The 57671-nt window shown below is 32.8% G+C and carries 53 protein-coding genes (1 of these 53 running past the window's edge); 28 read left to right on the forward strand and 25 right to left on the reverse strand.

The window, feature by feature from the left end; translation table 11 throughout:
* Nucleotides 1–134: 134 nt before the first annotated feature.
* The 3 genes from AC6CH4_RS12480 to AC6CH4_RS12490 all read left to right on the forward strand — a co-directional run bounded on the left by AC6CH4_RS12480 (nt 135) and on the right by AC6CH4_RS12490 (nt 4091).
* Nucleotides 135–497 (forward strand): integrase core domain-containing protein, encoded by a 363-nt coding sequence (locus AC6CH4_RS12480; RefSeq protein ID WP_498103981.1) that lies wholly within the window; start codon nt 135–137, stop codon nt 495–497.
* 778 nt (nt 498–1275) lie between these two features.
* Nucleotides 1276–1971, forward strand: a complete 696-nt coding sequence (locus AC6CH4_RS12485; protein WP_498103405.1) for a glycoside hydrolase family 78 protein — start codon at nt 1276–1278, stop codon at nt 1969–1971.
* Nucleotides 1972–2261: 290 nt separating this feature from the next.
* Nucleotides 2262–4091 (forward strand): S8 family serine peptidase, encoded by a 1830-nt coding sequence (locus AC6CH4_RS12490; protein ID WP_498103406.1) that lies wholly within the window; start codon nt 2262–2264, stop codon nt 4089–4091.
* A gap of 426 nt (nt 4092–4517) precedes the next feature.
* Here the strand turns inward: AC6CH4_RS12490 and AC6CH4_RS12495 are convergent, their stop codons facing one another.
* Nucleotides 4518–4709: an EthD domain-containing protein gene (locus tag AC6CH4_RS12495; protein ID WP_498103407.1), complete on the reverse strand. Its 192-nt coding sequence runs from the start codon at nt 4707–4709 to the stop codon at nt 4518–4520.
* Here AC6CH4_RS12495 and AC6CH4_RS12500 point away from each other — a divergent pair.
* A complete protein-coding gene (locus AC6CH4_RS12500; protein ID WP_498103991.1) occupies nt 4660–4980 on the forward strand; it encodes a hypothetical protein in 321 nt (106 codons plus the stop codon). The two genes, AC6CH4_RS12495 and AC6CH4_RS12500, sit on opposite strands and share 50 nt — an antisense overlap.
* Complete coding sequence (locus tag AC6CH4_RS12505) at nt 4980–5963, forward strand: nucleotidyl transferase AbiEii/AbiGii toxin family protein (RefSeq protein ID WP_498103408.1); 984 nt, start codon at nt 4980–4982, stop codon at nt 5961–5963. The genes AC6CH4_RS12500 and AC6CH4_RS12505 overlap by 1 nt, the downstream gene beginning before the upstream one ends.
* Nucleotides 5964–7083: 1120 nt before the next feature.
* Here AC6CH4_RS12505 and AC6CH4_RS12510 read toward each other — a convergent pair.
* The 3 genes from AC6CH4_RS12510 to AC6CH4_RS12520 form a co-directional block, all read right to left on the reverse strand.
* Nucleotides 7084–7179, reverse strand: a complete 96-nt coding sequence (locus AC6CH4_RS12510) for a tetratricopeptide repeat protein (RefSeq protein WP_498103409.1) — start codon at nt 7177–7179, stop codon at nt 7084–7086.
* Between the two features lie 22 nt (nt 7180–7201).
* The gene (locus AC6CH4_RS12515) at nt 7202–7801 is read right to left on the reverse strand and encodes an IS3 family transposase (RefSeq protein ID WP_498103410.1); all 600 of its coding nucleotides are present in this window, start codon (nt 7799–7801) and stop codon (nt 7202–7204) included.
* Nucleotides 7802–7921: 120 nt separating this feature from the next.
* Nucleotides 7922–9085 (reverse strand): IS3 family transposase, encoded by a 1164-nt coding sequence (locus tag AC6CH4_RS12520; protein WP_498103411.1) that lies wholly within the window; start codon nt 9083–9085, stop codon nt 7922–7924.
* A gap of 557 nt (nt 9086–9642) precedes the next feature.
* Between AC6CH4_RS12520 and AC6CH4_RS12525 the strand changes: the two genes are divergently transcribed.
* On the forward strand, nt 9643–10758 hold the full coding sequence (locus tag AC6CH4_RS12525; RefSeq protein ID WP_498103412.1) for a Fic family protein: 1116 nt from the start codon (nt 9643–9645) through the stop codon (nt 10756–10758).
* 609 nt (nt 10759–11367) lie between these two features.
* Here the strand turns inward: AC6CH4_RS12525 and AC6CH4_RS12530 are convergent.
* The 5 genes from AC6CH4_RS12530 to AC6CH4_RS12550 form a co-directional block, all read right to left on the reverse strand.
* Nucleotides 11368–11940 (reverse strand): GNAT family N-acetyltransferase, encoded by a 573-nt coding sequence (locus AC6CH4_RS12530; RefSeq protein WP_498103413.1) that lies wholly within the window; start codon nt 11938–11940, stop codon nt 11368–11370.
* A complete protein-coding gene (locus AC6CH4_RS12535; protein WP_498103414.1) occupies nt 11940–12101 on the reverse strand; it encodes a hypothetical protein in 162 nt (53 codons plus the stop codon). Before AC6CH4_RS12535 ends, AC6CH4_RS12530 begins: the two co-directional genes overlap by 1 nt.
* A gap of 306 nt (nt 12102–12407) precedes the next feature.
* Nucleotides 12408–12995: a hypothetical protein gene (locus AC6CH4_RS12540; RefSeq protein ID WP_498103415.1), complete on the reverse strand. Its 588-nt coding sequence runs from the start codon at nt 12993–12995 to the stop codon at nt 12408–12410.
* Complete coding sequence (locus AC6CH4_RS12545; RefSeq protein ID WP_498103416.1) at nt 12979–13308, reverse strand: DUF4325 domain-containing protein; 330 nt, start codon at nt 13306–13308, stop codon at nt 12979–12981. Before AC6CH4_RS12545 ends, AC6CH4_RS12540 begins: the two co-directional genes overlap by 17 nt.
* Nucleotides 13308–14717 carry a hypothetical protein gene (locus AC6CH4_RS12550; RefSeq protein WP_498103417.1) on the reverse strand — a complete coding sequence of 470 codons (1410 nt, stop codon included), beginning with the start codon at nt 14715–14717 and terminating at the stop codon, nt 13308–13310. The genes AC6CH4_RS12545 and AC6CH4_RS12550 overlap by 1 nt, the downstream gene beginning before the upstream one ends.
* 1336 nt (nt 14718–16053) lie before the next feature.
* Between AC6CH4_RS12550 and AC6CH4_RS12555 the strand changes: the two genes are divergently transcribed.
* The 3 genes from AC6CH4_RS12555 to AC6CH4_RS12565 are packed head-to-tail and all read left to right on the forward strand — an operon-like array spanning nt 16054 to nt 17075.
* Nucleotides 16054–16185, forward strand: coding sequence for a hypothetical protein (locus tag AC6CH4_RS12555; RefSeq protein ID WP_498103418.1), 132 nt, complete (start codon nt 16054–16056; stop codon nt 16183–16185).
* A 60-nt stretch (nt 16186–16245) separates the two neighbouring features.
* Complete coding sequence (locus AC6CH4_RS12560; RefSeq protein WP_498103983.1) at nt 16246–16899, forward strand: PDDEXK nuclease domain-containing protein; 654 nt, start codon at nt 16246–16248, stop codon at nt 16897–16899.
* A gap of 44 nt (nt 16900–16943) precedes the next feature.
* Nucleotides 16944–17075, forward strand: coding sequence for a hypothetical protein (locus AC6CH4_RS12565; RefSeq protein WP_498103419.1), 132 nt, complete (start codon nt 16944–16946; stop codon nt 17073–17075).
* Between the two features lie 351 nt (nt 17076–17426).
* Here AC6CH4_RS12565 and AC6CH4_RS12570 read toward each other — a convergent pair whose 3' ends face one another.
* Both AC6CH4_RS12570 and AC6CH4_RS12575 read right to left on the reverse strand, forming a co-directional pair.
* Nucleotides 17427–17996 (reverse strand): dihydrofolate reductase family protein, encoded by a 570-nt coding sequence (locus AC6CH4_RS12570; RefSeq protein WP_498103420.1) that lies wholly within the window; start codon nt 17994–17996, stop codon nt 17427–17429.
* Nucleotides 17997–18068: 72 nt separating this feature from the next.
* Entirely contained in the window at nt 18069–18809 is a 741-nt protein-coding gene (locus AC6CH4_RS12575) for a DUF6597 domain-containing transcriptional factor (RefSeq protein ID WP_498103421.1), read from the reverse strand.
* 430 nt (nt 18810–19239) lie between these two features.
* Here AC6CH4_RS12575 and AC6CH4_RS12580 point away from each other — a divergent pair, with 430 nt between their 5' ends.
* On the forward strand, nt 19240–19998 hold the full coding sequence (locus AC6CH4_RS12580; protein WP_498103422.1) for a phosphatase PAP2 family protein: 759 nt from the start codon (nt 19240–19242) through the stop codon (nt 19996–19998).
* A 79-nt stretch (nt 19999–20077) separates the two neighbouring features.
* On the opposite strand, the gene AC6CH4_RS12585 is transcribed toward AC6CH4_RS12580, so the two are convergent.
* The 6 genes from AC6CH4_RS12585 to AC6CH4_RS12610 all read right to left on the reverse strand — a co-directional run bounded on the left by AC6CH4_RS12585 (nt 20078) and on the right by AC6CH4_RS12610 (nt 28236).
* A complete protein-coding gene (locus AC6CH4_RS12585) occupies nt 20078–20962 on the reverse strand; it encodes a diacylglycerol/lipid kinase family protein (RefSeq protein WP_498103423.1) in 885 nt (294 codons plus the stop codon).
* A complete protein-coding gene (locus AC6CH4_RS12590) occupies nt 20962–22920 on the reverse strand; it encodes an LTA synthase family protein (protein WP_498103424.1) in 1959 nt (652 codons plus the stop codon). Before AC6CH4_RS12590 ends, AC6CH4_RS12585 begins: the two co-directional genes overlap by 1 nt.
* A 75-nt stretch (nt 22921–22995) precedes the next feature.
* Nucleotides 22996–25407: a TonB-dependent receptor gene (locus AC6CH4_RS12595; protein ID WP_498103425.1), complete on the reverse strand. Its 2412-nt coding sequence runs from the start codon at nt 25405–25407 to the stop codon at nt 22996–22998.
* A 63-nt stretch (nt 25408–25470) separates the two neighbouring features.
* Nucleotides 25471–26736: a sensor histidine kinase gene (locus AC6CH4_RS12600; RefSeq protein ID WP_498103426.1), complete on the reverse strand. Its 1266-nt coding sequence runs from the start codon at nt 26734–26736 to the stop codon at nt 25471–25473.
* Nucleotides 26726–27406, reverse strand: a complete 681-nt coding sequence (locus tag AC6CH4_RS12605) for a response regulator transcription factor (RefSeq protein WP_498103427.1) — start codon at nt 27404–27406, stop codon at nt 26726–26728. The genes AC6CH4_RS12600 and AC6CH4_RS12605 overlap by 11 nt, the downstream gene beginning before the upstream one ends.
* 68 nt (nt 27407–27474) lie before the next feature.
* A complete protein-coding gene (locus AC6CH4_RS12610; RefSeq protein WP_498103428.1) occupies nt 27475–28236 on the reverse strand; it encodes a phosphatase PAP2 family protein in 762 nt (253 codons plus the stop codon).
* Between the two features lie 964 nt (nt 28237–29200).
* On the opposite strand from AC6CH4_RS12610, the gene AC6CH4_RS12615 reads away from it, so the two are divergent.
* Nucleotides 29201–29665: a helix-turn-helix transcriptional regulator gene (locus AC6CH4_RS12615; RefSeq protein WP_498103429.1), complete on the forward strand. Its 465-nt coding sequence runs from the start codon at nt 29201–29203 to the stop codon at nt 29663–29665.
* The gene (locus tag AC6CH4_RS12620; protein WP_498103430.1) at nt 29665–30315 is read left to right on the forward strand and encodes a nucleotidyl transferase AbiEii/AbiGii toxin family protein; all 651 of its coding nucleotides are present in this window, start codon (nt 29665–29667) and stop codon (nt 30313–30315) included. Before AC6CH4_RS12615 ends, AC6CH4_RS12620 begins: the two co-directional genes overlap by 1 nt.
* 38 nt (nt 30316–30353) lie before the next feature.
* On the opposite strand, the gene mobC is transcribed toward AC6CH4_RS12620, so the two are convergent.
* Genes mobC through AC6CH4_RS12635 form a run of 3 tightly spaced genes read right to left on the reverse strand, consistent with a single transcriptional unit; the run spans nt 30354 to nt 33996 of the window.
* Nucleotides 30354–32336: a conjugal transfer protein MobC gene (gene mobC, locus AC6CH4_RS12625; RefSeq protein WP_498103985.1), complete on the reverse strand. Its 1983-nt coding sequence runs from the start codon at nt 32334–32336 to the stop codon at nt 30354–30356.
* Nucleotides 32337–32353: 17 nt separating this feature from the next.
* The gene (locus AC6CH4_RS12630) at nt 32354–33616 is read right to left on the reverse strand and encodes a relaxase/mobilization nuclease domain-containing protein (protein WP_498103431.1); all 1263 of its coding nucleotides are present in this window, start codon (nt 33614–33616) and stop codon (nt 32354–32356) included.
* Nucleotides 33604–33996, reverse strand: coding sequence for a plasmid mobilization protein (locus AC6CH4_RS12635; protein WP_498103432.1), 393 nt, complete (start codon nt 33994–33996; stop codon nt 33604–33606). The genes AC6CH4_RS12630 and AC6CH4_RS12635 overlap by 13 nt, the downstream gene beginning before the upstream one ends.
* Nucleotides 33997–34281: 285 nt before the next feature.
* On the opposite strand from AC6CH4_RS12635, the gene AC6CH4_RS12640 reads away from it, so the two are divergent.
* The 3 genes from AC6CH4_RS12640 to AC6CH4_RS12650 all read left to right on the forward strand — a co-directional run bounded on the left by AC6CH4_RS12640 (nt 34282) and on the right by AC6CH4_RS12650 (nt 36647).
* The gene (locus AC6CH4_RS12640) at nt 34282–34572 is read left to right on the forward strand and encodes a hypothetical protein (RefSeq protein ID WP_498103433.1); all 291 of its coding nucleotides are present in this window, start codon (nt 34282–34284) and stop codon (nt 34570–34572) included.
* Between the two features lie 206 nt (nt 34573–34778).
* Complete coding sequence (locus AC6CH4_RS12645; RefSeq protein ID WP_498103434.1) at nt 34779–36290, forward strand: MauE/DoxX family redox-associated membrane protein; 1512 nt, start codon at nt 34779–34781, stop codon at nt 36288–36290.
* A gap of 90 nt (nt 36291–36380) precedes the next feature.
* Nucleotides 36381–36647, forward strand: coding sequence for a hypothetical protein (locus tag AC6CH4_RS12650; RefSeq protein WP_498103435.1), 267 nt, complete (start codon nt 36381–36383; stop codon nt 36645–36647).
* A gap of 40 nt (nt 36648–36687) precedes the next feature.
* Here the strand turns inward: AC6CH4_RS12650 and AC6CH4_RS12655 are convergent, their stop codons facing one another.
* The 3 genes from AC6CH4_RS12655 to AC6CH4_RS12665 are packed head-to-tail and all read right to left on the reverse strand — an operon-like array spanning nt 36688 to nt 43760.
* Entirely contained in the window at nt 36688–39315 is a 2628-nt protein-coding gene (locus AC6CH4_RS12655; RefSeq protein WP_498103436.1) for a S9 family peptidase, read from the reverse strand.
* Nucleotides 39302–40717, reverse strand: a complete 1416-nt coding sequence (locus tag AC6CH4_RS12660) for a RagB/SusD family nutrient uptake outer membrane protein (protein ID WP_498103437.1) — start codon at nt 40715–40717, stop codon at nt 39302–39304. Before AC6CH4_RS12660 ends, AC6CH4_RS12655 begins: the two co-directional genes overlap by 14 nt.
* 16 nt (nt 40718–40733) lie before the next feature.
* Entirely contained in the window at nt 40734–43760 is a 3027-nt protein-coding gene (locus AC6CH4_RS12665) for a SusC/RagA family TonB-linked outer membrane protein (protein ID WP_498103438.1), read from the reverse strand.
* 495 nt (nt 43761–44255) lie between these two features.
* Here AC6CH4_RS12665 and AC6CH4_RS12670 point away from each other — a divergent pair, with 495 nt between their 5' ends.
* The 5 genes from AC6CH4_RS12670 to AC6CH4_RS12690 all read left to right on the forward strand — a co-directional run bounded on the left by AC6CH4_RS12670 (nt 44256) and on the right by AC6CH4_RS12690 (nt 50345).
* Complete coding sequence (locus AC6CH4_RS12670) at nt 44256–44582, forward strand: helix-turn-helix domain-containing protein (RefSeq protein WP_498103439.1); 327 nt, start codon at nt 44256–44258, stop codon at nt 44580–44582.
* 426 nt (nt 44583–45008) lie between these two features.
* Nucleotides 45009–46409, forward strand: a complete 1401-nt coding sequence (locus AC6CH4_RS12675; protein WP_498103440.1) for a class I SAM-dependent DNA methyltransferase — start codon at nt 45009–45011, stop codon at nt 46407–46409.
* On the forward strand, nt 46409–47917 hold the full coding sequence (locus AC6CH4_RS12680) for a restriction endonuclease subunit S (protein ID WP_498103441.1): 1509 nt from the start codon (nt 46409–46411) through the stop codon (nt 47915–47917). Before AC6CH4_RS12675 ends, AC6CH4_RS12680 begins: the two co-directional genes overlap by 1 nt.
* Nucleotides 47914–49518 (forward strand): AAA family ATPase, encoded by a 1605-nt coding sequence (locus AC6CH4_RS12685; protein ID WP_498103442.1) that lies wholly within the window; start codon nt 47914–47916, stop codon nt 49516–49518. The genes AC6CH4_RS12680 and AC6CH4_RS12685 overlap by 4 nt, the downstream gene beginning before the upstream one ends.
* Nucleotides 49515–50345, forward strand: coding sequence for a hypothetical protein (locus tag AC6CH4_RS12690; RefSeq protein ID WP_498103443.1), 831 nt, complete (start codon nt 49515–49517; stop codon nt 50343–50345). The genes AC6CH4_RS12685 and AC6CH4_RS12690 overlap by 4 nt, the downstream gene beginning before the upstream one ends.
* A gap of 82 nt (nt 50346–50427) precedes the next feature.
* On the opposite strand, the gene AC6CH4_RS12695 is transcribed toward AC6CH4_RS12690, so the two are convergent.
* Nucleotides 50428–50604 (reverse strand): BF3379 family histone-like protein, encoded by a 177-nt coding sequence (locus AC6CH4_RS12695; protein ID WP_072974225.1) that lies wholly within the window; start codon nt 50602–50604, stop codon nt 50428–50430.
* Between the two features lie 74 nt (nt 50605–50678).
* The gene (locus AC6CH4_RS12700) at nt 50679–52358 is read right to left on the reverse strand and encodes a helix-turn-helix domain-containing protein (protein ID WP_498103444.1); all 1680 of its coding nucleotides are present in this window, start codon (nt 52356–52358) and stop codon (nt 50679–50681) included.
* Between the two features lie 348 nt (nt 52359–52706).
* On the opposite strand from AC6CH4_RS12700, the gene AC6CH4_RS12705 reads away from it, so the two are divergent.
* The 8 genes from AC6CH4_RS12705 to AC6CH4_RS12740 all read left to right on the forward strand — a co-directional run.
* On the forward strand, nt 52707–53405 hold the full coding sequence (locus AC6CH4_RS12705) for a hypothetical protein (protein WP_498103445.1): 699 nt from the start codon (nt 52707–52709) through the stop codon (nt 53403–53405).
* A gap of 304 nt (nt 53406–53709) precedes the next feature.
* Nucleotides 53710–54597: a helix-turn-helix domain-containing protein gene (locus AC6CH4_RS12710; RefSeq protein WP_498103446.1), complete on the forward strand. Its 888-nt coding sequence runs from the start codon at nt 53710–53712 to the stop codon at nt 54595–54597.
* A gap of 38 nt (nt 54598–54635) precedes the next feature.
* Nucleotides 54636–55838: a hypothetical protein gene (locus AC6CH4_RS12715; protein WP_498103447.1), complete on the forward strand. Its 1203-nt coding sequence runs from the start codon at nt 54636–54638 to the stop codon at nt 55836–55838.
* Nucleotides 55839–55931: 93 nt separating this feature from the next.
* A complete protein-coding gene (locus tag AC6CH4_RS12720; protein ID WP_498103448.1) occupies nt 55932–56129 on the forward strand; it encodes a YqaE/Pmp3 family membrane protein in 198 nt (65 codons plus the stop codon).
* 224 nt (nt 56130–56353) lie between these two features.
* Nucleotides 56354–56827 carry a YaeH family protein gene (locus AC6CH4_RS12725; RefSeq protein ID WP_498103449.1) on the forward strand — a complete coding sequence of 158 codons (474 nt, stop codon included), beginning with the start codon at nt 56354–56356 and terminating at the stop codon, nt 56825–56827.
* Between the two features lie 174 nt (nt 56828–57001).
* The gene (locus tag AC6CH4_RS12730; RefSeq protein ID WP_241676577.1) at nt 57002–57292 is read left to right on the forward strand and encodes a DUF4134 domain-containing protein; all 291 of its coding nucleotides are present in this window, start codon (nt 57002–57004) and stop codon (nt 57290–57292) included.
* Between the two features lie 12 nt (nt 57293–57304).
* The gene (locus AC6CH4_RS12735; protein WP_498103450.1) at nt 57305–57619 is read left to right on the forward strand and encodes a DUF4133 domain-containing protein; all 315 of its coding nucleotides are present in this window, start codon (nt 57305–57307) and stop codon (nt 57617–57619) included.
* Between the two features lie 33 nt (nt 57620–57652).
* Nucleotides 57653–57671, forward strand: partial view of a TraG family conjugative transposon ATPase gene (locus AC6CH4_RS12740; protein WP_498103451.1) — the 5' portion only. The gene runs 2450 nt beyond the window's last position; only the first 19 of its 2469 coding nucleotides appear in the window; the start codon lies at nt 57653–57655; its stop codon lies beyond the right edge, outside the window.

Below are 57671 nucleotides of genomic sequence, written 5' to 3' on the forward strand. Positions count from 1 at the left end.
TTGTATAGAGGCTCTGAAGATGGCGTTAAAAAACAGAAGACAGTATCTTCTTTTATATTAATACATCATTCTGACAGGGGAATACAGTACTGTTCGCAGAATTACACAACACTTTAAATGAGGATAAAATAGCAATAAGTATGACTCAGAGTGGCAGTCCATACGAGAATGCACTGGCTGAGAGAGTTAATGAGATTATAAAAAATGAGTTCTTCCCTAAAAAGATCTATCAGAACCATAAAGAAACAAAGAAAAACATAAGAATTATTATCGATCACTATAACTTAAGACGACCTCATTCAAGTCTTGATTATCTAACACCTAACCAAGCTCATCAAATCTCAGGTACAATTAAAAAACACTGGAAAGGATATCCAAGGCAAAAAAAAAAAAGGAAAGGAGGTAAATCAAATCGAAATTGTTTAATACGATATTCTAATATTCCTAATAGTGAAATAATAAAAATAACTTGTAAAGTAAAATCAGTACTAATTTAGTTTTGATGTAAACTAAATCTAGGATTATAAATTAAAAACGACAAGTAATTTCAGGACGAGACAGTCAATTTGACCGCTTTTTCCACTTTATAAAGTTTTTCATTTTTGGATTATGCTAAATCTTTTTTAAGATTTGAAATTATTTAAAAGCATTTTAATGACGTTGCAAACGAGCTATAATTAGCGATATTAAGTAGCTGAAAAAATAGCAATTGTTTAGATTCATGTCTTTTATTATCAAATTCTCTACTTAGTTGTTACTCTTTTCTGAGTATAACTATTTTATAATAAGCGAGTTGTTTTTTTTATTTCTACACGTGCAAACCTGTGTAATGCTTTTTCTAGAATAAGAAATTTCTTGTGTTAGATTTGTTGCCTCCTTAAAATGATCAATAAGTTTTTCTGAGTTTCTATTTTAAGATTGAAACTATATGTGAGTGGATTTTTCTTAAAATAAAAAAACATAGAAAATTAATGAGGAATGTATGTCCTAATATTTTTTAATAGATCTTAATAGAAAATAGGCAATCGATGTTGCAGCAAGTATTAAGGGATTGTGTCTCAGGGCTGAATGCCGATATTATTGCCAATGGAGTGGGGCCGGCACTTTCAAGTACAAGTAGCGGTTTCTTCGTTAGGAAGATTAATTTCTACTAAAAACTATACTATTGAAAATGGAAGGGTACATCTAACTCAGGAAGACCAACCTTCAGGAATATATTTTGCCCAGGTAAGTTTAAGTACATTAGTTAATGTGAAAATTATAAAAAAATAAAAGATGAAAATTCAAGTATATTTATTGATCATTATAGGTATTTTGATTGCGGGATGCTCTGATAAAGATTCTGATGAACCCCAGACACAAGAAAACAGAGCACCGTCAGTTCCTGTTTTAACCTCTCCGGCCAATGGCAAATTATGCCTTGAGAATTCTGTAGCATTTCAATGGAATGCTACAGTGGATCCCGATGAAGATAACATAACTTATCAAATCGAGGTAGCACAGGATAATAAGTTTTTAAAAATTGATCAATCAAAAGCAGTATCACTTACCATTCAAAAGATCGATCTTAATAAAAATTCACTTTACTACTGGAGAATAAAGGCAATTGACAAGAAAGGCCTTTCAGGTGGGTATTCTGAGGTTTTTAAATTTTATACAGCAGGTGACCCTAAGGTTAATCATGTTCCTTTTCTGCCTGAATTAGTACAGCCAGTGATGAATTCATTCCTTACAAGTGGACCTGTGACAATTCAGTGGAATGCTGTTGATCCAGATGTTGATGATGTTTTGACCTATGATGTTTATTTAGGAAATGTTAATCCTCCAATCACTAAAGTAAGCGAAAGCCAAAGTGGTAAAATACTGAGAATCAATGTAGATACCGGCAAAGAATATTTCTGGAAAATTGTTGCAAAAGACAATCATGAAGCAGAAACAGTAGGCCAGGTTTGGAACTTTAAAACCAACTAAAAAGAGAGACTTTTCTTGGGGACTACATAGCGAAACTACAAACTCAGTGAAATATCAAAGTAATTTTACTGATCTGAGGCTCCGCACTGAAAGTGCACAGGGTGGTTTAGTTATAAAGAACCCTACTGTCTGCAAACAGCTATGCATTATATACGATATCCTTTTTATGTCGTTGACAACAATTGTATGCAAAATAGTTTGCTACACGTGTATATCTGAGTTGCCTTTTTGTCATATAATTAACTAGTTCAGACAACTTTTGAGATGAATTCTAACTCAATTTAATATTTATGAAACATTTTTTATTATTTATCACTCTACTTATTGCCCTATCCTCTTGCGAGGATGAAAGTAAAACTCCGGAATTATTAAGTGGCCTTCCGCCTTTGAGCCAAAAAAATTCTGCTAATTTCGCTAAACCTGCTGATTTTGAAGTATGGGGGAGTATTTCAGCTAGAATTGACCAAAATAAACTTGTGAAATATAATATTTTGGGAATTTTTGGAAGCCCACAAATTAAAGGTAGTTATGATTTTAACTATAATTTATGGAGGGTTACAGGCCGCGGCACTATAGTAAACATACCTTTCACTTTTAAAGAAACTTTTGCACATATACAAGAAGGGCTTGCAATGCGGGTCACTTGGGCTGGCTGGGGAGAAAGTACATTAGTTGATGTTTTTCTGAACGGCAGCAAAATAAGAGGATCAGTCCCTGTTTATGGAGGAATAGTTACTTTTAATCTCTCTGGTCTTCCATCACTTAAAAAAGGTTCCAATACATTTAGTATTCAATTAAGTGAACAATCGCAAACCGTATTGTATTTAGAAAAAGTAGAACTTGTGCAACTAAAACAAAGTTTAAAAATAGTGTCATCCGCTCCCGCGGATAAATCAGCTGGGGTTAAGTTATATGAATCTTTTGTACTTACATTTTCGGAGAACGTAACGGTTACCCCCAACAAAATTATAAAAGTTACACCTGTAGAAGGAGGTAGTGGTGTAGTATCAATATCTTCGAATGACCTTGTGGTGGAAGGCAGGACAATAAGACTTCCAAAGCTTCCAATAAGGGAAATGGCTTATCAGGCAAGATATGAAATGATAGTTGAAAGTGGGGTGGTTATAGGCAAGGAATCGGGAAAAACAATAGAAGGAAAAATGATTGAATTTAGTACTCAATCTTTTCCAGAAGAAATGAAATTTATACGCCTATCCAACAATTTTGATGGAAATATAAATTGGGATATTAGTCTCTCGTCATTTCACAAAGGACAACTTGAAAATGCCTACATAATACATAAGCGTTCTGCTGCAACTAGTCAAAGCCTTACTGGGAAAGGAATTAAGTTGGCAATAATCGATTGGGGAATAGCCAAAGCAAGTGAAGTTTATCCAGCTGTTATTTTTAGGTCAATAGATTTAGATGATCCATTTGTAGACGAATTTGGTAATCATGGTGCGCAGATGGCCCGATATGCACTAGGCTACGCTCCAAAAGTAGATCTTCTTGACATAAATACCTTATGTACTAATAATGCTAAAGCACTGCAGATAATTGACAATCAAAATGTTGATGTAATTAATTGTTCAGGAGGTGGTCGTCTCTCGGATCAAGAAGGGTATTCCAGTCGAATCCAAAAAGGTTTGATTGTGTCAAGATCATTAGGAAATAATAGCGGTGTGAAAAACGATCCTACAGATTACAATAGTAGAGATATATTTCTACCTTATATAACAGATTTTACAAATGCCAGAGGTGCTTTTGTAACCCTGCAGGCCGTTTTTGGTAATAGTACTTTAAGATCACATGCAGGCAGTGCAAGACATTATACTTTATCTATTATGGAAACCGGTAACGGTGCTACATCTCAGGCAACAGCTAGTTTCTCAGGTATAATGGCGCTTATGCTAGAGGCCAATAAAAAATATAATACGTCAAGAACCCCTAAAGAATTAGTAGAAATACTTATGCAGACCGCTACCGATATAGGAGAGAAAGGAGTTGATAATCTTTTCGGACACGGACTTGTAAACATTGAAGCGGCTCTCAATTATCTAAAATCAGGTAAAGCCCCTACATTAAAATTATATGGAAATTTAGATAAAGGTGTTCGCTGATAAACGATGATATTATCTCAATAAGATATATAAATTTAAAAATAAAAGAGTTTGATTTTTAGTTAAAGTTAAACTGTCATAGCTTATCACTTAAACACAAGTGAAAACACCTAAATTTATTAACTTTTGAAATAAAAACAGAAATTACTTTCATACTTATACCAATGAAATTTTCTTTAAATCTAGTAAGAAATGTTCGTAAACAGGCTCGTAAGGGCCACAAACTTCCAAAAACTCCAAGGTCATTTGATTTTGGAGTTTTTTTATTTTCTAAACTCATGGAATTCATTGTTTTCAGATCACTACCAAAAACCTGTGGGATTTAAAATTTATGCAATATTTTCTAAAGCTAAAAGTCCAAAGGGTGTATTTTTCTCTGGACTTTGCAGCTTTTAAAGAGTCTTTAATTACTATAGCAGTTTTAGATTAGCCTATCACTCCCGTCTCATGACTTACTAGCACTAAAACAGTATTTAATGTGATGAAATCACTTTCATCTGGATTTACTTTTTCAAGGTAATTTATACTGGAGAAAAAGCTGTTAAAATCTTGCATCGAATCAAAATAAGTGTCAGTTAGTCCATCATATATTGGTTTAGGAAACCCTTCCATTTCCATAGGATGTGGAACTACATATTTCCTTATATACTTACTTACCTATTTAAAAAAAGAAATAGGTCGTTTAAAAAATGATGAGATTAAAAAGCTGGTATCTTACGGGATCTCATATCCTCCAAAAGTAAGAGCGCTGCTTGGAGCGGTGCTGGAAGATATAAAGGATTTCGGAGACTTAAAGAAGCTAAAGGCGTCAATTAATCCAGCAAGCCGTTACCAGTATGGGATTACTGCGGAATTACTGCCTACTGTTAATTTCTGGAACATAGGATAATGAATTTACATTTAGATAAAGACAGTTTTGAAGGAGCCATTGTAATTGCGGCGGACCATTTTAAAGTTTCAGAGATTTTAATAGAGAAAGATTACTGGGTTACGTATGCACTGCAAGAGCTGTTTTCGTCTGCAGTAAAAGATAATATTGTTTTTAAAGGCGGAACATCCCTTTCCAAATGTTATAAAATTATTCACAGGTTCTCTGAAGACATTGACCTCATAATTATAAAAGAGCCTGGTGATTCTGGCAACGCATTAAAAAATAAAGTAAAAGAAGTAACGAATATAACAGATGATTCGATATTAAATTCTGTTGAGGATCATCCCGGTACAAATAAAAAAGGGAGTATTCGTAAAATAGTATATTCTTTTCCCAAGCTGGGCATGCTAGGACAGTATGGTGAGGTTGGAGAATTTATTGCGGTTGAGGTTTCTCATATGGGAAGTTCTGAGCCCAGCCAGACCACGTATATCTGTAGCTTGATAGCAGAATGTATTAAACAAAGCCAGACTCCTGAACTTATTGAAAGATTCGGGCTTGAGGATTTTCAAGTTACGGCGCTGGGAATTGAACGCACGTTCTGCGAGAAAATTATCAGTCTGGTGCGTTTTTCACATACGGAAAACCCCATTGAAGAATTGTCTAAAAAGGTGCGCCACACTTATGATCTTCATCTGCTGTTAAAGCAGGACAAAATTAAAGAATTCACTGCTTCAAAAGAATTTGATCAAATGCTGCTGCAGGTCGGACTCGATGATGATAAGGCCATTCCTAATAATAAAAACTGGCTATATGTGCACCATGGAGATGCACTATTATTTAAAAGTACTGCAGCTGTGTGGGAACAATTAAAGAAAACTTATACTTCTTCGTTTAAAGAAATGGTGACTGGTGAACTTCCAAAGGAGGGTGAAGTTTTGGAGACTCTGATGTTTCTATCTGGGAGAATTCAGAAAATGGATTGGCCGATAACAAAATAATATTTCAGAAAAAATTAAGCGCTGGCAAATATTTATTATTCAAAGATTTGAAAAAAGTGAATTGTCTGAGTGATTTATTTTAAGCAAAAAGCTAAACTGATTTACTTTAAAAAGTTGAAAAAACTGTAGATATAATAAATTGTTATCCATCTATTTTCTCCTTATGATATTCTTTCAGCCATTTTTCCATTTTTTGCAATAGTTGAATTTCTTTCAGGTCATCGGTTGGATCTGTTTCTTCCCGAAAGTGGCTGATTTTTCAGCGGCAAAATCTTGAGAAAAACGGATAGCTGCACATTCGAACCTAAATGGTATAGCCCTTGTTATTTCTACATTTCTAATTTGCAAAATCACATGTGCCACGAATGTGCCACAAAATTGAATTAATAATTTTTTAAGTCTACTATCGACCTTTTGAGTCTTGAACTTTTACTCCATCTTGTATAAAAGCTGGCCTTTGCATATTATACAAGACGGCGCTTGTTGATTGCACTTTTCACATTAATGAATTTAAATTCTGGTTTGTAACCATAAATAATAGAATAATGAATATTATAAGCTTTTGAATTTTTGAAATGTGAATCAAAAGCTGCCAATTAAAATAGTAACAAGAGCATTATAACCGTTAAGATTTAAGTTAATTACAAAAGACCTTATTATTAACTTTAATAAGACCTTGTATGGTTATGGAACTTTTGTCGGTATCAGAATTTAAAAAGATATGGCCCTCGTCATTCAAAAGTATTAGAGCTTCTAGCACTCTGGCTTGATTTTCTTTTTCACTGGATATCTTGCTTGCAAATGTTGTTGAAACATGTATAACTGGACTAAGAAGAGTAGTGAGCTCTTCTAAAGTGTAACACATGCCATATCTACTGGCAAGTATCCATAGAATTTTTGTACGAAATAGCGGTGATGTTTCCATGATAACTGCTTTTAATTAATATACGAAAATTGACTCGTAATGGATTTGTTAAATCCTAAATTATTATTAAAATAGAATTTTAAGGATTATTTTTTCAAATATCCAATTCTTTATAATAGGGAAGAACCAAAATAAACCGAAACTTTTGTAAATGAAGTTTTTTATTTACTCATTTTTTAGTTGGTTAATCATTGCCTATCCATTTTTATTATTGGGGTTTATAATTAGTGATTTTTCATAATTTTCGATTGCTAAAGATTTTTGCCCAAGTATCATGTATGCTTCACCCATAATATTTGTTTTATAAAGACATTTAATTCTTTTTTACTTTGCTGGACAAACCTAATTCTCTCATATATTCATATACTGTGGTGCATGATATCTTATATCCGGCATTACGGAGTTCTATTGTAATTCGCGGACATCCATAACGCTCTTTAAAAGCAAAGAATATGGATGTTATTTCATTCTGAATTAAGATTTTTCTTTTTTGCTTCTCTGTAATATACCCATTCTTCCATCGTCTGTAAGTGCATCTGTGAATGCCTAAAACTTCGCACATTAATCTAATGGAATATATCTTTTCATTGCTTGCCATAAAACGAAAAATCATGGGTTTCTCCTGGTGAAGATATTTACCGGCATTTTTTAAAATTTCAAATTTTAAATCTGATTTTTTAGTTTTTTTTTCAAGCTCTTGATTTCTTTGCCTTTCAAGATTTAATTTTAAATAATCATTTGCTAAGGAATCTTCTCTATTGAATTTTTCATATTCCCGACGCCATGTGCTTAATGCAGCTGTATACAAGCCTAGTTCTTTTTCCAGTTTTGCTAAACTGCAACTCCTTTCATAACTAAGCAGTACTGCCTTCTCTTTGAAAACGAAATCATATTCTTTTCTGTTTCTTTTCATGCACGACATTTAAGTTTATTTGCTAACTTTTCCCATGCCTTATATAAATCAAACTATATCCTTTTATAATTATTATAATGCCTTCATATAATAATTATTTAATGAAAGTTACTCGGACTTCTATAAGTTATTAATTGCAGTAAATTGCTCTATAGTTTTATAGTTCAATGCAGAATGTATTCTTTTTTTATTATACCAATTTTCGATAAATTCTATTATTTCCATTTTCATTAGTTTTTGAGTAATGAGTTTACTTTTCCGATGTATTAATTCTCTTTTTAATGAATTGAAAAAACTTTCAGAAACAGCGTTGTCGATGCTGATCCCCTTACGACTCATACTTCTTATACATTGATAAGAATTAAGTTTATTGCTAAAAGCTTTATTAGCATATTGAACCCCCCTGTCAGAATGAAATATTAACCCTTTTGAAACTGTACGGTTCCTTACAGCCATTTCCAAAGCAGGTAATGTAGTTTTTGCAGTGAAAAGTCTACAGCCTAAACTCCAGCCGATTATCTTTCTGTCAAACAAATCCATAATAATGGTTAGATATAAAAAGCCTCTATTGGTTTGAATATAGGTGATGTCAGAAACCCAAACTTTAGAGGGGGCATCTACTTTAAATTCACGATTTAAAACATTCGGAGCTATGTAGTAACTATGACTTGAATTAGTTGTTACCTTAAATTTTCTTTTGGCTATTCTTCTTAGGCCTAACTGCTTCATATAAAATGATACCTGTCTTTCTACAATTTTATATCCCAGTTTATGGAGTTCTTTTGTGATTTTCTTTCTTCCATAGTGCTTTTTAAACCTTAAAAATATCGAAGCTATATCTTTTTTTAATAACGTTATATACCGTTGTTTTTCTGAAATTCCGTTTTTTTTCCATCTGATATATCTTCCAATCCCAACTTCCAATACTTTACACATTTGAGTAATTGAGTATTTTTTTTCGTTGTCATATATGAACTGATAAATTATTAGGTTCCCCTGATAAAGATGAGGAGTTGCATTTTTTAAAATCTCAAATCTGAGCTCTGATTCTTTTGATTTTTTTTCAAGGTTCAAAGAAAAACTGTTGTCTGGATGTACATTTGCATAACCAGATCCCTGAAAACTTCCTGCACCAAATTTTTCAAACTCCTGTCGCCACCTGGTCAGTATGCATGGTAATATTCCAAGTTCATCTGCAACTTTTTTAGTGCTGCTTTTCTCATAACTTAATTTCACTGCATTCTCTTTAAAAATGCGGTCATATTTTTTTCGCTTTTCTACCATAAGATGATTCTTTATACTGTTCTTAACTATCTGAAAAATAATTTAATAAACTAATTTCGATTTGAAGAATATCTGCATATAAGCTAGAGGGGATTTTTTGGTCGCCAATACATTCGAACCTAAACTTCTTAGTGTTTGATTTTGCTGAATTTGTAATTTTCAAAAACACCATCTGCCACGATTCTGCCACAAAATTAAAATCTTTTTTGAAAAGACTTTGGTTACCAAAATACAATAGTTACGTTAATTTTCCTATGCCTAGAAATTGATTACAGTTTTTGATTGTTTTATGTTAACAATGTAATTAGATTACATATATTGTAAACAAAAAATGTTGATTACACTTTTTAATTATTTTATGTAAACAATGTAATTAGATTACATATTATGTAAACAAAAAACGTTGATTACACTTTTTAATTATTTTATGTAAACAATGTAATTAGATTACATATTATGTAAACAAAAAAACTTGATATCAAAAACTAATAAATTAATGTTACGTAGTTCATTTGATACTCATTTTTTGTATATTTTTGTAAGCAAAAAAATGCGCTATGGATTATAATTTGAATAATGCAGTAAACTATCACTACGGAAATTTTCCTCCTAGTGAAATTAATTATTCGATTTTCATACAAGAACTTGTAAAAGCAACCGATGCATTAGCACGTTATGATCAAATGCTGAAAAATTTGCATAATACAGAAATTCTGTTAGCACCATTACGTAATCAAGAAGCTGTAATTTCTTCACGTATTGAAGGAACAATTAGTACTATGGATGAAATATTGCAATATGAAGCAGATAATGAAGGGATGGAAAATCCAACTACCAAGTCCGATATTATTGAAACTATTCTATATCAACGAACTCTTACTAATGCCCAAGCTGCGTTAGAAAGCGGTTATAGTTTTTCATTAAATTTTATCAGACAAATGCACCAACAACTGTTATATTTAGGTAGAGGGGCAAATAAATCACCAGGTGAGTTCAAAAAAGAGCAAAACTACCTTGCAGATAAAATGAAAAAGGAAATACAATTTATTCCTGTAAGTCCTGAAAAATTAGATGAAGGATTAGAAAATTTATTTCATTATCTTGAAATTTCTGAATTGCCCCCACTAATTAAAACAGCAATAATGCACTTGGAGTTTGAGGCATTGCACCCTTTTAAAGACGGAAATGGCAGAATTGGGCGAATGCTTATTACCCTTAATTTATGGAAAGATAAAATACTTTCACAACCACACTTCTATATCAGCGGTTATTTTGAAGAACACAAAGATGAATATATAGAACATATGCGAAATGTTTCGCGAACAGGTGATTGGAATGAATGGATAAAATTCTTTTTGACTGCAGTGGAAAATCAAGCAATCAGAAATCTTCTTATTGCAGATAATATTAAGAATTTATATGAATCAACAAAATTGGATTTTTCAGAACTGTTATCATCAAAATGGAATATGGAAATTGTTGATTTTATTTTTACTTATCCAGTATTTAGAAACAACAAATTTGTAAGTAATACAAAAATTCCAAATGCTACAGCAGGTATAATTATAAAAAAATTATTAGATAATGATTACTTAGTCTTAAAAGAAGAAGCTTCTGGAAGGCGGGCAGCAATGTATGCTTTTGAACCATTAATGAAATTAGTACGAGTTTAATCCACATAATAGTGTAGAGTGTAGATATTTAATGTTTTAATAAATGCTTTTTAAATCTGTTGTTTAAGAAAACTTGATTAAAATAATACATATAGAAAACCACACATTTGTATACATATCAATATTAATATGTATAGAAAATCAATATATAATTGATTTAATTCATTTTGAAAAGAACTCATATTTAAGCCTGTTATTATTAAGAATTCGTGAAAACCTTCAAAAAAAAGCAGCTGTTATAGCTGCACTCAGAAAATTAATGGAGTCTAAAATTTTCTGACCTAAGTTCCTAAACCTTGTTTTTGTTGACTAGCTAATTTTTAAAAATACAATGTGTCAGGATTCTGCCATAAAAATTAAATTACAAGTAAACATATTTAGAAGTACTATTTGTAACGGGAACGGGACTCGAACCCTCCTGAAAAAAAAACTAAAAAAACAACGTATTTCTAAAAGTTTCGAACCTAAACTTCTTATAACCTTATTTCGTTAGGTATTTAGATGAGAAAAGTATTTTGTGCCACGATTCTGCCACAAAACTTAATGGTGAAATATCTTTAAAAGCCGCCTTAACTTTTTGTGGTAAAAAAAGGTATCCAATCAAAAAGGTTATTTAGATACTTCTGCAATAGTATTCATTAGAGGTCTAAGATCGAGATACATTTGCCGTGTATCTTCTTCTTTATCATTTTCAGTAAGAAACGTAAATCCTAGTTTTTTATAAAAGTCAAGTGATTCACGATATGCATCAACTGTTATTAATTGACAGGCACAATCGTTATTTTGCTCTAGTGCAAAATTTATAACGAAATTCACAAGAGTTCTACCAATTCCTTTTCTTTCTTTTTTTGTCGATTCGCAAACCGCGAGCCTACCAATTTTTATTGCAGGAAATTGTCTCAAATGCCTTTTGGGATGTTCAATTATTTCTTTTAATGCTCTATTCAATGCGCTTTTAGAAGCAAAATCTTTTTCCTGAACAGCCAACGCATCATTATATATACTTAAATATGCGATAGTTTTTTTATCACTTTCAAGTAAATAGGTAGTTGCTAGTAATTCTTTTTTGTATGGTATAGCTTTATTATATAGGAAACTATTTAAATCCTCATCACCACAATCAAAAGGTAGAATGTTTGTACTAGAATTTAATTTTGAAAATGAAAATCCTGTAAAGGACATTAATTAACCTTTAGAAGTTCTTTTAATTTACTCGCATCAGTTCTGATTGAAGTCAAAGTTTCAACACTAACTTTTTTATCTCGATTTGAATCAATAGATTTGTAAAAGTTAACAGCTTCTTTACCTCTTAAAACAGGAGTATTTTTGATAGGCTTTGCCATTGTTAGTGTATTTGATTAAAAAATATTTGATCTAAAAACAAATTGTAATTACGGAAAAACATACTTTTTATTTGTTTTCGACCTCGCAAATATACAATAGATGTATAAATTGTACAACTATTGCTGCAGTTTTTTACTATAGTTGCATATGAAACTAGTTCACTCACAAATGTATATCATTAAAATACCTTGCTCGATATAGGAATTGGTGCTATTTACACCAATTCCTATAGCACGATTAATTAAGTAAAATGCTAGTTCCTGTTCAAGTTTGTTCAGAGATTAAATGGGATAAATTAACGCAATTTAATCCCCTTTATAGGTGATTATTAATGCAACAATTTCGTTTTTGGTGTAATTAATTGGAGTGCCAATGTGAGTTGAGAAAAGCTCAACATCTGTTAAATCATAACTGCCATCAGAAATTACAGTAACTAAGTGATCGCTTAATTCCTCTATTTTTAACTTTATAGCATCAAAAAGTGCCCTATTAACATTTAAAATAGCATCATTAAAGTTAACTCTAAATTTACTAACCTCGCTTTTAATGAATTTATTAAGTTCAATATTTAATTCTTCATCAATCTGTGCAGAAGTAATTTTTTGTTTTAGAGTTAGAAGGTTATTAAAAAAATCTTGAAGATGATCGAAATTTGGAGTAATAATGAAATCTTTAAAACCTTGAAGTTTGATAGATGTAGAATTTTTAAGAGCTTCATCCATTTTTGCATCGCTTGTTTTTTTTAGATCAGTTCGGATTATAAAAATAACGAGTCCGATATTTACTAAAGCAATAAAAACCTGCGCAATATCGGCAATATCAGATAACTCCACATGCCAAGGATTTGCCTTTTGAAAAATAAAATGAATGTAGAACTTATTTTGAAAGTCCATTTTCTTCCCTTAATATACTATCAACAGCTTCTTGTAAATCTTCCTCAATATCATATCTTCCCGAAGTTTTGAAGAAAACATTTTTATAAAAATTAGTTTTGCCTAATTTTTGTACCACATTAATTAAAAATTCTTCCAAAAATGATGGATTAATAGACCTAATGTCTTCAGGTACTACAATTTCTATGTGATCATTGTTTGTAATAAGTTCATCAATTTTAGAATTATTTCGAACAACGATTCCTCTATCTCTTCCTGTAAAGACTTTGGATCCTGGTGTCCTAAAATCAGACAAATCAATTATTGCTTCCATTATATTATATTCTTATTTGTTAAACAAATCTTAGCTGTTATCAATGTACCCGGAAAAGTTGGGGGCACAAAGGTAACGTATTTATCGTTAGGTAGTTCAGTAATATTACCACTATCATTAAATGTCATTACTTGCAATGGTTTTTCATTATTTCCTTTTATAATTTCCCGTAGAGGGTAAGTTCCATCAAATATAATTTTAGAATTGCCAGATATGAGCGTTAACTTTGACATATTGTCGCTACAATCATCCCCCTTTAACTTAAAAAAACGGTCGATAAATCTTATTGTACCTTTTCCTCTTTTCCAGTTTTTAACAGAGGTAACGCCCTCTTGTAATGAATATAGTGTCCATAATGTTTCTTCTTCAAATTTAGCTTTCTTAAACCAGCTCTTGGCAGTATATTGATCCGATAGATCTGACATCTGTTCAACAACTACCGAATTACAATTATCATTCTTAGAAAATGATTCATAAATTGTTTGTCCAAAGTTAAAAATTGATAATTTAAAAACTCCCAATTCGTTATTAATTTTATTAGGCTTCAAAAAATATCCAATAGCATATCGATATCGAAAATTTGAATGTTCCTCTGCGTTGGCCATAACTTCTCCAACGACTTTTGATAGATTACCCTCTGCGATAGATGTTAGCGTATGACCGGAACTAGCTAAACAATCAATAACATAATCAACTATTTCAGTTTCATGTATTTCTTTAAAAACACCTGTTTTGTCGTGTTGCTTGTCGCCAATTCTTAAATGAAAAGCTATAAAGTCTGCATCAGGACTTTTTATCATATCGAATTGCTTTACATTTTTATACGCACCAATTGAAAAAAGAACATTACTAATTTGTGGCTTATTTTGAAAGTTCTTTGGCAAAATTCTATTTATTTTAACTCTATGTCCTTTGTTTAAGCACCTGTTGTAGTATTTAATAAATCCGTCTAAAATTAAGTCCATACATGCTGATGCATCAACGTCTAAATATTCACAAAGGATGTAATCTACGATAATTAATTTTGGTTTTTCAGAGTATAAACAATGAAAAAGTCTCTTTAAAAAATACATTGACTCTTCAGTATTCTCAGAAATTGAAAATGTTTTGGGAACAATTAAGTTGCCATCTTCATTTGCAGGTAATTGTCTTTCAGAAAATTTTTTATAACGTGGTATAAGAAATTGTATTACATCATTATATTCTGGTTTTTTTTTGAAAAGCTTTAATTGGTGTCCTGTAAATTTCGGTTTAAGATAGTCTCTCGTTAATTTTTGACTTCGGTGTACTGATCCCTTATGCTTAAGATAACCTATATATTGTCTTTTTAATTTTTTCTTTCTTTTATTAGCTTTTAAAAATACTTTTAAAGCTTTACGGGATTTAAACAAATCAGAATTTTTATTCATCAACAACAAGTTTTTAACACAAGATTCGAACCTCTAATATAAATTTTCTTTTCACAGAATTAAAGTATTTAAAGCTTCAAATGTTTGTAAATCTTATACTCCACTACTTTTTGCATTGCAGTTGACAAACATATAATATAAATAGTCTTCTTCTCGCAGATTTTATCTAAATATTTTTAAGAACAATTGTAAACAGGTATTTCTACGTAGTCTAATTTTGATTTATATCAACTTTTTCAAAGTTTGTTTAAGAAATGTATCATTACTATATAGAATTTATTAATGTAATCTTAGTACTGTTATTCGTCAGGTATTAATTGTTGTTAATTTATAGTCAATGTGTTTAATGTCTTCAATCTTGTCCATAATCAACTAAATGAATTAATATGTGCATTTTTTAAACCTATTAATTTCAAAAAACGATGTTTCTAGTATTTTAATAGAGTTTATAACTCGCTAGAACGTTCAAGAAATTAAATAATAAAAGAGAATTAGTAACATGTATTTGCGCATAACTATATTAGTAACAAATTAATTCAATAATTGTTATCAGCTCATTTTTTTTCGATTTTACATTAGTTTTGTACAAATGTACAACTAGATGTGTGATATGAAATAATAGTAATGGCCTATTTACAGTTGTTTCAGTATAACTTAAATTTAATTTTTTATAATTTTAATACCAACGCTCAAAGGCTCTAAAAAACATTAGAGAAAAAAAAAATCTGGACACTGCGCGAACACAGTTGTACGAATAGTAACTACAGTTGTTAACTATCACAGTTGAGTATCTGTTGTTTTGTTAATTTTTGGTTTATTTACAATTACGGCGAATTGAATACCAGAAATAATGAGAAAACATCGTAAGTTTATAATATATTCGAACCTAAACTCGTCAGAACCTTATTTTGTTGACTTTCTAGTTTTCAAAAACACCGTGTGCCACGATTTTGCCACAAAACTTAGAATGGTGAAATATCTTTAAAAAACCGCCTTAACTTTTGTGGCAAAAAAGGTATCCACTCCAAACATCATGTGCCACGATTCTGCCACAAAATTAAAAATGGTGATAATTTATTATAGTAAATAAACTTACCACCATAAAATTTTGTTGTAGAAAGAAGCCAATTTCAAAATCAAGAGAAATTATTTTTTGCCGATTTTTGATATTATAATTGTGTCTACAAGACAGACGTAATTCATACTAACTTTTAAAATGTCTGTTTTAACCTTAAAATAAAGTTTGATAAATATATTTATATCTGCGTTAACTTACTTTCAATATTTTTGTTTTTGTAAGATACATTCTACGACACTTACTATTAATAATCATATGATGGCGGATAAAGAAAATAATATAACATTTATTGAAATTGATTTACTTAATGAATTATCTCAACTTGTAGAGCAAAGCCAGCAGCAAGTTATTGTTCAAAATAATGCTACTTTGACATTACTTTTTTGGTAAATAGGTTTTAGAATTAATGAAACTATACTTCAAAATAAGCGCGCTGAATATGGAAAACAAATTGTGCCGACACTGTCGGCACAATTGGAAACTAAATATGGCAGAAGTTTTACTGAAAAGAATTTAAGACGAATGCTTCGTTTTGCAAAGCAATTTTCAGATAAGCAAATGGTGATAAAATTTTCTCAAAAATTAAGCTGGTCACACTTTATTGAATTATTGCCCATAAAAAATCATGACGCTATGATATTTTATGCAAATCAAGTAAGCAATCAACTAATGAGTGTAAGGGAGCTTCGAAAACAAATAGAAAAGAAAACTTTTGAACGTACAACAATAGCAAACCTACAGATACCTACTTCTGATTATAATTTACAATATAGTTTCAAAGATCCTTATTTATTGGATTTTTTAAATTTAGGAAATGCATATTTGGAAGAGGATTTAGAGCAGGCAATATTGTATGAGTTAGAAAAATTCATTCTTGAGCTTGGGAAAGGATTTACATTTGTGGAACGTCAAAAAAGGATGATCATAGATGGTGAAGATTTTAATTTAGATTTACTATTTTATCATCGTAAATTAAAACGACTAGTAGCAATTGAATTAAAATTAGGGAAATTCCAAGCTAAACACAAAGGTCAAATGGAGTTATATTTGCGATGGCTGGACAAGTATGAAAAGCAAGAAGGTGAAAAACACCAATTGGATTAATACTCTGCGCAGAAAGCAGTCGTGAACAAATAAAATTACTTGAAATGCACAAAGATGGAATAATAGTTGCTGAATACTGGACCGATTTACCACCTAAAAAGCAGTTTGAAGAAAAAATTCATTCATTACTAACTGAAGCAAAAGAAAAAATAGAAAGAAAATATCTTTCTGAATAAATTTCAAATCCACTTATGCCATACTATGGACACAATTGAAATTAAAGGACAATTAATTTTTAAATGACCTTTAAAAATTTAAAAAAAAACTATTGGTAAGTTATTTTTACAACATTACCCTTTTAATGGGGAGTTGCAGATTCGAATCTAACTGTTGGATCCGCTATTATAACTCGTTTTCTATTTTTACAATATTGGTGTGCCACGATTCTGCCACAAAACTTTAAGTGACAATATTATTGTTTTTTTTTTAAGCTGTTACGTTTTGAAATATAGTTCTAATTTAATAAAAATAGACTTTTACAGATTTACAAAAAAAGCGAGTCAATCATTATCAAACTTTGAAAAACATCAAAAAAAATGAAATGAATATATCTGACTCGTTGTTTGTTTTTTCCGTTTGTAATGCAATTGCGTCAATCCAGTATCAAATGTTTTTGCTGTTATGAATTCAAGTGTTTGTTCAGGTCTTCCATTATTAAAAAGTCTTGTTCCATTGCCTAGTAAAACTGGTATGACCGAAATTATGAGTTCGTCTATTAAGTCGTGCTTCAATAGTTCGTTTATTACTTCTGAACCACCATCGCAATAAATATTCTTTCCTTTTTCTGACTTTAGGCGTTTGACTAATTTGACAATGTTACCTGTGTAGAAAATAGTTCTGCCAACTTGCGGTCTTTCTGTTCTTGTTATTACATAGACATCTCGTTGTCCATTGTCGTAATGAGATGCCCCGATTTCTTTAAGTACATAATCATAAGTTCTCCTACCAATAATTATTGTGTCAATTTCGCTTGTAAATGATGCATAGCCATAATCTTCTCCTTCTTTTTCTACTATTTTCAGGAAGTTTAGGTCGTCATTTGGTTTTGCAATGTAACCGTCTAAGCTCATTGCGATGAAAAGTGATATTTTTCGCATCTGTTTTAAATTTTAATGTTTTTGCAAATTTACCTTTAGACAAATAATTGTTCTTTGTAAAAATGCGACAAATTAAAGCAGTGATGGTGAAATTCCTGTATTTCGCTTGATTTCATTAGTAAGATGTGAATGGTCAAAATATCCGCACTCATATGCAATATCTAATAAGCTCCGATTTTTACTTGAACTTTTGATTATACTTAAAGCATTTTGAAAGCGTATAATATTTGAATATTCTTTTGGTGTCAATCCAATGTACTTTTTAAAATTTCGCTCCAATTGTCGTATAGTTGTGAAATTTCTTTTTGATAGTTCGTCAATGCTAATTTGCCCGTTTGCTGCATTTATATCATTGATAACTAATTGTAATTGGGTGTTTTTGCTTTTTATTCTTTCGGAAAAAAAATGGTCAAAATAATTGAATGGGTTATAAAATATTCTATCAACATTAAATGAATTGGATTTTTCAAATTCAATAGTGTTATTAGTCAGCTCATTTTGTGAAGTATAGTTATAGAAATTAGCAAATGTTGCAGGTTTTAGACACACACCTAATAAATGTGTATCGCTTTCAATAAAACTGTCTTTGAATGAATTCATTGCACCGACTACATAAGTTTTACCAAACTTCATAGAAAGCAAGCCATTGTCTGTCAAACAAGTATTCCCCAAATTCACCACTATACCAGCACAGCCGTCTGGAAAAACCCGTTCCCATTGTCCTTCAAGTTCGTTTCCCTTCAGTTCCCAATAGAAATGAATAAAAGGTTCTAATTCTTTGCAAGGTTTTATTTTTTTATATTTCAACTCCATCGATTTCTGTGGTTTTGTTTTACAATAAACTGAAAAAATGGTTTTATAACAACCATAAGGGATTCTTAAGAAAACAAGTTTTTGAGTAGATATATGTCTTATGTTTATGGGGCTAATTTATTAACTTTTTTAAATAGAAAACGGTTTTGCTGAAGATACTTATGAAGTGATTATGAGATGTGCACGCTCGTTTATAGAATAGAATCTTTTTTAATTAAAGTCTGAAATTACACTTAATTAAATTTTTGTTAAAAAAAGTAGTCTCTCGATAAATGCAGAATTTCTTCAGATTTCATCTTCAACTTTGCCTTATAATTAATTCTTAAAGATAAAGAACTTATTGTCTTAATTAATCTGTTCCCTATGAGGAAAAACTATGTTTATTTTTATTCAAACAAGCGTAATTAGTAATTTCTAATCTTTTTTAAAAATGTTAAAAACCTTCCTCTTATTCCTTTTTGGTATGACTTCGATTTGTGCACAAAACAAAATAAGTGATACAATCGTTGTACAAGATACTATACCCAATTTAAAGTTCAATTATAAACAATTGATCATTCCCGGAGTTCTTTTAGGATATGGTTTTATTGGTTTGGAAAGTGATCAGCTTAAAAGCTATAATGCAGAAATTAAAGAAGAAGTAAATGAGGATATAGATCATAAAGTTTCTATTGATGATTTTTCTCAATGGGCACCTGCAGCTTCTGTTTACGCACTTAATGCTTTTGGTGTGAAAGGGAAAAACAACCTAAAAGACCGCTCTATTATTTTGGCGAGTTCTTATTTAATGATGAGTGTTTCGGTATTTGCTCTGAAAAATATCACTAAAGTTGAAAGACCGGACGGATCTTCCAATAACTCATTTCCTTCAGGACATACGGCTACTGCTTTCGCGGGAGCCGAATTTATGTATCAGGAATATAAGGATCAATCAATTTGGTACGGAATTGCAGGATATGCAGTAGCAACAGGAACGGGGCTTTTTAGAATGTATAATGACAGGCACTGGCTTACAGATGTAGTGGCGGGCGCAGGTATAGGAATAATAAGTACAAAAACTGCTTATTGGATTTATCCTTATTTGCAGAATAAGGTCTTTAAGTCCTCAAAAGAAAATAAAACCACATCGATGATTATGCCTTTTTATAATGGAAAAGAATTAGGATGCAGTTTCGTAAGACAATTTTAAAACAGCATAGGATTTAGTGACCGCAAAATTAATTTCCATAGACAGATTAAAGTAAGTCTATCTATGGAATTAATATTATTTATAAATCAACCAGAACCTGCAAAGCCTTCGGAAGTATGCTTATTTTTACTTCATTGGTTTTTAAATTATACTGTTCTCCGTCAATCTGGGCATCAATGAAGATTTTGGACGGCATTTGGATTTGAATATCTTTTACTAAAAAGTGTTTTGCCTTTTTAAATTTTTCTATGGAGTTTCGAAGAACATAATAACCCAGCATTGTTTTTTCAAGAAAGGACAATTTCGGAATAATAACCATATCCAATAATCCGTCATGAAGACTTGCTTTTGGAGTCAGGCTCATGTTATATCCCATTTCGTTCGAATTAGATATGAATAACATCAAAGGATCTGTTTCCAGAATCTGACCGTTAAAATGTACAATGGTTTTTTGCGGTTTAAATTCTAAGCTGGAAGATAATGCAGCCTTGATGTAAGCGGGAAGTGTTCTTTTTCCTGCTCTCTCATATTTTTTAATAATCATTGCATCAATACCAATGCCCATATTACTAAAAAAGTATTTATGATTCAGTTGCCCAACATCTATCGATGTTGAATTTCCTTTTTTAATAATAGCAATTGCATTGTCAAAATTTCTCGGAATATTCAAGTTAGATGCCAGTCCGTTACCTGAACCTACAGGAATAATCCCTAATTTTATTGAGGTTCCCACAAGGCATGAAGCTACTTCATTGATGGTTCCGTCTCCTCCACAAGCAATTATATAATCGGGATTTTGTAAAATGGCCGCTTTTGTGAGTACTATGGCATGCTTTTTTTGATTGGAATAATCAACCACAATTTTATATTTCTCTTTAGAAAATTGATTCAAAAGATAGGAAGCAGACAAATTATGTTTCCCGCTTCCCGAAATAGGATTGATTATAAAATGAATGTAAATCATTATTTTAAAAGTTTATTGGTAAAAAGAAAATCGGCAGTCTGGTACCATGAAATAGTTTCTTCCAAAAATGATCGATCGATAGTAAGAGGTTTAAGACTATTATCTTTTTTGTTCCAGAAATAAAAGGCCTGTTTCTTCTGGTCTGATAAGATCATTACTTTTTCCTTTTTCATCAAAACCAATTTGCGATACGTTCCCATTAATGCTCTTTGCTCAAAATGGTCATCCAAAACATTTTTTCCAAAAAAATCAGATTCATAGTTCCAGTGAAACAAAGAAAAAAGAGTAGGCCATAGGTCGATTTGCGAACATTGCTGCGCTATTTTTTGATTCTGATTTTCAGGTAAATTCACAATGAAAGCCGGAATATGGTAATTGGCAACATCTATTTCATCTTTGCCGGCACTGCTCGCACAATGATCTGCAATGATTACAAATACCGTGTTTTTGAACCAGGGTTTTGTTTTGGCTTTTTTGAATAATTCTTTCAGTGCAAAATCGGTATATTTTACCGCTCCTTCGCGGCTTGTTCCCGATGGAATGTCAATTTTTCCTGACGGATAAGTAAAAGGCCTATGATTGGAAGTTGTCATCACAAAATTGAAAAATGGTTTTCCGGTTTTGTATTGCGCGTCTGCAACTTTTAGCATTTTATTGAAAATGTCCTGATCACAAATTCCCCATGCATTCTCAAAAATTACCTCGTTATCATTTATATTATGACGAACCGTTTTAATTTCGTCGCTCAAAACGCTTCCTCGTCCACGATCGTAAATAGTAAATCCGTTGCCTCCAAAATAGGCGTTCATGTTGTCGAAGTAACCGTCTCCGCCATAGAAAAAATTACAATGGTATTTTCTGGATTTAAAAACATTAGAAACCGTATAAAGATTTTGATTATTAGGTCTTTTCACAATACTCTGGCCTGGCGTGGGAGGAATACATAAAGTAACAGCTTCCATACCTCTGACGGTTCTGGTTCCAGTGGCATATAAATCCTTAAAAAAGATGCTTTTTTGGGCGAGACTGTCCAGAAATGGGGTTATGTTTTCTTTATTTCCAAATTCCTTAAGAAAACTTCCACTAAGGCTTTCAACTAAAATAAAAACAACATTTTTGTTTTTAAGAGAAGCAGCGCTGTCTGTTATTTTTCTGTGAATAGAATAATCACTTTTATAATAAACAATATTACCAGATGCCAGTTTCTTTCTTATAATACCAAAAGCTTTGTCATTATGAATTGAGGTATAGAAGTCAACATATTTCATCTGGTTATTCCTAAAGGCAGCAAAAAAAGAATAAATTCCTGACTTTGAAATTTCAGAATTATATCGATTTGAAGACCATTCTGCCTGATTGTTGCTAATAAAGAAACCAAAAAATAGAGCCAAAATAATAGCTGAAGATAAAACCGAAAGTCTAGTTTTAAAAGTCGCTTTTGAAGTAAAAGTTGTTGCAAAGGCTTTTCTTTTATAAAAAAGAAATAGAAATGCTAAACTTAGCAGTAAAACTCCGCCAATTAGCAAAGGAAGTGGGTAAGATTGTTTAATATTGGCTACAACTTCATGGGTATAGATAAGATAATCAACGGCTATAAAATTAAATTTTGTTTTAAATTCATCCCAAAATGTCAATTCGGCAAAAAAAGTAAATACAAGAATAAAGACCGCGAGTGATGTGAAAAAATAAATAAGGACTTTATCTAAAATAGAGCCAATCCATTTATTAGGTATTAGACTATAATAAAATATACTGAAGAGTGAAATGAAAGTAATAGTGCCAAAATCAAAAAACAAACCTGTAAAGAATGTTCTTAAAAGAGTAATCAACTTCCAAGAAACTTCATCATATTGCCATATGAAAAAGGAAACTCTCAGAAACTGCGAAAGGATTAAAAACCAGATAATGAAATGAAACAACAGCGAATATCTGCCGTATTTTGAAGATAATTTATTCATATATTTTTACTATTGAAAAGCAAATTTTATAACCCAATTCTGAATTTATTTTGAATTTTGGTTTTTATTGGGAAATCAGAATTTATAGCTGTAGCCAAAGCGAACTACTTGTGTCTCATAATAATCCTTGCTGGTGTAGCGGAAACCTTCACCCTGAATTTCCCTTCTTATTACCAGTGTATTGAAGATGTCGGTGGCATTGATAAAAACTTCGCCTTTTCCTTTCTGCACACTCTTTTTTATACCAAGATCTGTTGAAAAGCGAGAGTCAATTTTCCCCTGTGGAATAATGTCGGGTGCCAGATACACCATTGAAACTTGTCCCGAAAGTGTTTTGTCAAATTGAAAAGTATTGTTCCATTTTATATTGCCCGAAGTAACTTCTTGAAGGCTTCCCGTATAAGTTGACGGAACTGGATATAAATTGGTTACCGTAAAAGCGTCTATAGTATTTTTATATAAATTTCCATTCAAATTAATAGAATACCATGGGGTGAGTTCTTTTGCGTAAACAAGCTCAATCCCAAAAGAAGAACTTTCCATAGCATTTTGAAACACATTATAAATAATAGGACTGCCGGGAACTGTTGTGGCAATTCGGGTAATTGTACCGTTTACAACACGGTAATAAAGTGAGCCTAAAAAATAGCCTTTCTTAAAATCGGTTTTATAACCCACTTCAAAGGCACTTGTGTACTGAGGACGAAGGGCAGGATTTCCTACTTTAATAATTTCAGCATCATCGTATTTTGGAAAAATACGAATGTCGACTTCATTAGGCCTGTCAACACGACGGTTGTAAAGTACTGTAATTTTATTTTTGTCGTTAATTTTGTAAGCAAGCTTTACACTCGGAAAAGGTTCTGTATAATTATAACTGTCACTTTTATAAGTAGGATGATCGGGATTGACATCATATTTCAGCTGTACATATTCATAACGCAGTCCCAGCTCAGCTTCAATTCTTTCTGTTTCATAAATATAGTTTCCATAAACAGCAGGAATGATTTCCTTATAGATGGCCCATCCTCCGGCATTGGCATCGATAGGGGAGTTTTCGCCCGGAAAAAATTGCATATTGGTTGGAATTTCCCGATTTCTAAATTTCAGACCCGTTTCAAAACGACCGTACTTTAAAGGCTGAACATAATCTAAATTCAGATCGATTACTTTTTCATCTGACAGTAATTTAAAGGCATCTTTTCCGGTAGAAGCTGGCAGAATGTTGTCAAAGAAATACTTTTCATTTTCCTGATGATAAGTATAATTAATACCGACATTTAATCTGCGTCCTGCCTGCCTGAATTTATGCTGGTAAGAAGCGCTCGCCATTACTGTTGTTTTAAGCTCATCTTCTAAAAATTGCCATAGGCGTAAACGCTGAGAATAATCGGGATTAAAAAAAGGTTCATCGCCGTGATCGATGATCTTTTCGCTTCCAAATAATCCGGAAAATGAAAAAGTATTCTGGTCGTTATAATTCCAATCGATTCCGGTTTTAATAGTCGTAAAATGCGTGTCCCTATTTCTCTTGGTTTGTTGGTTTATTATGGTACCGTCATCATAGGTTCTGGTTACAAACTCATTTTTGTTTAGGGTTTCGGTATACAAATAATCGGCTTGTAAATAAGTGTTTACTTTATTTTTTCTATAATTTAAAGATAGGCTTGGATTAATTTTAGGTGTCATGTGATATTGATCCCTGATAGTGGGAAGATTTGCCTGACGCTCCCACAATGCACCATAACCTGAACTGATTCCTATTTTACCATTCAAGCCATCTTGCTTATTTTTTTTATAGATGATATTGATGATTCCGGCATTTCCGTTTGCATCATATTTTGAAGAAGGATTATTGATGATTTCAATTTTTTCGATAGCAGAAGCTGGGATATTATCCAGTCCGGACTGGTTCCCAAATCCCGTTAACGCCGTTTGTTTGCCATCAATTAATATGGTTACTTTATCATTTCCTCTTAACTGTACTTTTCCATTCTGAACGGTAACGCCAGGGAGACTCTGCATAGATTGCAAAACTGATCCTCCGCTTTGCGTAATATTATCAGCGACTGCAAACACTTTTTTATCCATTGTTACAGGGTTTTTTTGCGTGTCTGAGCTCACAATTACTTCTAATAAAGTATTGACATCTTCTTCAATTTCGATATTTCCAAGATCCAGATAATCAGAAAGACTACCAATATATACCGTTTGTAATTTGGTTTTAAAACCAATTGAACTTACTTCCAGCGTATAATTTCCTGAATTTACTCCTGTAATAGTAAACCGTCCGTCTTCGTCACTAACGGTTCCGAAGAAAATTTTAGAATCTTTTGATGATTTTAAAAAAACATTAGAATAAGGTATAGCAATTTTAGATTTGCTATCCTTAATGATTCCCGAAAGGATTACTATTTTTTTCTGGGCAGATAATTGCAGTACAGCTATCAGTAGAAAAGAGAAGAGCAGTAGTGTTTTTGATTTCATTTGTACTATTTAAAAAAAGAATAGTACAAAGCTCATAAGTGATTCTGTAGGAAGTTTGAATTTTTAGAAAATTACTTCGAAAGTATGAAGATGATCATTAAAAGAATAACAAATATCCCAATGGTTAATTTCGCAAATTTTCTTTATAATAGCCAATCCGAGTCCATTTCCCTGCGATGACGGATTTATTTTTGAGAAACGATTAAAGATACTCTGCGCTACCAAAGGTGTTTCCTGACCAGTATTGACAAATTTGAGAGAGTTATTTTCAATTATAATATCAATTACACCATTTTTTACATTGTGACGAATGGCATTTAGAAATAAATTATTAAGTAGCACTTCTATCAGGGTAGTATTTCCTTTTGTTCTTAGAATATTCTTAAAATGAGTATTGATTTTTACATTTTTGCCTTGTGCCTGTTCAATGAAGAAATCAAGATGTTTATCAATATATTCATTTAAAGTAATGGTTTCCTGTTCCAAATAAATTTCATTATCAATTTTAGAAAGTAATAACAGATTTTTATTCAGTCTGTTAAGTCTTGAAACGTCTTTATTAAGAGATCCAACCAAAGCAGATTGTTCTCTGGTTAAGTCCAATTGCTGGAGAGTGTCAATTTTAGTCTGGAATAAAGCTAAAGGTGTTTGAAGTTCATGAGCTGCATTTTCTACAAATTCTCTTTGGCTTTTATAAATAACAGTGTTTTTTTCAATTAACCGTTCCAGACTTTTGTTAAGCCGATCAAATTCATCGATATCTGTTGCAATAAATTGAGGCGGACTATTTTTGTCAATTTCAAACTCCTCGATCTGGCTCAGTGTATTGTAAAAAGGTTTCCAGATTTTTGCAGCCGATTTTTTGGATATCCAGATAATTCCGATAAACAGGATAATGATGATAAAAAGAAACATGAAAGCAACGCTAATCACCATTCCTTCCATTTCTACCAAATTACGCTTTTCTATATAAGTGTATTTTTTTCCGTTTATTTCTACCGGGGCATATAATATGCGAAAAGGTTCTTTTTCATTGGCCATCGCTTCAAAAATCATCTCGCCAACAATAGAATCTTTGGTAACACCCATATCGGGAACAATAGTAACATTATGATTGTATTTGTTCCATGCTGCAATGTCACTTGATTTATAATTGCTATGGCTTTCCTGTGCAAAAGCCCCTTTATGAAAGAGCAGTACTTCATCAGTTTCATAAATGTAGAGCCATTGGCAGGTATAATAAAATACCGGCGCCGCTACTAAAAGTATAATAACAGCGTAAATAAGGAAACTGTTGGTTGTTTTAAGAAGTAGTTTTTTATTGCTCATTTTCCCATTTGTATCCTAAGCCGTACACCGTTTTTATATAATCTCCACTGCCGGCCTGAGTTAGTTTCTTTTTAAGATTTTTAATATGGGCGTATATAAAATCATGATTGTCCAGCATATCAGCCATATCGCCGGAAAGATGCTCTGCAATAGCCGATTTGGATAACACTTTATTTTCGTTGCCAATTAAAAACAAAAGTAAATCTAATTCTTTTTTTGTGAGATCCAGTTTTATATCATTTACAGAAACTGTTTTGGAAAAAATTTCGACCACAATTTCATTAAAGATTACACTATTGCTTCCTTTAAAATTTTTACGACGTATAAGTGCCTGCATGCGAACTAAAAGTTCAGCAAGATGAAAAGGTTTGGTCAGGTAATCATCAGCACCCAGATTAAATCCCTCCAAACGTGTTTCAAGGTTTTCTTTTGCAGAAATAATAATAACGCCTTCAGTTTTATTTTTAGCTTTTAACTCTTTTAAGATATCAAAACCATCACCATCAGGCAACATAAGATCCAGCAGGATACAGTCATAATCATAGCTGTCAATTTTGGTGAGTGCCAAATCATAGTTTTCGGCGGTTTCACATTGAATACCGTTCGTTCTAAAGTAGTCTTTGATGCTTTGCGCAATTTCGCGCTCATCTTCAATAATAAGAATTTTCATGTTGCAATTTACAAATGAATTCTGAAGAAAAACTGAATAAAAGGACTCTTTATGGAAATTAAATTATCCTAAAATGTTTTAAAATAGCAGATTGTAAAATTCTTACCATCGTATGACGGGGCTATAAAGGATGTCGCTTTATTTTGTTCACTATGAAATAATTTTCTTGAAATATAGGGATTCATCCAGTAGGCAATTTTGGTACTCAGAATTCCAATTCCAGCGCCTGCCGCCACATCTGTAAGCCAGTGCCTGTTGTTGTACATTCGAAATATCCCGGTACCTGCAGCCACCGCATACCCCGCCACGCCGTACCAAATAGATTTGTCTTTGTATTCCTGATATAAAAATTCAGCGCCTGCAAAAGCGATAGCGGTATGGCCGGAAGGAAATGAATTATTGGATGATCCATCCGGACGTTCTACATTGGTAACTGATTTCAGGGCAAAAACAGTTCCAACGGTTATAATAGTTGAAGTCACCAGAATTACAGATCGGTCCCGCATATTATTTTTTCCCTTGACCCCAAAAGCATTAAGCGCATAAACAGAAACGGCAGGAACATATCTTGAAAAATCATCTATTGTAACCTTCTTGTCAATGTCCTCTGTAAATTCGTCACGGATTTGAAAGTTAAAACTTTTAATCTGTCCGCTCTCGGCACCCCAAAAACCATATCCTATCAAAATTCCTGGAATGATAAGCTGTTTGTAACTGAATCGGATGTTTTTTACGGTGTCATTTATTATGGAATCCTTAGAAGAGGTATTTTGACCTAAAGCAGAGTAAGACAAAAACTGTAAAATAACAATGATAATTATTTTTCTCATAGATGATTGGTTATTTGTCGCTAATAAAACATTTATCTTTAAGTTTTTATTAAAGGTATTATCATTTGAAGTTGCTACAAAATATAAGTCAAAAAATTTATTATAATTAAATCACTTCATTAGATAAGTATAAATAATTGATATTACAAAAAATAAAATCTAAGTGTATTAATTAAGAAGAATATATTAACCAAGCCAATTTATTTAACTATCAGTGTTTATTCTCAAACGTACCGAAAACATAGTAATTTTATGAAACTAAACTTTATAAAAGATGTAGTTGTTATGTGGATTATTTCTTTGTGAAAAGCAAAGTAACTTAATAGAATAATACTACTTGATAATACAATATGTTTGAGTTTTCTACACAACAGTTGTTTTGCTGCAGTTTCGAACCTAAACTCGTTAATGCTTGATTTTACTGGACTTCTAGTTTTTAAAAATAGCATATGCCACGATTCTGCCACAAAACTTAGAATGGTGAAATATCTTTAAAAACCGCCTTAACTTTTGTGGCAAAAAAGGTATCCACTCCAAAGCACATGTGTCACGATGTTGCCACAAAATTCAAATCTTTTTAAAAGACTTAAGTTACCAAAATACAATAGTATGTTAATTTTTCTATGCGTAGAAATTGATTACAGTTTTTGATTATTTTATGTAAACAATGTAATTAGATTACATATTTTGTAAACAAAAAGCGTTGATTGCAGTTTTTAATTATTTTATGTAAACAATGTATTTAGATTACATATTTTGTAAACAAAAAACGTTGATTACAGTTTTTAATTATTTTATGTAAACAATGTATTTAGATTATTATGCGCATGCAGGTAACGGCGGGCACTACTTTAGCTGCCCTTTTAACCCGTTTTGAATGAAAATAAAAATCCTTTTAAATTATCTATTTCGCATATTATATTTTTAACATTGCTGTGTAAACAAAATTGTTTATTTTTGTATTATGAAAATGATACCAGATACTATTAAGGGAATTCATCCGGGCTATGTACTAGAGCGTGAGCTTCAAAAACGTAAGCTTGGCAAAGGACAGTTTGCAATTTCCGTAGGGGAATTTCCGCAGACCCTTACTGCTATCACGAAAGGCAAACGTAGAATGAATACTCCCCTGGCACTTAAGATCGAAAAATCCTTGAAAATGGAGGAAGGTTATTTTATGGTATTGCAGGTCTATTATGATATAGCACAGGAGAAGAAGAAAGATAACAAACTAAAGAAAGATACTCCGGCTTTAAAATTGCTGCGGCCTGTTTTGTTCTGGGATACCGATATCAAAAAAATAGACTGGCAGAAACAAAAAAGGGCTGTAATCCAAAGAGTTTTTGAACGTGGAAATGAAGAAGAAAAACAGGAGATTACGCGTTTTTATACACAGGATACTATTGACACTATTTTAAATAATAAGTAATGCCATTACATTTTAATACAGTTACCCCGCTTCTGAAAAGCATTTTGGAAGATCTTATGCGGGCAGAAGAATTTGCATCATTTCGTTTGGTTGGCGGAACTGCACTGAGTCTTTACTATGGACACAGGATGTCTGTGGATATTGACCTTTTCAGTGATGCAGATTACGGCACTTTGGATTTTAAGGCTGTTGATGATTATCTGCGGGAGCATTATTTTTACGTGGATACAATGAATATTGCGCCTATTGGCATGGGTAAATCCTATTACGTTGGAAGAAGTGCAGAAGAGAGTATTAAACTGGATTTGTTTTATACAGATTCATTCATAGACAAAGTGCAAGAGTACAATGGACTAAGACTTGCCAGCAAGTCAGAGATCACAGCCATGAAACTCGATGTAGTGCAAAGAACAGGAAGAAAAAAAGATTTCTGGGATATTGACCAACTCAGAGATGATTTTACAATACAGGAAATGTTTGCACTGCACCAGAAAAGATATCCTTACACGCATGAGAGGGAACTCCTGGTCGAAAAATTCACAGACTTCACTCAGGCTGATGATGATTTCGAACCTTTATGCCTCAGAGGAAGGCATTGGGAGCTTATCAAGTTTGATATTATTGAGTTAATTAGTTCTTTAAGATCATAGTCTGGATTGTGTAGGCATTTGTAAATGATGAAAATTATTTATTTCTTAATTATTAAATATAACAAGGAGGGATCATTTAGGAGCCTGTCCATTTCAGTATGCATAATTTCCTGTATGTCCTGCTTAATCTGAAGATAATTTCGCTGTACCATAGCATTGTCAATTTTACGAATAGGAGTAATATCCTGATAGGAATCTTGTTCCTCTTTAAGGGATTCATGATCATTTATAATCTGAGAATAAAAAGTTTTAAGTTCAATTTTGCAGTCCGGATTATCGGCTACTATGCCTACAAATTCACCTGCACTTAGTGATGAAATCTTTGAAGGAGGAACGGCCGATTCCAATTGTTTGGAGCGGCTGATAGAGGTGTCTGTACTGTTTATGGAAAGGCTTTCACGATCCTGCATTATTTTTCCAAAACGCTCAGAGAGCTGCTTGGCTGTGTCTCCGTTTACCTGACCACTGATGATATTTCCGGTAATATTTAGAATCACATCTGCTTGTTCGCGTCCGTAATCTTTTCGAAGCTGGCTGAAGTCCTGTATACCTAAACAAGTTGCTACCTTATTGCTTCGTGCAGTGGCAATCAGACTGTCCATATTATTTAGGTAGATAGTTGGGAATTCATCAAATATTAGACTACTTTTGAGTTTTCCTTTTTGATTGACCTGTTTTATTAAACGGCTTACATACAGGGAAAGAACAGCTCCGTAGGTTTGGATTTTCTGAGGGTTATTTCCCATGCAAACAATTTTGGGATCCAGGGGATTATTGATATCCAAAGTAAAATCATTTCCTGAAAGGACATAATATAATTGGGATGATGCAAGCCTGGCCATAGATATCTTTGCAGAGGCTATCTGACCCTCCAATTGCTCCATCACGTCCGAAAGGTAGGCGCTTACAAAAGGATTGATCAGTACCTCTATTTCCTTTTCTGTTCTTAGCAGTGTAAAAAGACTGTCATAATCCAGCTGCATGAGTTCAATTACATGAGGCAAAGTGCAGAATTCCCCATCATTATATTTGCGTAGGTACCAGATAATGGCGGTCAGAAAATTGATTGGAGATTCCACAAAAAAGTCACCTTGTTTTTTAATCCATTCGCGGTTAAGTCCCAAAAGAATTGTGCGTGCAGATTCCGAAGCGTCTGTGATGTCCATCATAGATTTTGGATCGAGTGGGTTGCATCTGTGAGTGCGGCTGAGATCATCAAAGTTGATGATATAAAATTTTGGCTCCACATCATAAAGATGTTTGTATTTCAGCCAGGTATTGTAGGCTATGACGGAGAGATCATCGAACTTAAAGTCATATATAAACATGCTGAAACCTTTGGCAATATGCTGGGTAATAACATGTCGAATTACAAAGTATGACTTTCCTGATCCGGGTGTTCCGGGAACCAGCAGTCCCCGAAAAGGATTTATGATGTTAATCCAGCTGTTTCTTACTTTATCTTTTAGATAATAATGTGCAGGAAGGTTAATAGAATATTCATTCTCCAGCAATCTTTCTTCCTGCGGAAATGTTTCGTTTTCCTTATTGAATATATCGGTATGATTTAGTTTTTTCTCAATGTAGCGCGAGAGTAATGTGCCTCCCGATAATATCAAAAGATAGCCGATTGAAGTGCCTATCATATAGGTTATTATCTTATCGTTCTCAGATGCGACTACCAGTAAAAAAAGGTAGCTTCCAAAGTAAATAATAAGGCCTGAACCAATATAGATTAGTGCGGTTTTCAATTGAAGTTTTTCATCTTTTCTGCCCTTTGCGCCCAATAGGGAAATGATCAAAAAGCCAAGGCAAAAAAGTTTTGATTTGTGAAAAAAGCTGAACAGACCAGTTTTAAAAATCGTACTGAGAATTCGCTCACCAATGGGACTAGTCAGCTCCAATTGTTTAAAAACTGCATATCCATAATAATAGAAATGGATACTTAAAAGCAGTATGCTTATAAGCCTTGTCATATCGAGAATCTTTCTTAGTGCCTGTTCATTTTCTCCTGTCTGCATTCCCATGTCTCTATTATTTAATTATTAGATTGTCCTTTTCTCTTTCTTTTTTTCCGTTTGCCTTTGAGCTGATTGGGAATATAATTTCCCGTGTACTCGGGCTCTATTATGTTGTCTATTATTTTTTGAAGTTCATCTTCAGAAATAAAGGAAGGGATGTGTTTAGATTTATCAAAATCTAAATTTGAAGGTTTCAAATTAGGTGAATTCAAAGAGCTTGTATGATTATCGGTTATTCCACATCGCTGCTGAATTGCTTTTGCCGCATAGGAGACACCTAATGTGCTTCCGTTGCAGCTGCATTTTGTTGTATGGTCCACATACGTTATTCCATACAAGAGGCCTTGCGGATTTTTTCTGTATACCGTTGCAATACCTTCTCTCATTAGAGCGTTTTCCAGAGCAGATAAGGACATTTTACTGTTTTTTAAAAAAGCAAAATCAATATTGGTTTTGATTCTTTTCATGTCGGAAATCCTTGCCCTTTTGTTATGGACAAATTTAATCTCAAGATTTTTGAGTGTTGGTTTTAAATAAAAACTGCTGGCCTTTATCGGAACCCCGACGGGCTTTTTGTTATTATCCTGAATCCGGTATATAAGCCCTTTATGCAGAAACATCTTAGAGCCTTCTTTTCCCTGCTCGGCTGTTATATTGTAAAGATTTAAAACAGCATTGAGCTCCCCAATTGTTGTGTATTTATAATTTGGAATTACTGCGTTTAAAATTCCGGCGATTGCTTTTTTAGAATCCAGAGTGCCATATTGAATATTCACAGGTTGAATATTTAATTCTGGCCTGCTTTTTTTACTTTCTGCCCGAACTAAATTAAAAGTGGTTTCAATTTCTTTACGGGCAGTCTCTGACTGATTTTTGCCGATGTTCTGCATGTCGATTCTTCTGCCATCTGCCTTCACTTTTATAGATACAATATGAATGTGCGGATGTCCGGCATCGTGATGCTGATACACCAAATATGGTTGCGCGCCAAAACCGATTTTCTCCATATAAGCTTTTGCAATCTCCATTAGTTTTTCCTTTGATAATCCGGTTTCTAAGGGATCAAAATTCAGCGAAATATGAACGCTGTTTCTTGTCACATTTTGATTTAGTTCGAGCTGTTTCAGCAGCAATTTTAATTTAAGATCAGCAGATAAAAGATCAATATCAACAGGATAATTTCCCTCTCCAATACACTTTGCTTTTTCCTGTGAAACTTTGTTCTCATTGTAATTGAAAATACTTCTTATAGAGTGTCCCGTGTTTATTATTGCAACCATTTTTCTGCAAGATTTTGAATGTGTTTTTTAATCTCATTTAGGGAATCAAACAGCACTTTTTTTTCTAATTCATACCCCAAGACCCAGTGTCTGAATTCGGAGATTTGTGAAAGTGTATGAAGTTTTTTGACAGCCTGATTGAAATTATTTCCGATGGGGGCAAGCTGTATTTTAAGCTGAATTAATTCGGACATTAAATCATCAAGTGATTCGTTTCTATATTTCATCACTATCGGTTTCTGTAAAAGGTTTTTTCTGGCAAAATCACTTAGCTTTGGACAGGTGGATTTATTATAAAGATTTTGAAGTATTTCAAATTCATCAGGTGTTAATCTTAGATGAAGCCATTTTGTTCTGTTTTTTTGTTGTTCTTTCATCATATATCTTTTTCATCTTCAACAATATTCTTTAAGTTTCAGCGCCAACGAGTTCCGAGTAAAAAAGCGGCAAGATATCGGTTGTGATACAACCGGACATCTTGCAGATTGCAGGAACGTGGCAATCTTTTAGAATCTTACTAGGTTTTCAGACTATTTTCAAATATCAATACGAATTTACGTAAGACTAGTCAATACAGCCTATCACAGGTAAATTATGCTTATGATGCTTTGCTGATGCATTCTTAACTTTAAACTTTGATTTATTAATTTAAAAACGCTGAAATTATGATTACAAAAAATGAAGTTGCCAAGGTTTTTGATACTGTTATGAGTATACCTGGTATGAATGAGAATGTGAAGATTGATTTAAAAATTTCACGAAAAAATGTATTGTTATTAAATCATTTTATTGAACAAGGACTGTTGTTGGAAAAGGATTCAGGAAGTATAATGGGAAACATATCTGAGGAAGGTTTATGCGAACTTAAAAACATTTCTGAAGAATGTCTGCATAAAGCAGGTCTGGTGGAACTTAATTTAAAACTCAAAACTTTGAGTGGAAGCAGTAACGTATAATTTGAAAATGAAAAAGTAAAAATGCTATATGAGTACTTTGTTATTTATATAGCATTTTTTTATTAAGGTAGAACTTTACAGATTGCCTGTTTTGGTAACTTTTTGGCTTGTTTTTGATATCTATATTTGAGGATAACTGATCTACTTTTGTTTATGTTTTACTGATTAAATAAATTGATTTTAAGAATCGCATTAAACTTTTAATTATGAAATTAAAGACAAGTTATAAAAGTATCATTATTGAAGGAGTCTGTCTTTTATATGTCCTTTTATTTGTTTATGCGGCAACAAGTAAACTGCTTGATTTTGAGAACTTCCAGATACAGATTGGTCAGTCACCATTAATAAGTGCTTTTGCTTCATACATTTCATGGTTCATACCTCTGTTGGAAATTACGATATGTTTGCTGCTTATAGTCCCTAATACTAGAATAATTGGACTTTTAGCATCTTATTTTCTTATGATAATGTTTACAACTTATATTTTTATAATTCTAAACTATAGTTCTTTTGTTCCATGTTCTTGTGGAGGGATACTTGAAAAGCTTAACTGGACACAACATTTGTTTTTCAATTGTACATTTACGGTGCTAGCCGGATTGGCATTGTATTTAAAATTCTTCAAAGAGAAAAACAAAACAAATAAAAATAAGATTGTGAGATACATCGGATCATTCTTTGCAATTACCATACTGGCAATAAGTATTGTGTTTTTTTTGTTTTTACTTTCAGAGAAAATAGTGCATTTCCATAATAATCACATAAGAAGATTTCCACATACCCCTCTTGAAAAGAATATGAAACTAGATCTTGGTGTAAGTTCATATTATATTGCCGGAGTAGACCATAATAAAATTTATCTTGGAAACACAACAGCCCCACTACTTATTACAGTTGTAAATGAAAAGATGGAGATCATCGAAAAGAAAAGAATAGAAATCGACTGGAAGAAATATAAGTTCCGAGGACTTAGAATCAGTGTCATGTCACCTTACTTTTTTGTAACTGATGGAACTGTTCCCGTCACCTACAGGGGTAAAATTTCAAATTGGAAAGTAGAACTTGAAAGATTAGGGCGAGAATATTTTGCCGTGGCTGTGCCAGCAGATTCATCTTCAATTGTAATACGTTCGCATAGTTCTGTTACAGGAGAAAGTATCCTTGGAGTAGTAAATGTTGAAACTGGCAAAACCATTTTAAATCCGGCTTTACTGGTGAAACAATTTGACGGCGTTTTCGATCTGGATGGACAACTGCATTATAATGATAAAACGCAACAAATTGTCTATCTGTATGCCTATCGTAACCAATATACTTTGGCTGATGTGAAACTTAATCTAATAAAAAGAGGAAATACAATTGATACTATTTCAAAGGCTAAGCTGGACATTGTTAAAATAGAAAAAAGCCACGTAAGGAAACTTGCGAAGCCTCCTTTGTTTGTTAATAAAGCCAGCGCAGTTGCTGATCATAGGTTATTTGTGAGTTCGGCAATACCAGGTAAATTTGAAAAAGATGCATTGTGGGAATCTGCAAGTATAATTGATGTATACGACCTTAGGGACAAAAGTTACAGATATAGTTTTTGTATTTATGATATAGGAGGTAATAAAGTCAGAAGTTTTCTCATTGAAGGTGATAATTTGTACGCTTTAATTGGCAGTTATTTGTTTCACAGCAAGCTTAGCATAAAAAAAATGGAACAGTATGAAAAATAAAGCTGTAATACAGCAAAAAACTATTGGCCAAATAGCAGGGCAAGATCGAAAACCTGTAAAAGAGTAGATCATTAACTAAATTTTTTTATTATGAAAACTAATTTTTTTAATTACGCCGTTCCGATGGCTGTAGCAGTGATCGGATTAACAAGTGCTGCGAGTACAAGTACTATTGGCAGAAGCACAACAGCTCCGGTTATGGGGTACAAGCAGATTGAAAACGAAACGGTCTGCCAGCCTATACAGCAATGTTCCAATTCAGGAAATTTTGACTGTTTAGCACCGGATAATTCCCAGCTGTACGAATATTCAAATTCTACATGTCTTGTACCTTTGAAAAGGGATACAGAACATTAACATTTAAAAATGAAGATGCCGCTTTAAAGCGGCATCTTTTTTAGTCAATTTTAGGTGACATCCATTCTTCTTTTATGCTACCTTTAAGAAAATAATCAAACCATTGCTGTATTCTTAATGTCAAGTCTTCCTGACTAGTATTGTTTCGTAGATTATGTCCTTCATTAGGGTATATAAGCATTACATGTTCTTTATTTAACCTTCGTAAAGCAAAGTAAAATTCCTGTGTCTGTAGTGCATTAACGTGTCTATCTTCCTTTCCCGTCCAAGCAAGCAGAGGGGTAGAAACATTTTCGGCCAGTAGTACAGGAGAGTTTTCAAGATATGCATTTTTATTTTCAAACAGTGATTTTCCAATACGCAGCTGGTCGAATTCAGTGCGATAGAAATCAGGCCGTGAAAGTGTTGGTCCCATATATAGATAGCTGCTAATTAAGTCAGTCCATCCGGCTCCTGCTACTGCTGCGGCAAAACGATTTGTCTGTGTTAAGATCAGGTCTGTTTCATATCCTCCAAAAGAATGGCCAATTAATCCTATTTTAGAATTATCCACATTACCCTCAGCCAAGACAGTATCAACGGCAGCCAGGACACTCCCAGTTACGGATTTATTTAATCTGCCGAATTCGTATGCAATATCTGGCAGAAGGATGAAATAACCCTTAGATAAGAGATGAGGTATGTTAAATCCATCACTAGTATGAAGACTGGGATTTTGATAAATATGAAGCTGCTGCGACTGTCTTTCGTAAATGTAAACTATCATTGGGAATTTTTTGCCTTTGTTGAATTTCGGAGGAGTATAAAGGATACCTGAAAGCTGTTTTCCTTCATAATTGTATTTTACGAGACTGGCTTTTCCCCACAAGTATTTTTTATGCTGCGGGTTGCTCTGCATTATTAACTTTTCATTTTTTTTTCCATCAGTTTGCATTATTGCGGGCGGACTGTCGAAACGCTGTCCAAGATAAATATATTCTCCCAGAGATGTCTTTACTATTTGGTTTATTCTCTTTTCTGTCCATAGAATTTCTCTCGTCCCATTACTTCTATCCCATGAATAAAATCCAGACATTCCACGGTTGTGATCTTTAACTGAGAAAAGTAATTCATGCTCAAGTCTGAGTGAAGGTGAATTAGAAAATTCATGATATGGAGGTGTGGTTTCATATAAAGGCGTACTAATACGGAATACCTTTTTCTCTTCCCGTCCTTGAGTAAGTTTTGTAAGTACCATTGTTGAAACGTTTATCTGCCATAAATCAAATTCATCATATACCAAGAGATATCGACTGCAGGAACTCCAGCCTGCAATGCCCCAAGGACTGGCATTACCCGGCATATCTCTGTTCTGATTAAAAAATTGCAGACGATTATTTTTCAGAAGAGGGAATGTTTTTTTGTTGTGAATGTTATAGCACCACAATTGACGATCTTTAAAATAAGCTAAATACCTCCCGTTTGGCGATGGTTGGGGGAGATAATCACCAGAAAGCTTCTGTTCTATGCCCCACTTTTCTCCGCTTATAAGATCCATGGCATAAAGGTCTATCGGACTATTCATTTCTGTCTGAGGTTCATATGCAGACGAGTCATATAGAAAAGCATGAGATAATGAACCACTTAAAAATAATTCAGGATTTTGTCTATTGGTAATCTGTCTGATAATATTATTATTTACATTCCATACTGCAACTTTACTAATACTATTGTAGCTACCATGCCTTTGTTTTCTGTCGAATAATCTCTTGTCGGCCGAGTTCCAAATTTCAACGATATCTCCGTCAACTCTTTCTTTGTGAATTGGCTCTGATATGCGAAAAAATATTTTACTACCGTTATTGCTTACAAGTATACTTGTGTAGGCATCATATGAAATTTTCATATTTAACGAAGCAGGCAAAGAACTGCTGAAAGGACACTCTTTGAGAAGCTGTTTTTTAATATTGTAACTGTATAAAAAAACTTTGTTTTTTTCTCTTGAGATTATTGCTATTGTATTGTTTTTCCATGAAAATTTCGACAAAGTTCCAACACTTGTTTCCATTACCTTTACCGGGATGTCAGTTTTTTCTACATTCTTTAACTTAATAATTTGAATCTCCTTCGATAGAGAAGTATATATAATCTGATGTCCTGTATCTGATAATTGAAAATCTTTTACATTACTTTCTTCATAAATAGCTTTTCCTTCTGTATCTTTTATTAGCATGCAGTAGGCTGAATTTTCCATCTTTTTTATAAGAGCTATATATTTATGATCAGCACTTATTTTAAATTTTGTAATTCCGTTAAACAGCTTCAAGGCTCCATCTTTAAGATTTTGTATGATGAGCGTATCTGCTCTCTGACAGATAAATGAATTGTTGAGAAAATAACCTTGCCTGCTACGCGGAAAACTGTATGATTTATCAGATTCAAGTGCTTTCACAAACAAAGTATCTTTTTTACTTTCATACATCAAAAGATAACTAACCCAGTTTCCATCAGGCGATACATTTCTAATAAGTGTTTCATTCCAAAGATGGTAATCAGAGGATGGCAAGGGCTTGGCAGGAACCTGTGTGTAAAATAAATTAGGAAAAATATAAAGAAGAATTAAAACTGTCCTCAATATTTTAGGAAGGTAATCTTTGCATTTATATATTATATAATTAATAGCCTTCATTCTGAGGTTTAAGATTAGGATTTAACGATAATTCTGATTCAGGAAGAGGCAGGAGTCTGTCATGCGTATCCCAGCCTGGCTTTGCAACGCCGAGAGTTGCATCAAGTCTTTGGGTTCTTTTAAGATCAAAGAATCTATGTCCAAATTCGCAGAATAATTCCAGCCTCCTTTGAAGAAATATCTCGTTGAGAATTTCTGTATCAGTGGAAGCATTTGTGTTACCTAGACCTGCATAATTCCTAATAATATTAATATCTTCCTTTGAGCCAATGTAATCACCACTCATCAATCTTGCTTCGGACCTTATCAGATATAATTCAGAAAGCCTTAGCACAATGGAATACTCCGATGATGTGCCGCTGTTTGTATCCTGTTTATATTTAAAAGCATGATACCAGCTGTTAGTTCCAGTTGTAACTTGTTTTATCCAATACTTCTTTCTCAAATCGGAACTGCTGAAACTATTTACAAGCGTATTATTTAAAGCTAAAGAAGGAGGGGGACCACTCTTAAAAATAAAAAGATTCCCTTCTAGGGTGGGGTTTCCTGTATTGGCAGGCATTAATTGCCATATCGTGGATGGACTTCCTTTAAGAAATAATTGTGCAGGATCGGCAGGTAGATTATAAAGACTTTTTTCGTTTATAACTGATGAAGCAAGATTGGAAGACTCATTCCATTGCTGCATATACAACAATACGCGAGCCAGCAATGTACTGGCTGCCCACTTATTTGGACGTACCCGTTCCGTTGTACTATATTCGGGAGTAAGTACCGATGAAGCATACAGAAGATCATCTTTAATATACTCATAGATTTTTTGAACAGGCTGGCGATCCACTTTGCTGTTCTCCTGATAATTTGTAGATTCAATATATGGAATATCGCCAAAAAGATCTGTTAGATACAAATGAATTAATGCCCTTATAAATAAAGCCTCGCCGATCAGTCTCTCTTTGTCGATTTGTTTAAGAGATTTTGAATTAGTTACACCTTCGATCACTGCATTTGCTGCGTATATTTGATTGTAGCTATATCTCCAAAATAATGAAACATCGGAAGTGCTAGGCAGCAGTGTATTGTTAAAAAAGCTTGCGCTTCCACTAGCCGGAATGCCATAAAAATCAAGCTCATCTGTATAAAGTCCCAATTGCGATGAAGTACCGGAGGGATAACCTGTAAGAACTCCATTATCCCTCATGTTGCTATAGATTTCAACCAAAGCTGCCGTAGCTGTATTTTTATCTTCAAAAACGTCATCAGCATTGAGTTGTGATGAAGGAAGGTCAACCTCTGTGAAATTACAAGAAGTAAAAAAGACCGTTAATGTCAGAAAAACGATTATTATACAGCGGTCGTTATATGATGTTGATATAAGATATTTCATAAAATTAATTTTCATAACAAATAGTTTTTAATTAGAAGGATAGCAGGATAGAGCTACTGAATATTTTCAGAGGAGGAAGGTAACCTGCTGAAGTAAACTCGGGATCGATGCCTTTATAATGGGTAAATGTTAAAAGATTCTGGCCCTCAAGTGCGATTCTGCAATTGAAATTTTTCGTCCACTCCTTAGGCAGATCATATGCGAGGGAAATATTTTTTAGGCGTATAAAAGATGCGTCTCCTATAACTGCGTCACTTTGAATATATCTCGAATAGGCGGTGCTTCTTAGATTATTAGAATTGCTGTACCCTTGATAGCTAGAATATTCACCCGGTTGTTGCCAGTGCTGTTTCACAGCAGAAGGCTGGTTAGAGAATGTTCCCGGCATGGTAAAGCGATAGATCTGATTGAAATTTTCCTGACGTACAAATTGGAATAAAAAATCCAGAGTTACCCTTTTAAATGTTAATGAATTTTGTATACCGCCGTAAAAATCAGGATTAAGATCTTTTATTATCTTTTTGTCATCTGCCGCAGAAAAGCCTCCGTCAGAATTAAAATCTGTGAAAGTGTAATTTCCACTTACAGGATCTACACCTTTATATTGATAAACCTTAATAATATTTAAAGGTTCTCCTATTACGAACTGATTGGCATATGAAGATCCTTCAAGTCCGGGAAATGATAATAGTTTATTTTTTGCATTAGTAATATTAAAACTAGTGGTCCATGTAAAATTTCGAAGATGTATATTCTGTGTCTGCAGGGTAATTTCTAAACCACTATTCTGAACTTGCGCATCAAGATTGGCAAGAAGCTGATTAAACCCTGTAGTTGCAGGTAGCGGTATTCCAATCAGCTGACTAGATGAACGGTTTCTGTAGGCAGATAAAGATGCTACTATACGATCATTAAGAAATCCCAACTCAATTGCTGCTTCGAGTTTATTATTGGTCTCCCAGCCAAATTCAGGATTAAAAAGACGCGACGGATACAGTCCTTTGATATCTTGATAGCTGTTTCCTGAAGCAGTATATGTATTCAGATATTGGTAATCGCCAATTTGATCATTTCCGGTTGAGCCGAAACTTGCTCTAAGTTTTCCAAAGCTTAAAAAATCTAATTTCTTTATAAAAGCTTCTTCTGAAAACACCCATGCTGCCCCTATGGCTCCGAATGAGGCAAACTGTTTACTGGGGCCAAACCTGCTTGATCCGTCCCTTCTGCCGGTAATATTCACTATATATTTTGAATCCCAATTAAAATTCAATCGGCCAAATCCGGCACTATATTTATACACGCTCAGGCTACTTTCCATTACCCTGTAGGTCGATGCCGATGCCGGGTTATCAAGTAAACTATTATTAGCAAAACCTTCTCCAGAACTTACCTGCTGCATACCGCTTTGTTTCTGAAAAGTTGAACCGATAAGTATTTCCAACTGCGCTCTTCCGAATGTTTTATTCCAGCTCAGCTGTGGCTCGATGATCCAGGAAGTGCGGTTCACGGTATTGTAATACACTGACGAGAATTCGCTTCCGCGTCCTAAGGAAGGATTAAAAGCAGTTGATGGCAACGCGGTCAACTGATTTTGTCTCAAATCAGTATATCCTAGATTTAATTTAGCCTGCAAGCTATAAATTATATTATAGGAAATTATCGAATTAGCTATCAAATCATATGTCTTGCCAGTAATTGTGCGAAGTAATTTGGCTGCCGGATTATTAAAAGTCCCGTTTTCCCAATTAAGTGTACCGTCATCATTATATAATGCAGGAGCGTTGGGAGCAAGTGTTAATGCATCTTTTGTTATGTCAGTGGAAGGAAGCAGGCTGTTTTGAAATGTATATCCTGCTGTAAAAGTTACCTTTAATTTCTGATCTTTAGATGCATGGTTAACATTTACTCTGGCGTTTGCCCTGCTTGATTTAAAATCGACAGAAAAGACCGTTGTTTCACGGTTGTAGGCGCCAGAAATTAGATATTGGGTCTGAGCAGAACCTCCTGAAAGTGATCCCTGTAAGAGATTATATTGTGCAGTACCTCCGATTATTTCTTTCTGCCAATCGGTGTACCGATTTTGATTCCAAATACCATTGACATCATAAGCGGAAGCTGGATATTTTGTGACACCGTCATTTGCATAGGCTTCTCTACGCATTGAAAGATAATCAGTTGTATTTATTAATTCCATATGCCCCGCAGTTTTTCCAAGGCCGCCTGTGTAGCTTAAAGAAAAAGAAGTTTTCTCCTGTTTTCCTTTTTTTGTAGTAATAAGGACAACGCCGTTCGCTCCCCTTGAGCCATAAATTGCAGTAGCGTCAGCATCTTTTAATACCTCTACACTTTCCACGTCATCAGGATTAATACTATTTAATGGGCTGTTTTGTACCGGCATGTTGGTAGAGGTGTAGGTGCTTCCAATGGTTTGAGATGAAAATGGAACTCCATCAATAATGTACAATGGCATATTACCATCACTTCGCAAGCTGTTCTGGCCCCGTACTTTTATTTGAAAGCCACCACCGGGCATTCCTGAATTCTGTATGACACTAACTCCAGCCATACGGCCCTGCATGGTGGCTAAAACATTTGTCACTGGCTGCTTCTCTATATCTTTGGATGTAATTCTGGCAATATTTCCAGTGCGTTCGCTTTCTTTAACAGAGTAGTATCCCGCATTTACTGTGACTTCCTTTAGAGTGGTAGTTTCATATTGTAATGTAATATCAATAATATTCCGGCCTGCAATTGGAATTATTGCAGTTTTGAATCCGATAAAAGAAACAATTAAAATATCATTATGCGATGCTGAAATAGAATACTGGCCGTTATAATCTGAAATGGCTGTAGCATTTTGTTTGGTTTTTATTGCAATGGTAACACCAGGCAATGGATTGGTTCCGTCAGTGATAGTTCCTCGGATCTGGTTTTGTTGAAGATTAAAATTCTGCCGAACAGAATTAAAGGAGTAAGCAGATGAAAAAGGCAAGAAAAAGCCAAGAAAAATTAGGCAATAAAAGGCTTTCCCATCCTTGTAAAATGAAAAATTATTCATAATATTGGGATTGGTTAGTTAAAGTGATTTGATTAGCTGCAGGTCCTCTATGGTTGTTTGGCGACGAGATAGAGGACCATTTTTTATGTATTAAGTAAACGGCTTAATAGCATAATAGAATTTGATTTTTACAATAATGCGCTGGTTTTAAATTTTAAACTCTATTATGTGCGAACTATTTAAAATTTGAATGATTGCTTAGAATTTACTGAGTTCAGGGTATAAAAAAGGCATGGAACTCAGCTTAAATCGACTTAAAGGTACTGGTATACCCGCACACGAAATAAGTGAGCCCACGCCAATGACGTGAGCATCTTACTTATCATCCCGTGTGCAAAAATTACCAGTTTTTTAAGTCGGGATTCAAAGCGAATGCTTCAAATATCTTAATGAAGTATCGCAAATATATGGATTCAGTTACAAATATAACAAAAATAAATAAAACTGGCACTATCGTGCCAATAAAAATGATGAATATTTTTTTTATTTGTTAATATGTCGGACAAATCAGGAAGCAATATTAATTCTACAGGGAAAGAGGAATTAGCAAGAGTTTTTTTGTTAGATAAATTGGTATGCAATTTTATTAATGAAGAATGGATTTTAAACGACAAATCGAATTTATCCCAAAGCCAAGATTTAGGAATTCATCCGCACGTTTTGAGGAAAATTAGAGAAAATGATGGATATCGAATACCTATGTCTACACTAGCAATAATTTGTTTTTATAAAAAGATAAAACTATCTGAATTTTTTACCTTGATTGAGAAAAAATACGGCTCAAAAATTAACGATGATTTTATTAGTAAAATAAAAAAATAAAAGCCTAGTTTTAGAAATAATTATTTTAAAAGATGCCGATAGGCATCTTTTTTTGTGAGATAAAAACTGAAAATAAGATTAATGTAATCTCTAATATATTTCTGTTAAAAGTTTTATCGATGTTGAAAATGATAAAATTTAAAAATAGAATCCATATTTTGAAAGATCTTCCAATAAATAAAAGAATGATAAGTGCCAATACATTTTATAGCAATAACATAATAAGTTTCTTATATTAGTTTTTTATAATTTATTACTTTGTTTTGCTTCGCAAATGAGAAAAGGGTAAATTGCATCCTGTTACTTTTAATAATATCTTTAGTAAATAGCTTCATTTTTACATCAACAATTAATTAAGAAGACGGTTAAAAGATGTTAATTTACGTTCAACAAATAATATTAAAGAGGCTTATTAATTTTTTTCAGATGAATATTACCAATATTGTAAAGTCGATACGCGATATAATGCGTAAAGATAGTGGTGTAGATGGCGATGCACAAAGGATTTCTCAATTAGTATGGATGCTTTTTTTGAAGATATTTTCTGACAAAGAAGACGAATGGAAAGACAACGTTAAAAATTATACAAGTCCTATTCCAGATAAATATAAATGGGCAAGTTGGGCTCAAGATAAAAATTTGGATGGACAGGAGTTGATTATATTTATTAATGATGATCTTTTTCCTACGTTCAAAAAGCTTGATTCTTCTAAAAGTGCTCAAGCGAAAGTAGTAAAATCTGTTTTTGAAGACACATATAATTTTATGAAAAATGGTGGACTTGTAAGACAGATTATAAATGAAATTGATAAGATTGATTTTAAAAAATCAGAAGACCATCATATATTTAATGAAATCTATGAGAGTATTTTGAAAGAATTACAAAGTGCAGGCTCATCAGGTGAATATTACACACCAAGAGCAATTACTCAGTTTATGGTAGATTGTGTTAACCCAATGTCAGCAGATAAAATTTTGGATCCTGCTTGTGGCACCGGTGGTTTTTTAACTTCAGCAATAAATAATATACTATCATCAAAATCAGAAAATATTGTTGATCAGGCTAAAATATTGGGCGTTGAAAAAAAGCCTTTACCACATTTATTATGTATGACAAATTTAATGCTTCATGGTTTTAATGAGCCTGCTATTATTAGAGATAATTTTTTAGCAAGAAACTATGAAGATTGGTTAATAAAGGATGAGGTAGATGTAGTTTTGTCAAACCCACCTTTTGGTGGAATTGAAGAGGATGGGACTGAAAAGAATTTTCCATTAGAATATCGGACAAAAGAAACTGCTGATTTATTCATTGTTTTAATAATACGATTACTAAAGAAGAACGGTCGTGCTGCTGTGGTTTTACCTGATAATTTTCTTTTTGGTGAAGGAGTTAGGCTTAGAATCAAGGAAAAACTTTTAACAGAGTGTAATTTGCATACGATTGTTAGATTACCTAAAGGAGTTTTTAGTCCATATACTTCAGTGAAAACAAATTTATTATTTTTTCAGAAAGGACAACCTACAGAAAATATTTGGTATTTTGAACACCCATTTCCAAGTGGTCAAAAATCATATAGTAAGTCCAGACCTATAAAAATTGAAGAATTTGATCTAGAAAATAAATGGTGGAACAATCGACAAGAGACAGATTACGCTTGGAAAGTTCCAATAGCTGATATTAGGAAACGTAATTTTAATCTTGATATTTCAAGCCCATATTACAGTGACGAACAAGTACTTTCAAGCTCAGAATTGAGAGATCGGTTAGAAAAATCATTACTAAAAAGTCAAGATTTATTAACTTCTCTAAAACTTGATTTTTAATGGAACAATGGCAGGTGGTAAGCTTAGGTGATTTATTAACTGAATCAAAGATTGAATCAACTAAGCCAGATTCATCAAATAGAATTAGGGTAAAACTAAATCTTGGAGGTATAGAAAAAAGACCAAGTTTAAACGAGAAGAAAGGTGCCACAAAATATTTTATTAGAAAATCTGGACAATTTATTTATGGAAAACAAAATTTACATAAAGGAGCTTTTGGAATTATTCCTTTAGAATTGGATGGATATGAGTCTAGTTCAGATTTACCAGCATTTGATATTGATGACAGATGTTTTCCTGAATGGATTTTGTATTTTTTTAAGCAGGGTGATTTTTTTATTAGGCTTTCTTCACTTGCTAAAGGCGTAGGCTCTAAAAGAATAAATCCTTCGCAATTGTTTAATCTTAAAATTTCACTTCCGCCAAAAGAAGATCAAAGGAAAATTTTAGATGCAGTAAAAACTTTTGAAATTGATTCGATTCATTTAAAAATAGAACTAAATAAACAAATAGGATTATTAAAAAATATTAAGTCTTCTTTTTTAAATGAATCTTTAGACGGAATTCATACTACAGAATATAGACTTAAGAAATCTCAGGGTATAAAAGGCAAAAATGATTTCTCTAATTTAGATGAAATTCCTATTGAGTGGAAGAAAGTTAAATTGGGAGACTACGTTCATTGTGAACGCGGACGTTTTTCCGCAAGGCCAAGAAATGATCCAAAATTTTTTAATGGAAGTATTCCCTATATTCAGATAGGTGATCTACCGACAGATGGAGGTTATATTATGAGGCATAATCAAACCCTTAATGAGCTAGGACTAACTGTAAGTAAATTGTTTCCTAAAAACACAATCGCAATTGCAATTGTAGGTGCAACAATTGGAAATACTGGAATTTTAAACTATGAAATGTGTTTTCCAGATAGTTTGGTTGGGATTAAACCTAGTGCTCATTTTAATACAAATTTTATCGAATATTTTTTAAGATCTAAAAAGGAATACTTTAGAGCTTTAGCATATAGCGGTGGAGGTCAGCCAAATATTAAGCTTCCCAATATAACAAGCTGTGATCTTTTATTACCTCCGATTCAGGAGCAAAAATTAATCGTCGATAAAATTAATTCTGTTTTTAGTAACTGTGATGAGTTGATTGGAAATATAATGAGTCAATTGAAAAATATTGATCTTTTATTTAAGACCGAATTAAGCACAATATGGAAAACTGAAAACGTAATACCAAATAATTCAATTATGAATAAGGAAGTTGAAGAAAGAATTTATCAGCAATTGTTAGATACATTGAAAGAAGAAGTCAATGATGAAAGTAAAGATTTAGAAGATTTGTTGAAAAGTAATGGGAAAATGTCAGCTGTTAGTTTGTGGCAGTTATCAAAGTTTTCTAACAACATTGATTCATTTTACGAACATATAAAAATTTTGATAGAGGTAAAGAAGACGGTGAAGGAAAGTGCAGAAAAAGGATATTTAGAAATTTTGTTATGAGAATAAATTCAGTATTGATTGACGGATTTAAAAATTTAAATAAATTTTCGATAGAATTTGATCGATCAAAGATGCATACCGTTTTGATAGGACAAAATGCAGCAGGAAAATCAAATTTTTTAGAAGCTTTAGTAATTATTTTTAGAGATTTAGATCTTAACGATAAGACGTTTGCTGATTTTGATTTTGACATTAGTTATAAATGTACAGATTTTGAAATCAGAATAATTGGCAATAGAGAATTTATCACTGAAGACATCGATAGAAAAGAGCGATTTATTGCAAAGCAAAAAAGTGGATTTACATTTTATGTAAATAATGCCAAGGTAACAAAATCTACATTTTATAATGACAGGCAGAAATATTTGCCAAGGCATGTATTTAGTTATTATTCTGGTATAAGTAATCGACTAGAAGAACATTTTGACATCCATCAGCGAAGATTTCTAAAAGATTTATTAGATGGGCAAGATGATCCTATGCGTCCCTTATTTTACGCGCGTCATATTCACAGCCACTTTGTGTTAATGGCATTTTATGGATTTCCTGAAAAAAAGATCCAAACTTTTTTAAAAGAATATTTAAATATTTTAGGTTTAGAATCAATTCTTTTTGTGCTTAAAAATCCTTATTGGTACAAAGGAAAACCGATTGATGGTGGTGATCAGAAATTTTGGTACGCTCGTGGAGTAGTTAAGGATTTTCTCAACGATTTATGGGATGCATCATTGGCGCCGATTCCATTTAGCGAAAAAGTTAGAGAGGATTTTCATAAAAATCCAGAACAAGAGCATTTTTATTTTTATATATCTAATCAAGAAAAACTTGAAGGTTTAGCGCAAAAGTATGGCAGCAATGCTAATTTTTTTAAAATGCTCGAAAGTACATATATATCCGATTTAATTCATGAAGTACGTGTAAAAGTTAGAAAGGAAAAAGTTAAGGGGCATATAACATTCAAAGAATTGAGCGAAGGAGAGCAACAATTATTAACAGTTTTAGGTCTAATGAGGTTTACAAAGGAATCCGATACCCTTTTTCTTTTAGACGAACCCGACACACATTTGAATCCTTTATGGAAATGGTCATATATTGATTTAATGGAAAATGTTGTTGACAGAGACTCTAGTAGTCAGGTAATAATGACTACTCATGATCCATTAGTTATTGGAAGTTTAACGAAAGAAGAAGTAAGGATTTTTCATCAAACATCTGATCAAAAAAGTTTTGTCGCTATTTCTCCAGAATTTGATCCAAAGGGAATGGGAGTTGAAGGGGTACTGACGAGCGAATTTTTTAATTTACCTACTTCATTAGCGCCTGACATTGCAAGAGATATGGAGAAACAAATAGATTTGATAGCCAAGAAAAACCATAAGGGCCTGACTAAAAAAGAAGAGAGTGATCTATTAAAAATAAATGAATATTTAGATGGTATCGGATTATATCAAAAGTCAATTGATCCTTTATATGATGAATTTTTAAAAGCGATAGTCAAATTAGATAACTTTAAACTAAGAACTAAAACTGTAGAAGAAAAGAAAAAACAAGAGGAACTAGTTTTAAATGTATTGAAAGACATAAAATCTAGAAATAAATGAGATATATAGATCTTTCCAAAATAGAAATTCCGGAAGAATGGTTAACTAAAGCTGAAAAACTTCAAAAAGAAATAGCTACTTTACTAACATTAGAAGAAAAATTGGATCATATTGAAAAAAATCCAATTTGGCAAGATAAGAAATTATTTAGTGCTCTAAGTGGAGCTTTGGATGGTAAATGTTGGTATTCTGAAGCAAAAGAGTTAATGTCTGATCGTGATATTGATCATTTTAGGCCTAAAAAAAGAGCAATGAATAAAGATAATGTTCAACGTGATGGTTACTGGTTTTTAGCCTATGATTGGGAAAATTATAGATTTAGTAGTATTTACAGTAATAGATTAAGGAAAGACAAGCACACTGATGACAAAATTGCTTTAGGTAAAGGAATGTTTTTTCCCTTAAAGGAAGGTACAGTTGCTGCATTGACTAAAAAAACAATTATAGATGAAAGAGCATACCTACTGGATCCAACTAAAAAATCTGATGCGGCGCTCATTTCTTTTAATGGTTTTGGAAAAGTTGTCCCGAGTGTACCAAAATCTTTTCGTTGGGAAAGAGAAAGAGTGTTATTGTCCACAGATTATTTTCACTTGAATCATACACCTCTAAAGAACGCAAGGCGCCAAAAATGGGCAGCTTGTCAGCGAAATATCGATAAGATAATAGAACTTTGCTCAATTCCTGAAAGATCAATTCATGACGATAGTCTTATTGATTTTTTACAAAATCAATTGGTAGAATGGGCAAGTGATAAAGAACTTCTTTCAGGTGTAGTAATTGCATGCCTAAATAAAAATAATTTAAGTAATATCTTAACTATATAATTCTAATTAAAGTAAACAGGTTCATTAAATACTTAGTCCTTCATGTTAGTAAAAGACTAAGTAACTAAAATTAAGGTAGAATTTATTTTTTCGATTCTTCAATCGAAACCTTTCTAAATTCTTTTAAAAGTTTCTCGATCTCTAATGTTGATTTACGAGCTCTTGCTCCAGCTGCTTTAACACCTTTTTCTATTAGTGAGTCTGATTCTGTTTTAAATGTTTCGATTTCTGCGTTGATTTTTGCAACTAGATCTTTCATGATACAATTTGTTTAAATTTAAATTGCAAAAATATACTTTTACGTCAGACGTAAAAATTGAGTTATACAAAATATTATATTTTTTCTTTTTTGATTTGCTCAATAAAGTATGTGGCTGTAATTTCTGTTTTTGATAAAAAAGCATGTGCAAATCTCTGAGTACTAGTGAAGCCTGCTTCTTCTGCCAAAGCTGAATTTGAATAATTCCTGAACCTTTTATCTGTTTTTAAAAGATTGACTAAATAATCAATTTTTAAGTCATTAATATATTTCGAAAATGATTTATCCCTGTAATGTGATATAATGAGTGATAGGTATTTAGGATTAGAATTAAATCTTACAGCTAGTTTTGAAAGTGTCAAATCCTTTTCCAAAAATTTTTGAGTGTGCTCGAATTTTTCCAATTGTTTTAACATGCTTGCCGCTGTTTCAGGGTTTATATCCATTATTTGATTCTTATCGGATTTTATCTTAGGTTTGGATTTATTATCAGAATTTATTCGTAGCATTAATTCGTCAAACTTCTGCTTATACAACCTTCTATTTTTAAGATGTCTGTATGATAGAAAAAATGAAATTATAAAAAGTATTATAGCGAGGCATATAAAAAAATAGACATGCTGTTTTTCTTTTAAGAATTTGGCATGGATCTTCTCCTTTTCAAATAGTAACTCGTTAGTGTTGTATTCCTTGTGGATTTTACTAACCAAATATTTATAGCTTTCATTTAGGAGATCATCTGCTTTCAGTAATTGATCGATAGAGTATAACTGGCCCTGTAAATTATCTTTTGTTTTATAATATTGAATAAGAAGTTCATATGTCTCGCGTAGATCAGGTCTAATATACTCCTTGTCTCTAAATATTTGATCTACTTTTTGAAAGTAAGGTAGTGCTTTTCCGTGCTTTTTCTGATTCCAATAGCTTTTTCCTATATAAAAGTTTGCAATTGATTCACTTGCGAAATCTTTATTCTTTATAATAGATTCCAGTGATGCCTGCAAGTTTGTAATTGCCGTTGAATAATTATTACTGAAGTACTGATTAATTCCTTCAGAATGAATAAAATAAGGAACCATATCTTTATTTTGTAATCTTACACTTTCCGAAAGGCCCAATGTGTTAGTTTGTGAGCATTGCCCGTAATCTCCAATTTTATTGTAGCAAAGCCCTAGTGAATGCAATGAGTTTAAATATGGCCTCGTTCCATTATCCTTGAAGTATACAATACATTCTTTCAGTAGTGATATAGCCTCGTCGTAAAATCCTAAATAAGACTTAATTACAGCAATATTATATTTTACCTTATAAATTAAGTATTTGTCATTGGTCTTTGAAATGAAATTGTTCCCAATAATATAATTGTCTAGTGCATCCTGCAGCTGTTTTTTCCCATAGTAAACAATTCCTTTAGAGAGATAGGAAGAGCCGATCAGCGCATCCGCTTTGGATTTTTTGGCGACGTAAATCATGCTATCGGCATATATTAATTTTAAAGATTCTGGGGATTCGTGCAAAATATTTTGATAGCCATTTATTATCTCTTTCCAATTTTTCTCCCTTTTAGCTTTATTTAGATAAGCATATAAATAAACTGATGCGCTCGAACTGTCGCCCCTTAAGGCGTAGATCTTATCATCAAGATAATTGAAGTTTTTATTCTTTAAAGAATCGGGAATTTTGAAATTGTTTTTCTGAGCGGAAACGAATTGTGATATTACAACAAGTATTAAATAAAAATGTTTTTGATTCATATTAGTAGGAGTTTGAGACTAAATACTCTGTGGTAGCCCCATTTTTGCCCATAATTTCGAGGCTACCGAGCTGTTAATCAAAGCTTAATATAAAAATAACAAAAAAGATACATAAGCTATTGAAAAACAAGGAAATAATTTACAAAAAGGGGGGTGGATTTTCAGAAAATCCATAGTTGAATTTCCATAAATCCATATGCATTGTGTTGCACAGGGATTTTTACGCGAATAGATTTGCTTTGAATTCAAAAGCAAAAATGTCTTGGCAAGGTGCCAGATAAAAGTTCTGCTTACCCGGGTGAAATGAACTGAGAATAATTTCTCATTCACATTTCAAACAAACAAATCATGAAAAATTTAATATTATGCAGCGTATTAGTATGTCTATTATCCGCATGCTCATCGGAATCCGATTTTGAGCCAACAGAAAGTTTTAATAAAAATTCCGCAGAGATTACAAAGGATAGTGTATTTCCACTGAGTCCTGCTAATCCTTTTGATGCTAAAGGAAGAAAATACTATGACATACTTCAATCGTACTCTAAACTCTATAATAATCCCAATTCAATAGAGGAGATCAGACGTCAGATATCTTTCTTAGCCCAGCAGTATAAAAGAAATGACAATCATAAAAGTGCAAATTTAGGATACACAACCGAAGAAATAGCTGCGATTTTGGATAATCCGTCTGTGATGCTACTTGAAATAGTTGAAAATTGTTCCATAAGTGCAGCGAGTAAATCAGAACTCTTACTTTTTGTCCAGACATTAATTGCCGAGCAGGATGAGGAATATGTGACAATTCGAGATTACATAATTTCTTTTGACGCTGGAATTATAGCAAATACAACTTTACTGGTCGATGAAAAAGAAACTATTTTAACTGTTTCAACTATTTCGAGTTATGCTTTATATGCGGAGGCTGAACGTAAGGACAGAGATTGGGAAACCTCTGTAGGAACCAGACATGCAAAAATATTTTTCAATAATAATCAAGCCCCTATACTTACAATTATTGCGCTTCTCAACACTGTTGTTAAACAATGACTTTCATTATAACTAATATTTAAAAAATGAAACGACGAAATTTTTTATACGTTGCTCTGATCATTTTTAATCTTATCAGTCTTTATTTCATCATAGATCTTTTTTTCTATGATGAAATAATCGGCTGTGTTACCACTACCGGTAAGAGAATAATTGATCCACGAGATTTTGCTTTTCTGTTTTTCGTAACATCGCTTTCCAATCTTTATTTTTTAGCGTTTGTTATTATGGAACGGGCTTTTGAAAGTAAAAACTAACTAATAAAATAGTAAAGGTCTAGGTACTGTTTTGAAATATCAAAAAGATGATTAAAAATTTAATAAACATAGAATTAAAGGATCTGCCAATTCCAGGTCTGGACATTCATATTATAAAAAAGTATGTTGTCAAGAGTGAACCAGTCGAATCCTTTGTTGTTTCCAACTTTTCCCTGCTTCTAATCAAGTCCGGTAAATTTAGGATTCAGCTTAAAGAAATTATTCAGGATTTGTCTCAGAGAGATCTGCTTGTTATTCCCAAAGATTCATTTTGCACATTGCTTGAGGTGGAGGGAAAATTGCAATTGTATTTAATATCATTCAGTTCAGAATATGCTGCTGAACATGGCCTGCAAAAAAAGCTTGTTGATTCTTTTTATTTTTTTATAGGCAAAGCATCATTAAAAATTGCACTTGAAGAGAAAGAATTTTTAGTTCTTTCTCTAATTTATAAACTTATTTATTTTGTAAATAAAGATGCCAAGCAAAATGGTGTTGATGCCGAATTACAGCGGATTAGTTTCAATCTATTTCTGTATGAGCTGCGACTAATCTACACAAAGTATACTTCTGATACCTCACAACATTTTACAAGAAAAGAAAGCCTAATAATTCGATTTCTTACGATTTTAGCGATTCACTATAAAAAACAACATAACTCGCCGTTTTATGCTGGCGCTCTTTACGTGACAACAGGTCATCTGAACAAAATTGTCAAACAAGTGACCGGTAAAACCGTAAAAAAATTGATAATTGAAACTATTATAAGCGAAGCTGAAAACTTACTTGAAGATCTGCAGTTAACAATTGTTGATATTGCAGATGAACTAGAGTTTCCAACGGCTAACAGTTTTAGTGTTTTCTTTAAAAAGCACACTTCAATATCCCCATCTCAGTACCGTTCGAATGCAATGGAAAAGTTTAAAACACGCTAGTTTTTATTGCATTAAATGTCAATTTAAACAATAGTACGATGATTAAAATATATCCTTTAGAGTGGTTAGATAATTTAATACTACAAACCTTAAAACCTGAAAATATAAATAGTACTTCAATCACGAAGCACGACTTAGCTCTGATAAGCGCAGATCTTTCAAAAGAATCTAGAAAAATCCAAATTCAAATTAAAAATGAAGTTTTTGCCATCCGCAAAAAAAGGCAGATTAGACTTTTAGTGAGGAAATATCATTCCAGTTTTATTTTTCTCTTGGACAATATCGTTGAGAATAAAAACAACCAGCTATTTAAAAATGATGAACTAGCAGCTATTGCTGATCTTGTAATCACAAGCTTAGATGGACTTCTTTCATTTATTGAAGCCAGATTTTCAAGCTTCTTAAGTCTGGACCATCGCGTACCCTTGACTTATACAATGGTATCACGAAATGAACTTCAGCTCAAAATCAATAAACTAAAATCAAAAAAAATAGTTTTTGATACGGATAAAAATATGCTGAATGTTGTTATAAACAGCTTAAATGAAGTACTGCAATCAAGTATCGGATATAAAAGCACTTATCGACATCTGCTTTATCAAAAAGAACTACTGCGAAAAATTGAGCAATTTGATTTTTCGAAAGAAAGTGATATTTTCTTTACGGACTTTGATGAATTGCTTATTGAAGCTAATTTTAATGGTTCGGATTATGTGCATTCTCTCAGTGACCGGATAAGTGCAAGGTTAGAGATTCATCAAAGTTTAAAGGACAGGATGAATGATTTATTATATTTATTTAAAGAGTTTAATCAATTCCATTCCAGTGAAAAATTCAGTTTCGATCCCTGCCAAAAGAATATTAAAGAATCTCTTCGTGTATGGTTCAGAAATGAGATTGATTATCTGAAGCAAAGGATGAAACTGTGGGGAGAAGTTAATACTGTAGATCCTATATCGCAGACAAAGGAGAAAGATGAATTAATACAAAGCAAAATCGAATGTATTTTGTCCTCCGATCAGATTGCTCTCATACTTCGTGCAAGTGATGAATCTAGGATTCTAAGAGCCAAATCGATGAGCCACGTTTTTAAAACAATTGTACCTCACTTATCTACACCTTTTAAAAAAGATCTTTCTTATCAATCAGTTAGAAGTAAGTCATACAATGCGGAGGAAAGGGATAAGGAGATAGCTATTGAAATCCTTGAGAAAATTATAACTAAAATCCAATCGTACTGAGATTGTTAATGATACATAATATAAAAGAAAAAACAACTAGCACTTGAGTAACAAATTTTATTATCCACGACATATTACTAAATAAGATAAATTATGACACTAATTGCAATATTTTTTCCGTGTGTTTCTTTTCTATTAAGAGGAAAGATTTTTACAGCAATTATTTGCTTGATTCTTCAAATTACATTAATTGGATGGATTCCCGCAGCAATTTGGGCGGTAATCTCACTGCAGAATTCACGTGCAGATAAACGCAACAATAAACTGATAAAAAGTTTAAGAACTAAATAAGATATTTAGAAAATACAATTTTAGGCTTACAAAACAATTATTGATTGTTTTGTAAGCCTTTTTTTACTGTAAAATTTCAAGGGTACAAAAAGGGTACAACAAAAGTTGTACTTGTAGCAGTTTGATCTTAATCGTTCCTTTGACTTGTAGAATAAATCATATCCAATTTTAAGATAACGATTTACATAGATGAGATGAATGTTGAATGATAAATGATGATGACTATGTTTACAAATGTTTCATGGGGCAGCTACTTCGCTGCCGTGGGTATATTACTATTGATTTGGTATTTGGTATTAATACTAAAATTTTACAGTAAGGATTTAAGGGAACTTTTCTCGGGAGATAAGAAATTCAAATTTCCTGCATTAAAAAAAACTTCTAAAAACGAGTTAGAAGACAGAAGAGGGCAAAACTCGTTGTCTTCCGCTTTTTCAGAATCGTTTGATACTTTAGAAGATGCTGAGGAACTCTCCACCCGTATACTACAGGTAGTAGAAGAAAGCTCTCAAATGAACTTATCAAAAGAACAATTTCAAAATTACCTTAAAATGGTATTGGAAGAGTACCCATACGTGAAGATCTCCTCTTTACGTGAAAACATAAATAATCTAATAGTCTCTGAAAGCGAAAAACACCCGCAGTTCTATTTAACATTTGCCGAAGCGGATACTCTGTGGGAAGAGACTACTTCCTAAAATTTAGCGGAGGAATAATCCCTGTTCTCTCTGGTGCGGTATGGCTTTATGTGACAGGAAATAGAGTTGCAACGGCGATATTCCTCTGCTTTTTAAAATTTATATAAACTTTAAAAATGATGTATGATGAGAAAATGTTGGTGGAAATTAAAGGAATTAGACGAAGAAAAAGTAATGTCATATTGCATTCTTGCATTGATGTTAGTATACGAGACGAGAATTTATGCCCAGGACGGTGTGGCCGGAATTAACGAGGCGAACCAAAAAGTCAGGAGTTATTTTGATGCAGGAACAGAACTTATGTATGCTGTTGGTGCTATACTGGGGCTTATAGGAGCGGTTAAAGTATATCAGAAATGGAATGCGGGAGATCCTGATACAGGTAAAGTAGCCGCCGCCTGGTTCGGCAGCTGTGTGTTTCTAGTTGTGGTAGCCACAGTAATTAAATCCTTCTTCGGGGTTTAAAGACAAGATCTTATGAGTAACAGTGTTTACAAGATCAACAAAGGAATCAATCAGAGTATAGAATTTAAAGGCTTGAAGGCTCAGTACATATGGTATTTGGGAGGAGGTGTTGTATCGCTGATGATTCTTTTTGCAGTGATGTACATTATTGGTCTGCCTTCATTATTCTGTGTTGGTTTTATCGGGACTGCAGGTACATTTCTTGTTTTTAAAATATACAAAATGAGTAACCAGTACGGAGAATACGGCATGATGAAGGCGTTGGCCAAAAAGCAGGTTCCAAAATGTATAAAAGTTTACAGTAGGGCTATTTTTATAAAGATGTAGCTATAGAACGTTAATATTGAAAATGACGAGGAGATGGAGAAGAGGATGGAAG

This window comes from Flavobacterium sp. GQ95 (assembly GCF_059758655.1).

Excerpts from the sequence above, each read along its gene's own strand:
- AC6CH4_RS12485 (WP_498103405.1), top strand. The coding sequence starts at position 1,276 with ATGAAAATTCAAGTATATTTATTGATCATTATAGGTATTTTGATTGCG.
- AC6CH4_RS12490 (WP_498103406.1), top strand. The coding sequence starts at position 2,262 with ATGAAACATTTTTTATTATTTATCACTCTACTTATTGCCCTATCCTCT.
- AC6CH4_RS12495 (WP_498103407.1), bottom strand. The coding sequence starts at position 4,709 with ATGGAAATGGAAGGGTTTCCTAAACCAATATATGATGGACTAACTGAC.
- AC6CH4_RS12505 (WP_498103408.1), top strand. The coding sequence starts at position 4,980 with ATGAATTTACATTTAGATAAAGACAGTTTTGAAGGAGCCATTGTAATT.
- AC6CH4_RS12510 (WP_498103409.1), bottom strand. The coding sequence starts at position 7,179 with ATGGGTGAAGCATACATGATACTTGGGCAAAAATCTTTAGCAATCGAA.
- AC6CH4_RS12515 (WP_498103410.1), bottom strand. The coding sequence starts at position 7,801 with ATGAAAAGAAACAGAAAAGAATATGATTTCGTTTTCAAAGAGAAGGCA.
- AC6CH4_RS12520 (WP_498103411.1), bottom strand. The coding sequence starts at position 9,085 with ATGGTAGAAAAGCGAAAAAAATATGACCGCATTTTTAAAGAGAATGCA.
- AC6CH4_RS12525 (WP_498103412.1), top strand. The coding sequence starts at position 9,643 with ATGGATTATAATTTGAATAATGCAGTAAACTATCACTACGGAAATTTT.
- AC6CH4_RS12530 (WP_498103413.1), bottom strand. The coding sequence starts at position 11,940 with ATGTCCTTTACAGGATTTTCATTTTCAAAATTAAATTCTAGTACAAAC.
- AC6CH4_RS12535 (WP_498103414.1), bottom strand. The coding sequence starts at position 12,101 with ATGGCAAAGCCTATCAAAAATACTCCTGTTTTAAGAGGTAAAGAAGCT.
- AC6CH4_RS12540 (WP_498103415.1), bottom strand. The coding sequence starts at position 12,995 with ATGGACTTTCAAAATAAGTTCTACATTCATTTTATTTTTCAAAAGGCA.
- AC6CH4_RS12545 (WP_498103416.1), bottom strand. The coding sequence starts at position 13,308 with ATGGAAGCAATAATTGATTTGTCTGATTTTAGGACACCAGGATCCAAA.
- AC6CH4_RS12550 (WP_498103417.1), bottom strand. The coding sequence starts at position 14,717 with ATGAATAAAAATTCTGATTTGTTTAAATCCCGTAAAGCTTTAAAAGTA.
- AC6CH4_RS12555 (WP_498103418.1), top strand. The coding sequence starts at position 16,054 with ATGGCGGATAAAGAAAATAATATAACATTTATTGAAATTGATTTACTT.
- AC6CH4_RS12565 (WP_498103419.1), top strand. The coding sequence starts at position 16,944 with ATGCACAAAGATGGAATAATAGTTGCTGAATACTGGACCGATTTACCA.
- AC6CH4_RS12570 (WP_498103420.1), bottom strand. The coding sequence starts at position 17,996 with ATGCGAAAAATATCACTTTTCATCGCAATGAGCTTAGACGGTTACATT.
- AC6CH4_RS12575 (WP_498103421.1), bottom strand. The coding sequence starts at position 18,809 with ATGGAGTTGAAATATAAAAAAATAAAACCTTGCAAAGAATTAGAACCT.
- AC6CH4_RS12580 (WP_498103422.1), top strand. The coding sequence starts at position 19,240 with ATGTTAAAAACCTTCCTCTTATTCCTTTTTGGTATGACTTCGATTTGT.
- AC6CH4_RS12585 (WP_498103423.1), bottom strand. The coding sequence starts at position 20,962 with ATGATTTACATTCATTTTATAATCAATCCTATTTCGGGAAGCGGGAAA.
- AC6CH4_RS12590 (WP_498103424.1), bottom strand. The coding sequence starts at position 22,920 with ATGAATAAATTATCTTCAAAATACGGCAGATATTCGCTGTTGTTTCAT.
- AC6CH4_RS12595 (WP_498103425.1), bottom strand. The coding sequence starts at position 25,407 with ATGAAATCAAAAACACTACTGCTCTTCTCTTTTCTACTGATAGCTGTA.
- AC6CH4_RS12600 (WP_498103426.1), bottom strand. The coding sequence starts at position 26,736 with ATGAGCAATAAAAAACTACTTCTTAAAACAACCAACAGTTTCCTTATT.
- AC6CH4_RS12605 (WP_498103427.1), bottom strand. The coding sequence starts at position 27,406 with ATGAAAATTCTTATTATTGAAGATGAGCGCGAAATTGCGCAAAGCATC.
- AC6CH4_RS12610 (WP_498103428.1), bottom strand. The coding sequence starts at position 28,236 with ATGAGAAAAATAATTATCATTGTTATTTTACAGTTTTTGTCTTACTCT.
- AC6CH4_RS12615 (WP_498103429.1), top strand. The coding sequence starts at position 29,201 with ATGAAAATGATACCAGATACTATTAAGGGAATTCATCCGGGCTATGTA.
- AC6CH4_RS12620 (WP_498103430.1), top strand. The coding sequence starts at position 29,665 with ATGCCATTACATTTTAATACAGTTACCCCGCTTCTGAAAAGCATTTTG.
- mobC (WP_498103985.1), bottom strand. The coding sequence starts at position 32,336 with ATGCAGACAGGAGAAAATGAACAGGCACTAAGAAAGATTCTCGATATG.
- AC6CH4_RS12630 (WP_498103431.1), bottom strand. The coding sequence starts at position 33,616 with ATGGTTGCAATAATAAACACGGGACACTCTATAAGAAGTATTTTCAAT.
- AC6CH4_RS12635 (WP_498103432.1), bottom strand. The coding sequence starts at position 33,996 with ATGATGAAAGAACAACAAAAAAACAGAACAAAATGGCTTCATCTAAGA.
- AC6CH4_RS12640 (WP_498103433.1), top strand. The coding sequence starts at position 34,282 with ATGATTACAAAAAATGAAGTTGCCAAGGTTTTTGATACTGTTATGAGT.
- AC6CH4_RS12645 (WP_498103434.1), top strand. The coding sequence starts at position 34,779 with ATGAAATTAAAGACAAGTTATAAAAGTATCATTATTGAAGGAGTCTGT.
- AC6CH4_RS12650 (WP_498103435.1), top strand. The coding sequence starts at position 36,381 with ATGAAAACTAATTTTTTTAATTACGCCGTTCCGATGGCTGTAGCAGTG.
- AC6CH4_RS12655 (WP_498103436.1), bottom strand. The coding sequence starts at position 39,315 with ATGAAGGCTATTAATTATATAATATATAAATGCAAAGATTACCTTCCT.
- AC6CH4_RS12660 (WP_498103437.1), bottom strand. The coding sequence starts at position 40,717 with ATGAAAATTAATTTTATGAAATATCTTATATCAACATCATATAACGAC.
- AC6CH4_RS12665 (WP_498103438.1), bottom strand. The coding sequence starts at position 43,760 with ATGAATAATTTTTCATTTTACAAGGATGGGAAAGCCTTTTATTGCCTA.
- AC6CH4_RS12670 (WP_498103439.1), top strand. The coding sequence starts at position 44,256 with ATGTCGGACAAATCAGGAAGCAATATTAATTCTACAGGGAAAGAGGAA.
- AC6CH4_RS12675 (WP_498103440.1), top strand. The coding sequence starts at position 45,009 with ATGAATATTACCAATATTGTAAAGTCGATACGCGATATAATGCGTAAA.
- AC6CH4_RS12680 (WP_498103441.1), top strand. The coding sequence starts at position 46,409 with ATGGAACAATGGCAGGTGGTAAGCTTAGGTGATTTATTAACTGAATCA.
- AC6CH4_RS12685 (WP_498103442.1), top strand. The coding sequence starts at position 47,914 with ATGAGAATAAATTCAGTATTGATTGACGGATTTAAAAATTTAAATAAA.
- AC6CH4_RS12690 (WP_498103443.1), top strand. The coding sequence starts at position 49,515 with ATGAGATATATAGATCTTTCCAAAATAGAAATTCCGGAAGAATGGTTA.
- AC6CH4_RS12695 (WP_072974225.1), bottom strand. The coding sequence starts at position 50,604 with ATGAAAGATCTAGTTGCAAAAATCAACGCAGAAATCGAAACATTTAAA.
- AC6CH4_RS12700 (WP_498103444.1), bottom strand. The coding sequence starts at position 52,358 with ATGAATCAAAAACATTTTTATTTAATACTTGTTGTAATATCACAATTC.
- AC6CH4_RS12705 (WP_498103445.1), top strand. The coding sequence starts at position 52,707 with ATGAAAAATTTAATATTATGCAGCGTATTAGTATGTCTATTATCCGCA.
- AC6CH4_RS12710 (WP_498103446.1), top strand. The coding sequence starts at position 53,710 with ATGATTAAAAATTTAATAAACATAGAATTAAAGGATCTGCCAATTCCA.
- AC6CH4_RS12715 (WP_498103447.1), top strand. The coding sequence starts at position 54,636 with ATGATTAAAATATATCCTTTAGAGTGGTTAGATAATTTAATACTACAA.
- AC6CH4_RS12720 (WP_498103448.1), top strand. The coding sequence starts at position 55,932 with ATGACACTAATTGCAATATTTTTTCCGTGTGTTTCTTTTCTATTAAGA.
- AC6CH4_RS12725 (WP_498103449.1), top strand. The coding sequence starts at position 56,354 with ATGTTTACAAATGTTTCATGGGGCAGCTACTTCGCTGCCGTGGGTATA.
- AC6CH4_RS12730 (WP_241676577.1), top strand. The coding sequence starts at position 57,002 with ATGTCATATTGCATTCTTGCATTGATGTTAGTATACGAGACGAGAATT.
- AC6CH4_RS12735 (WP_498103450.1), top strand. The coding sequence starts at position 57,305 with ATGAGTAACAGTGTTTACAAGATCAACAAAGGAATCAATCAGAGTATA.